46 protein-coding genes and 1 pseudogene are annotated in these 45,143 nt (G+C 67.8%); 20 read left to right on the top strand and 27 right to left on the bottom strand.

All coding sequences use genetic code 11. The features are described 5' to 3' along the window. Window positions 1-66: 66 nt before the first annotated feature. The 4 genes from ACCD11_RS24305 (at window position 67) to ACCD11_RS24290 (ending at window position 3,822) form a co-directional block, all read left to right on the top strand. Window positions 67-783, top strand: a complete 717-nt coding sequence (locus ACCD11_RS24305) for an ABC transporter ATP-binding protein (RefSeq protein ID WP_413315770.1) — start codon at window positions 67-69, stop codon at window positions 781-783. Beyond that, window positions 776-1,639: a branched-chain amino acid ABC transporter permease gene (locus tag ACCD11_RS24300; RefSeq protein ID WP_413315769.1), complete on the top strand. Its 864-nt coding sequence runs from the start codon at window positions 776-778 to the stop codon at window positions 1,637-1,639. The genes ACCD11_RS24305 and ACCD11_RS24300 overlap by 8 nt, the downstream gene beginning before the upstream one ends. 14 nt (window positions 1,640-1,653) lie before the next feature. After that, window positions 1,654-2,667, top strand: coding sequence for a branched-chain amino acid ABC transporter permease (locus tag ACCD11_RS24295; protein ID WP_237726139.1), 1,014 nt, complete (start codon window positions 1,654-1,656; stop codon window positions 2,665-2,667). 147 nt (window positions 2,668-2,814) lie between these two features. Continuing rightward, window positions 2,815-3,822 carry a Bug family tripartite tricarboxylate transporter substrate binding protein gene (locus ACCD11_RS24290; RefSeq protein WP_413315768.1) on the top strand — a complete coding sequence of 336 codons (1,008 nt, stop codon included), beginning with the start codon at window positions 2,815-2,817 and terminating at the stop codon, window positions 3,820-3,822. A gap of 124 nt (window positions 3,823-3,946) precedes the next feature. Here ACCD11_RS24290 and ACCD11_RS24285 read toward each other — a convergent pair whose 3' ends face one another. Then, window positions 3,947-4,732, bottom strand: coding sequence for an IclR family transcriptional regulator C-terminal domain-containing protein (locus tag ACCD11_RS24285; protein ID WP_413315767.1), 786 nt, complete (start codon window positions 4,730-4,732; stop codon window positions 3,947-3,949). A 129-nt stretch (window positions 4,733-4,861) separates the two neighbouring features. Here ACCD11_RS24285 and ACCD11_RS24280 point away from each other — a divergent pair, with 129 nt between their 5' ends. From ACCD11_RS24280 to pcaF, 3 genes are read left to right on the top strand one after another with little or no spacing between them, the layout of a single operon-like run. Then, complete coding sequence (locus tag ACCD11_RS24280) at window positions 4,862-5,563, top strand: 3-oxoacid CoA-transferase subunit A (RefSeq protein ID WP_413315766.1); 702 nt, start codon at window positions 4,862-4,864, stop codon at window positions 5,561-5,563. Then, a complete protein-coding gene (locus ACCD11_RS24275; RefSeq protein ID WP_007836208.1) occupies window positions 5,560-6,207 on the top strand; it encodes a 3-oxoacid CoA-transferase subunit B in 648 nt (215 codons plus the stop codon). The genes ACCD11_RS24280 and ACCD11_RS24275 overlap by 4 nt, the downstream gene beginning before the upstream one ends. A 48-nt stretch (window positions 6,208-6,255) precedes the next feature. Beyond that, on the top strand, window positions 6,256-7,461 hold the full coding sequence (pcaF, locus tag ACCD11_RS24270; protein WP_007836207.1) for a 3-oxoadipyl-CoA thiolase: 1,206 nt from the start codon (window positions 6,256-6,258) through the stop codon (window positions 7,459-7,461). Between the two features lie 42 nt (window positions 7,462-7,503). Here the strand turns inward: pcaF and ACCD11_RS24265 are convergent, their stop codons facing one another. Continuing rightward, entirely contained in the window at window positions 7,504-8,016 is a 513-nt protein-coding gene (locus ACCD11_RS24265; protein ID WP_413315765.1) for a DinB family protein, read from the bottom strand. Between the two features lie 102 nt (window positions 8,017-8,118). On the opposite strand from ACCD11_RS24265, the gene ACCD11_RS24260 reads away from it, so the two are divergent. Then, window positions 8,119-8,820, top strand: coding sequence for a TetR/AcrR family transcriptional regulator (locus tag ACCD11_RS24260; protein WP_413315764.1), 702 nt, complete (start codon window positions 8,119-8,121; stop codon window positions 8,818-8,820). Window positions 8,821-8,832: 12 nt separating this feature from the next. After that, window positions 8,833-9,195 (top strand): hypothetical protein, encoded by a 363-nt coding sequence (locus ACCD11_RS24255; RefSeq protein WP_413315763.1) that lies wholly within the window; start codon window positions 8,833-8,835, stop codon window positions 9,193-9,195. Window positions 9,196-9,221: 26 nt separating this feature from the next. Here ACCD11_RS24255 and ACCD11_RS24250 read toward each other — a convergent pair whose 3' ends face one another. From ACCD11_RS24250 to rtcR, 7 genes and pseudogenes are all read right to left on the bottom strand, one after another. Beyond that, a complete protein-coding gene (locus tag ACCD11_RS24250; RefSeq protein WP_413315762.1) occupies window positions 9,222-9,452 on the bottom strand; it encodes a hypothetical protein in 231 nt (76 codons plus the stop codon). A gap of 133 nt (window positions 9,453-9,585) precedes the next feature. Further along, window positions 9,586-10,533, bottom strand: coding sequence for an ornithine cyclodeaminase family protein (locus ACCD11_RS24245; protein ID WP_413315761.1), 948 nt, complete (start codon window positions 10,531-10,533; stop codon window positions 9,586-9,588). An 8-nt stretch (window positions 10,534-10,541) separates the two neighbouring features. Continuing rightward, on the bottom strand, window positions 10,542-11,402 hold the full coding sequence (locus ACCD11_RS24240; RefSeq protein ID WP_413315760.1) for an alpha/beta hydrolase: 861 nt from the start codon (window positions 11,400-11,402) through the stop codon (window positions 10,542-10,544). Next, window positions 11,399-11,971: an exonuclease gene (locus ACCD11_RS24235; RefSeq protein WP_413315759.1), complete on the bottom strand. Its 573-nt coding sequence runs from the start codon at window positions 11,969-11,971 to the stop codon at window positions 11,399-11,401. The genes ACCD11_RS24240 and ACCD11_RS24235 overlap by 4 nt, the downstream gene beginning before the upstream one ends. 6 nt (window positions 11,972-11,977) lie before the next feature. Then, window positions 11,978-12,307 carry a low molecular weight protein tyrosine phosphatase family protein gene (locus ACCD11_RS24230; protein WP_413315771.1) on the bottom strand — a complete coding sequence of 110 codons (330 nt, stop codon included), beginning with the start codon at window positions 12,305-12,307 and terminating at the stop codon, window positions 11,978-11,980. 63 nt (window positions 12,308-12,370) lie between these two features. Continuing rightward, a pseudogene (locus ACCD11_RS24225) lies at window positions 12,371-12,835 on the bottom strand (2'-5' RNA ligase family protein); the annotation flags it as partial. Window positions 12,836-12,851: 16 nt separating this feature from the next. Then, a complete protein-coding gene (gene rtcR, locus ACCD11_RS24220; protein WP_413315758.1) occupies window positions 12,852-14,459 on the bottom strand; it encodes an RNA repair transcriptional activator RtcR in 1,608 nt (535 codons plus the stop codon). Window positions 14,460-15,162: 703 nt separating this feature from the next. On the opposite strand from rtcR, the gene ACCD11_RS24215 reads away from it, so the two are divergent. From ACCD11_RS24215 to ACCD11_RS24185, 7 genes are all read left to right on the top strand, one after another. Next, window positions 15,163-16,314, top strand: a complete 1,152-nt coding sequence (locus ACCD11_RS24215) for a slipin family protein (protein WP_413315757.1) — start codon at window positions 15,163-15,165, stop codon at window positions 16,312-16,314. 290 nt (window positions 16,315-16,604) lie between these two features. After that, window positions 16,605-17,828 (top strand): RtcB family protein, encoded by a 1,224-nt coding sequence (locus tag ACCD11_RS24210; RefSeq protein ID WP_007836187.1) that lies wholly within the window; start codon window positions 16,605-16,607, stop codon window positions 17,826-17,828. A 97-nt stretch (window positions 17,829-17,925) separates the two neighbouring features. Next, a complete protein-coding gene (locus tag ACCD11_RS24205) occupies window positions 17,926-18,567 on the top strand; it encodes a zinc-ribbon domain containing protein (RefSeq protein ID WP_413315756.1) in 642 nt (213 codons plus the stop codon). A gap of 5 nt (window positions 18,568-18,572) precedes the next feature. Then, a complete protein-coding gene (locus ACCD11_RS24200; protein WP_413315755.1) occupies window positions 18,573-19,532 on the top strand; it encodes a ribonuclease Z in 960 nt (319 codons plus the stop codon). A 26-nt stretch (window positions 19,533-19,558) separates the two neighbouring features. Continuing rightward, entirely contained in the window at window positions 19,559-20,407 is an 849-nt protein-coding gene (locus tag ACCD11_RS24195; protein WP_413315754.1) for a nucleotidyltransferase domain-containing protein, read from the top strand. Beyond that, on the top strand, window positions 20,400-21,437 hold the full coding sequence (gene rtcA / locus ACCD11_RS24190; RefSeq protein ID WP_413315753.1) for an RNA 3'-terminal phosphate cyclase: 1,038 nt from the start codon (window positions 20,400-20,402) through the stop codon (window positions 21,435-21,437). Before ACCD11_RS24195 ends, rtcA begins: the two co-directional genes overlap by 8 nt. 136 nt (window positions 21,438-21,573) lie before the next feature. Continuing rightward, entirely contained in the window at window positions 21,574-22,635 is a 1,062-nt protein-coding gene (locus ACCD11_RS24185) for a maleylacetate reductase (protein ID WP_413315752.1), read from the top strand. A gap of 27 nt (window positions 22,636-22,662) precedes the next feature. On the opposite strand, the gene ACCD11_RS24180 is transcribed toward ACCD11_RS24185, so the two are convergent. Together ACCD11_RS24180 and ACCD11_RS24175 are read right to left on the bottom strand one after the other, a co-directional pair. Next, window positions 22,663-23,019 (bottom strand): alpha/beta hydrolase, encoded by a 357-nt coding sequence (locus ACCD11_RS24180; RefSeq protein ID WP_413315751.1) that lies wholly within the window; start codon window positions 23,017-23,019, stop codon window positions 22,663-22,665. A 111-nt stretch (window positions 23,020-23,130) separates the two neighbouring features. Continuing rightward, window positions 23,131-24,789: an adenylate/guanylate cyclase domain-containing protein gene (locus ACCD11_RS24175; protein ID WP_413315750.1), complete on the bottom strand. Its 1,659-nt coding sequence runs from the start codon at window positions 24,787-24,789 to the stop codon at window positions 23,131-23,133. Between the two features lie 29 nt (window positions 24,790-24,818). Here ACCD11_RS24175 and ACCD11_RS24170 point away from each other — a divergent pair, with 29 nt between their 5' ends. Further along, on the top strand, window positions 24,819-25,562 hold the full coding sequence (locus ACCD11_RS24170) for a Crp/Fnr family transcriptional regulator (RefSeq protein ID WP_413315749.1): 744 nt from the start codon (window positions 24,819-24,821) through the stop codon (window positions 25,560-25,562). A 118-nt stretch (window positions 25,563-25,680) separates the two neighbouring features. Here ACCD11_RS24170 and ACCD11_RS24165 read toward each other — a convergent pair whose 3' ends face one another. Together ACCD11_RS24165 and ACCD11_RS24160 are read right to left on the bottom strand one after the other, a co-directional pair. Then, window positions 25,681-26,148: a DoxX family protein gene (locus tag ACCD11_RS24165; RefSeq protein ID WP_007833146.1), complete on the bottom strand. Its 468-nt coding sequence runs from the start codon at window positions 26,146-26,148 to the stop codon at window positions 25,681-25,683. A 115-nt stretch (window positions 26,149-26,263) separates the two neighbouring features. Further along, window positions 26,264-27,193, bottom strand: a complete 930-nt coding sequence (locus ACCD11_RS24160; protein ID WP_413315748.1) for a LysR family transcriptional regulator — start codon at window positions 27,191-27,193, stop codon at window positions 26,264-26,266. A gap of 171 nt (window positions 27,194-27,364) precedes the next feature. Here ACCD11_RS24160 and ACCD11_RS24155 point away from each other — a divergent pair, with 171 nt between their 5' ends. Continuing rightward, the gene (locus ACCD11_RS24155; RefSeq protein ID WP_007833148.1) at window positions 27,365-28,204 is read left to right on the top strand and encodes an intradiol ring-cleavage dioxygenase; all 840 of its coding nucleotides are present in this window, start codon (window positions 27,365-27,367) and stop codon (window positions 28,202-28,204) included. Window positions 28,205-28,278: 74 nt separating this feature from the next. Further along, on the top strand, window positions 28,279-29,037 hold the full coding sequence (locus tag ACCD11_RS24150) for a sulfite exporter TauE/SafE family protein (protein WP_413315747.1): 759 nt from the start codon (window positions 28,279-28,281) through the stop codon (window positions 29,035-29,037). A 100-nt stretch (window positions 29,038-29,137) separates the two neighbouring features. Here the strand turns inward: ACCD11_RS24150 and ACCD11_RS24145 are convergent, their stop codons facing one another. The 5 genes from ACCD11_RS24145 to ACCD11_RS24125 form a co-directional block, all read right to left on the bottom strand. After that, window positions 29,138-29,497, bottom strand: a complete 360-nt coding sequence (locus ACCD11_RS24145) for a DUF1428 domain-containing protein (RefSeq protein WP_413315746.1) — start codon at window positions 29,495-29,497, stop codon at window positions 29,138-29,140. A gap of 73 nt (window positions 29,498-29,570) precedes the next feature. Further along, on the bottom strand, window positions 29,571-31,040 hold the full coding sequence (locus tag ACCD11_RS24140) for a DHA2 family efflux MFS transporter permease subunit (RefSeq protein ID WP_413315745.1): 1,470 nt from the start codon (window positions 31,038-31,040) through the stop codon (window positions 29,571-29,573). A gap of 35 nt (window positions 31,041-31,075) precedes the next feature. Next, window positions 31,076-31,495, bottom strand: coding sequence for a VOC family protein (locus tag ACCD11_RS24135; RefSeq protein WP_413315744.1), 420 nt, complete (start codon window positions 31,493-31,495; stop codon window positions 31,076-31,078). Between the two features lie 18 nt (window positions 31,496-31,513). Further along, window positions 31,514-32,041: an SRPBCC family protein gene (locus tag ACCD11_RS24130; RefSeq protein ID WP_413315743.1), complete on the bottom strand. Its 528-nt coding sequence runs from the start codon at window positions 32,039-32,041 to the stop codon at window positions 31,514-31,516. A 40-nt stretch (window positions 32,042-32,081) separates the two neighbouring features. Beyond that, window positions 32,082-32,519 (bottom strand): VOC family protein, encoded by a 438-nt coding sequence (locus ACCD11_RS24125; RefSeq protein ID WP_007833155.1) that lies wholly within the window; start codon window positions 32,517-32,519, stop codon window positions 32,082-32,084. A gap of 132 nt (window positions 32,520-32,651) precedes the next feature. Here ACCD11_RS24125 and ACCD11_RS24120 point away from each other — a divergent pair, with 132 nt between their 5' ends. After that, window positions 32,652-33,305, top strand: a complete 654-nt coding sequence (locus tag ACCD11_RS24120; RefSeq protein WP_007833156.1) for a TetR/AcrR family transcriptional regulator — start codon at window positions 32,652-32,654, stop codon at window positions 33,303-33,305. A gap of 21 nt (window positions 33,306-33,326) precedes the next feature. On the opposite strand, the gene ACCD11_RS24115 is transcribed toward ACCD11_RS24120, so the two are convergent. The 9 genes from ACCD11_RS24115 to ACCD11_RS24075 form a co-directional block, all read right to left on the bottom strand. Continuing rightward, the gene (locus ACCD11_RS24115) at window positions 33,327-33,818 is read right to left on the bottom strand and encodes a MarR family winged helix-turn-helix transcriptional regulator (protein WP_007833157.1); all 492 of its coding nucleotides are present in this window, start codon (window positions 33,816-33,818) and stop codon (window positions 33,327-33,329) included. Between the two features lie 59 nt (window positions 33,819-33,877). Next, window positions 33,878-35,602, bottom strand: a complete 1,725-nt coding sequence (locus tag ACCD11_RS24110; RefSeq protein WP_413315742.1) for an acyl-CoA dehydrogenase family protein — start codon at window positions 35,600-35,602, stop codon at window positions 33,878-33,880. Window positions 35,603-35,616: 14 nt separating this feature from the next. Continuing rightward, window positions 35,617-37,356 carry a tannase/feruloyl esterase family alpha/beta hydrolase gene (locus ACCD11_RS24105; RefSeq protein WP_413315741.1) on the bottom strand — a complete coding sequence of 580 codons (1,740 nt, stop codon included), beginning with the start codon at window positions 37,354-37,356 and terminating at the stop codon, window positions 35,617-35,619. 35 nt (window positions 37,357-37,391) lie between these two features. Next, window positions 37,392-38,129, bottom strand: a complete 738-nt coding sequence (locus ACCD11_RS24100; RefSeq protein ID WP_007833162.1) for an ABC transporter ATP-binding protein — start codon at window positions 38,127-38,129, stop codon at window positions 37,392-37,394. 1 nt (window position 38,130) lies between these two features. Continuing rightward, window positions 38,131-39,942 (bottom strand): ABC transporter permease subunit, encoded by a 1,812-nt coding sequence (locus ACCD11_RS24095; RefSeq protein ID WP_413315740.1) that lies wholly within the window; start codon window positions 39,940-39,942, stop codon window positions 38,131-38,133. Between the two features lie 333 nt (window positions 39,943-40,275). Further along, complete coding sequence (locus ACCD11_RS24090; RefSeq protein WP_413315739.1) at window positions 40,276-41,316, bottom strand: branched-chain amino acid ABC transporter permease; 1,041 nt, start codon at window positions 41,314-41,316, stop codon at window positions 40,276-40,278. Between the two features lie 25 nt (window positions 41,317-41,341). Then, a complete protein-coding gene (locus tag ACCD11_RS24085; RefSeq protein WP_413315738.1) occupies window positions 41,342-42,481 on the bottom strand; it encodes an ABC transporter substrate-binding protein in 1,140 nt (379 codons plus the stop codon). Between the two features lie 32 nt (window positions 42,482-42,513). Then, window positions 42,514-43,278, bottom strand: a complete 765-nt coding sequence (locus ACCD11_RS24080; protein ID WP_007836396.1) for an SDR family NAD(P)-dependent oxidoreductase — start codon at window positions 43,276-43,278, stop codon at window positions 42,514-42,516. Window positions 43,279-43,300: 22 nt separating this feature from the next. Then, the coding region (locus ACCD11_RS24075) for a feruloyl-CoA synthase (RefSeq protein WP_413315737.1) at window positions 43,301-45,143 on the bottom strand (1,843 nt) is incomplete at its 5' end.

Here is a 45,143-nt window from a genome sequence, read left to right as displayed (position 1 = left end):
CGCCACCATTTCAACGCAGCTTGCCCCCACCCCAACCCTCCCCCAGAGGGGGAGGGAGCAAAGACCATGAGCGCGCTGCTCGACACCCACGTACTCAAGGCCTTCTACGGCGACGCCCAGGCCTTGTTCGGCATCGACTTCTCGCTGACCCAGGGCGAGCTCGTCGCCATCATCGGCGCCAACGGCGCCGGCAAGTCGACCTTCCTCAAGAGCCTGACGGGCCTGGTGCGTGCGCCCGGTGAGGCGATCCGCTTCAAGGGCGAGCCCATCGGCGGGCTCCCTCCCGGCGATATCGTGCGCCGCGGCCTTGCCATGGTCCCCGAGGGCCGCAGGCTGTTTCCGAGCCTCAGCGTCGAGGAGAACCTGCTCATGGGCGCCACCGCCGCGCGCAAGGGGCCGTGGAACCTGCCGCGCCTCTACGCCCTGTTCCCCATCCTCGCCGAAAAGCGCCACCAGCCGGGCACCTCGCTGTCGGGTGGCCAGCAGCAGATGGTCGCGCTCGGCCGCGCACTCATGAGCAACCCCGAGGTGCTGCTGTGCGACGAGCTGTCGCTCGGTCTCGCGCCCATCGTCATCCGCGAGATCTACGCCGCCATGCCGGCCATCACCGCGGAAGGCATGGCCGTCGTGATCGTCGAGCAGGACGTGACCATGGCGCGGCAGGTCTCGCGGCGCATCTACTGCTTCCAGGAAGGCCGCGTGTCGCTCGAAGGCAACTCCGCCGACCTCACGCGCGAGCAGATATCGCAGGCCTACTTCGGCATGGAGGCTGCCCATGCTTGAGACCCTCGTTCAGGGCGTGCTGCTCGGCGGCCTCTACACGCTGTTCGCGCTGGGCCAGTCGCTGATGTTCGGCGTGATGCGGCTCACCAACACGGCGCAGGGCGACTTCATCATCCTCGGCGCGTTCGCGGTCATCGCGGGCGTGTCGCTGACGGGAGATGCGGCGCCGTGGCTGGTCGCGCTCGCGGTGCTGCCGGTGGCCTTCGGCTTCGGCTACGCGCTGCAGCGCTACGTGCTCAACGGCACGCTGGGGAAGGACCCGCTGCCTTCGCTGGTCGTCACCTTCGGTTTGTCGATCGTGATCCAGAACCTGTTGCTCGAACTGTTCTCGGCCGATCCGCGCGCCATAGAGACCGGCGGGCTCAATACGCGGGGCATTGCGCTGGGCGATGCAATGTCGCTGGGCGTGCTGCCGCTGATCGTGCTGGCCATCGCGGTCGGTGCGACGTGGGCGCTGCAGTGGCTGTTCGCGCGCACGGCGCTGGGGCGGTCGTTCCGCGCCGTGTCCGACGACCGCGAGATCGCGGAGCTCATGGGGCTCAATGCGAAGAAGGTCTATGCGCTGGCAACGGCGATTGCCTTCGTGCTCATCGCCATCGCAGGTGCGCTGCAGGGCATGCGCACCACGGTTTCTCCTTCGGACGGCCCGCTGCTGCTGCTCTTCGCATTCGAGGCCGTGATCATCGGCGGCATGGGCTCCTTCTGGGGCACGCTGGCCGGCGCGATGATCCTCGGCGTCACGCAGCAGATCGGCTTCCGGCTCGACCCGGGCTGGGGCATCTGGTTCGGGCACATCGTGTTCCTGGTCGTGCTGGTGCTGCGGCCGCAAGGCCTTTTCCCCAAGACACGTGGATGAAGCGGATGACGAACATGCCCCCACCCCTCATTGCCGTCGAGCGCGCCACCGCTGCGAGCCGCGCTGCACTCTTCGCCGGCATCGCCCTCGTGCTCGTCGCCGCCAGCCTGCCGTGGTGGGGCGAGTCGAGCTGGATGCGCGAGTTCGTCGAGATCGCCTGCTACTTCATCTTCGCGATGATGTGGAACCTGCTCGCGGGCTACGGCGGCATGGTGAGCATCGGGCAGCAGGCCTTCTTCGGTTTCGGCGGCTACGTGATGCTGATGCTCGGCAACTTCGCGGGCGTCAATCCTTTCGTGGCGATACCGCTGGGGGCGCTGGCGGCGGGGCTTGTGGCGATACCGGTGTCCTTCGTCGCGTTCCGGCTTTCGGGCGGTTACTTCGCCATCGGCACCTGGGTCATCGCGGAGGTGTTTCGGTTGAGCTTCGCCAACGTGTCGGCGGTGGGCGGCGGCTCGGGCACCACGCTCACCGCGCTGCGCGGCATCGACAAGGCGACACGCGAAAGCACCACCTACTGGATGGCGCTGGCCTGCGTGGTTGCGGCGGTCGCGCTGGTGTATCTGTTCCTGCGCAGCAAGCGCGGGCTGGCGCTGCTGGCGATTCGCGACAACGAAGTGGCGGCCGAGTCGCAGGGTATTCCGGTCGCGCGCATGAAGCTCGCGGTGTACGTGGTCGCGGCCTTCGGCGCGGGCCTCGCGGGGGCGCTGTACTTCGTGGGCAACCTGCGCATCAGCCCCGATGCTGCCTTCAGCGTCAACTGGACCGCCTTCGCCATCTTCATGGTGGTGATCGGCGGCATTGGCCGCATCGAAGGGCCGCTGGTGGGAGCGCTCATCTTCTGGGCGCTCAACAAGTTCCTGAGCGACTACGGCACGTGGTATCTGCTCGGACTCGGCCTGATGGCCATTCTCGTGACCCTGTTCTTCAAGCAGGGACTCTGGGGCTACGCGCAGCACCGCTGGGGCTGGTCGCTGTTTCCCACGCAGCGCAAGCTGCTGCACGCGCCCGGCAAGCCCGCGCGATAGACGCCATCCGATGTGAAAACCCCAGCGTCGTGTCCGTTGGGACTTGCGCAACGCAGCCCGGTCCTGTAACGTGTTGTAAATGCGATGGTCAGCTGGCGTTCAGACAGCGTTCCGCATTTCCTGGTTTTCACTCTCTCTGGAGTCACCTTGACAATCACCAAACGCCGCCTCCTCGAAGGCGGCGCGGCAGCCGTTGCCGCCTCGTTCTTCGCGAAAGCTTCGTGGGCCCAACGCACCGCTCCCGCCGGCGAAGCCGCCTGGCCGACCAAGCCCGTACACATCCTCGTGGGATTTCCCGCCGGCGCGTCGCCCGACCTCGCGGCCCGCGCCATCGCCGAACCCCTGTCGAAAATCCTGCGCCAGCCGGTGGTGGTCGAAAACAAGCCCGGCGCCAGCGGCAACACCGTGGCCGACCTGGTGGCCAAGGCCACCGACGACCACACCGTCGGCGCGCTGATCAACGGCAACCTCACCATCGCGAAGCTGCTCAATCCGTCGCTGCCTTTCGACCCCGAGAAAGACTTCGCGCCGATCGGCCTCATCGGCACCGCACCGCTGGTGCTCGTGGTGTCGGGCAGCGCCTCCGGCAAGACCGCGGCCGAACAACTGCTGTGGGTGCGCAACCTCGGCACCGGCGCCAGGTACGGCACGCCGGGCGTGGGCACGGTGGGCCACCTGGGCATGGAGCTGCTGAAGAGCCGCGCCGCCATCACCGCGCAGCACAAGCCCTACACCGGCAACCCGCAGGTCATTGCGGGCCTGCTGGCCAACGAGATCCAGCTGGCGCTGCTGCCGCCCGGCCTGGCCTTGCCGCACATCAAGTCGGGCAAGGTGAAGGCCATCGGCGTGACCTCGCCCGAGCGCAGTCCGCTGGCCGGTGAACTGCCCAGCATCCGCGACGCCGACGTGCGCGGCGCCGACCTCGAGATCTGGACCGCGCTGGCCGCGCCCGCGGGCATGAAGCCGGCGGCCGTCACCAGGCTCAACGCGGCGCTGGTCGAGGTGATCAGCTCGACCGACGTGAGCCAGGCCCTGCTCAAGACCGGCTGGCAGGCGCAGCCCGGCTCGCCCGACACGCTGGCCAAGCGCATGCGCGCCGACACCACGCGCCTGGGCGGGGTGATCCTCATGAAGGGCATTCGCTCCGAGGGCTGAGCTCGCCCCCAGGCTTCGCGCACTTCGTGTCGCTTCTCCTACCCCTACCGGGGGCAACACCAGCGGCCCGGCGAAGCCGGTTCCGCGGTGTTCCTGGAAAGGGCCAACGGCTGCGTGCGGTTGCCTAAAGAAGCTGCGAGACTTTCTTCGCGGCATCGACCAGGGCCGGCAGCATCGTCTCCTGCATCACCTTCGCGCTGGTGCGGTTCGCCTGCCCGCTGATGTTGAGTGCGGCCACCATGCGGCCGTGCCGGTCGACGATGGGGGCGGCCACCGAGATCAGGCCTTCTTCCAGTTCCTGGTTCACCAGGCACCACTGCTGCCTGCGCGCTTGCGCCACCTTGGCCATGAGCACCTCGATGTCGGTCACCGTGTGCTTGGTCAGCGCCTGGATGTCGGAGGCTTCGAGCCGTGCGCGCACCTCGTCGTCTTCCAGGTCGGCCAGCAGCAGCCGGCCCAGCGACGTGCAGTAGGCCGGCAGGCGGGAGCCCACGCCCAGGCTGATGCGCATGATCTTCTGCGTGGGCACGCGCAGCACGTAGACGATGTCCGTCGCATCGAGCACGGCGGCCGAACATGACTCCTGCACCTGCTGCACCAGCGCCTCCATCACCGGCTCGGCGCGGTTCCAGATCGGCATCGACGACAGGTACGCGAAGCCGAGGTCGAGGATGCGCGGCGTGAGCGTGAAGAGCTTGCCGTCCGTCACGACGTAGCCCAGCGTCTGCAGCGTGAGCAGGATGCGCCGCGCCCCCGCACGCGTGAGCCCGCTGCCGGCCGCCACCTCGCTGAGCGTCTGGTGGGGCGCATTCGCGCTGAAAGAACGAATCACCTGCAGCCCCCGCGCAAAAGACTGGACGTAGCTGTCGCCGGGCGCGGGTGTGTCGGTTTGTGCGGGGTGGGTTGCCATGGTGGTCGATCCTCTTTAGAATTCATTATACGAACAAATGTTCTTTAGACGAACAAATCGGCGGTTCGCAGAATCGATCGGCATGTTCAGGTGGTTCGGTTTCTTTCCTCACTCCCGGAGACAAGCTTCATGATCAACAAGATCGCGCGCTCGGTCGCCGATGCCCTGACAGGCATCCAAGACGGCGCCACGGTTCTCATCGGCGGTTTCGGCACCGCCGGCATTCCCAACGAACTCATCGAGGGCCTCGTCGAACAGGGCGCCAAGGACCTCACCGTCGTCAACAACAACGCCGGCAACGGCGAGACCGGCCTCGCGGCGCTGCTCAAGGCCGGGCGCGTGCGCAAGATCATCTGCAGCTTCCCGCGCCAGGCCGACAGCCAGGTGTTCGACGGCCTCTACCGCAGCGGCAAGATCGAGCTCGAACTGGTGCCCCAGGGCAACCTGGCCGAGCGCATCCGCGCCGCGGGCGCCGGCGTCGGCGCCTTCTTCTGCCCCACCGGCTACGGCACGCAACTTGCCGGCAACCGCGAAACCCGCGAGATCGACGGCGTGCAGTACGTGCTCGAGTACCCCATCCGCGGCGACGTGGCGCTCATCAAGGCCGAGCGCGGCGACCGCTGGGGCAACCTGGTCTACCGCAAGGCCGCGCGCAACTTCGGCCCGGTGATGGCCATGGCCTCGAAGAAGACCATCGCCACCGTGCACGACATCGCCGAACTCGGCACCCTCGACCCGGAGACCATCGTGACCCCGGGCATCTTCGTGCACCAGGTGGTGCGCATCGAACGCGTGGCCACGCAGGCCGGCGGCTTCAAGAAGGCAGCATGACCATGAGCTACACACGTCGCACCAAGGACCAGCTCGCAGCGCGAGTGGCACAAGACATCTTCGACGGCGCCGTCGTCAACCTCGGGATTGGCCAGCCTACGCTGGTGGCCAACCACCTGCCCCAGGGCCGCGAGGTCATCCTGCAGAGCGAGAACGGCATCCTCGGCATGGGCCCTGCGCCCGAGGCCGGCGAGGAAGACTACGACCTCATCAACGCCGGCAAGCAGCCCGTCACGCTGCTGCCGGGCGGCTCGTTCTTCCACCACTCCGACAGCTTCGCGATGATGCGCGGCGGCCATCTCGACATCTGCGTGCTCGGCGCGTTCCAGGTGTCGGCCACCGGCGACCTCGCCAACTGGCACACCGGCGAGAAAGACGCCATTCCCGCGGTGGGCGGCGCGATGGACTTGGCTATCGGCGCCAAGCAGACTTGGGTCATGATGGACCTGCTCACGAAGCAGGGCGCGAGCAAGCTGGTGAAGGAGTGCACCTATCCGCTGACCGGCATCGGCTGCGTCAAGCGCGTGTACTCCGACCTGGCCACGCTCGAATGCACGCCCGAGGGCCTGAAGCTCGTCGACCTGGTCGATGGCCTGAGCCGCGAGGAACTCGAGAAGCTCGTGGGCTTGCCGATCGCCGCCTGAGGCGGATTTCCGGTACCCGAATCAACATCCTTCCAAAAGAGACAGACCATGACCAACCACGCCTTCATCTGCGACGCAGTCCGCACCCCCTTCGGCCGCTACGGCGGCTCGCTCAGCAGCGTGCGTGCCGACGACCTCGGCGCCGTGCCCCTGCGCGCGCTGATGGAACGCAACAAGAACGTCGACTGGCAAGCCGTGAGCGACGTGCTCTACGGCTGCGCCAACCAGGCCGGCGAAGACAACCGCAACGTGGCGCGCATGTCGGCGCTGCTCGCGGGCCTGCCGCTCGAAATCGGCGGCGGCACCATCAACCGCCTGTGCGGCTCGGGCCTCGACGCCGTGGGCACCGCGGCCCGCGCCATCCGCGCCGGTGAAGCCGGCCTGATGATCGCCGGCGGTGTGGAAAGCATGAGCCGCGCGCCTTTCGTCATGCCCAAGGCCGAGAGCGCCTTCAGCCGCAACAACGCGGTGTACGACACCACCATCGGCTGGCGCTTCGTCAACAAGCTCATGAAGGCGCAGTACGGCGTCGACTCCATGCCCGAGACGGCCGAGAACGTGGCCACCGACTACAAGATCGAGCGCGAGGCGCAGGACCTGATGGCGCTGAACTCGCAGCTGCGCGCCGTGGCCTCGCAGAAGTCCGGCTTCTTCGACGCCGAGATCGTGCCCGTGACGGTGCCGCAGAAGAAGGGCGACGCGATCATCGTCAACAAGGACGAGCATCCACGCGAGACCAGCCTCGAATCGCTCGCCAAGCTCAAGGGCGTGGTGCGCCCCGACGGCACCGTCACCGCCGGCAACGCCAGCGGCGTGAACGACGGCGCCTGCGCGCTGCTGCTGGCCGACGAAGCCAGTGCCGCCAAGCACGGCCTGACGCCGCGCGCCCGCGTGGTCGGCATGGCCACCGCCGGCGTTGCGCCGCGCGTGATGGGCATCGGCCCCGCGCCCGCCACGCAGAAGGTGCTGGCGCTGACCGGCCTCACCATCGACCAGATCGACGTCATCGAACTCAACGAAGCCTTCGCCGCACAAGGCCTTGCCGTGCTGCGCCTGCTGGGCCTGAAGGACGACGACGCGCGCGTCAACATCAACGGCGGCGCCATCGCGCTGGGCCATCCGCTGGGTGCCAGCGGTGCGCGCCTGGCCACCACCGCAGTCAACCAGCTGCACAAGGGCGGTGGCCGCTATGCGCTGTGCACGATGTGCATCGGCGTGGGGCAGGGCATTGCGGTGATTCTCGAACGCGTCTGACCGGCAACCCCACCGCGGACGCGATGCCCCGATCCCGCGCCGCTACGCATTCCGCTCGCGGCGCGCGGGCTCGGCCTGGTGCAGATAGCCGGTGAATGTGTCGGGTGGCGACGACCCCGTGAGCCGGGTCATGATCTGGCCGGCCTCGCCCCGGTGATAGCCGCCATGGGCCACCACGTGGCCCAGCATCTCCTCGCGTGACATGCGGCCCGGGCTGCCGTCGGTGAACGTGAACTCGATGCTTTCCGCAAGCTCCTCCGGACTCAGGCGCGCGACGTAGTCGACGTACCAGCGGTCCGTTTCCCTGACCGATTCGGCCAGCGCTTCCAGGCCTGGCGGCTCGCGCGAGCCCGTCGCCGTGTATGCGTGCGCCTTGCGCTGGAGATTCGCAACGAAGATGCGGTCGACGATGCAGGCGTGGTTGAACACGCGCATTGCGCAGCGGTACTCGTCGGCCGGGCCCTTCGCGGCCAGGCCTGCGAGACCTGCCAGGAGCCCTTCGTCGGCCCACGCCTTGTACCGGAACAGCGAAGCCAGAAGCGTCTGCGTACTCATCACAATCTCCCCTTGAACGGTTGAATGCACGCGTTGCGTGCGGTCCTATTCTTGAGTGGAGCCTCGAACTTGGGTACTCGCATTCCCCCACAGCGCAGGACCATGCGCAAAGCGCCCCGGCAGCAGCGTTCGCGCGTCACGGTGGACGCGATCATCGAGGCCGCAACTCGCGTTCTGGCGCACCGCGGATGGGCGCGGCTCACCACCAACGAGATCGCGGCGGTGGCCGGTGTCAGCGTCGGCTCGCTCTATCAGTACTTCCCGGACAAGCTGGCCATCGCCGAGGCGATCCGGCAGCGCCACCTCGACGAAGTGCTCGTGGCGCTGTCCGGCACCGACGATGAAGTCGAGCAAGAGGGCGATGCGGTGGCCATGCTGCCGCGTCGGGTGGAGCGCTTCGTCGACGGCGTCATCGCCGCCCACTCGGTCGATCAGGCGCTGCACCGCGTGCTGATGGGCGAGGTGCCGCTCGCCGCGCGTTCGAGCTACCCCGAGTTCGAGGCGCAATACCAGCGGCGCTACCGGGCCCTTGTCGCCGGAAGCCGGGGACCGGGAGAAAGCGCCGATACCGAGGTCGCGGCCCGCATGCTCTCGTCCGCGGTCGAAGGCGCGGTTCATGCGGCAGCACGGCGTGGTGACCTGGAGACCCCCGTGATGAAGACCGAGCTCGTCAGGCTGGTTCTCGCCTACCTGAGCGACCGCCAGCGTGCGGGCCGAGGCTCCATCGGCATGCGGGTTGCCGGTGTGGACACAGCCTCGGACCCTGACCACAATGCCCCGACCCCGCGCCTTCGCGGGTGCTGAAAGGTCATCGCGATGAAAAATATGCTCGTGCCGGTTTGCCTGGCCCTGGCTCAGATGATGGTCGTGCAGGTGGCGTCCGCCCAGTCTTCCGGCGAAGTCGACCCGGCGCAGGGCAAGGCGCGGCCCACTGCTCCCACCACCAAGGCGGAACGCGCCGAGGCCCGCAAGGAACGCCGCGCGGACGGCGCCGCTGCCGCACGCGGACCGCAGATGCAGGAAGGCGAGGTCCGCCCGACGACCGCGCCGAAGATGTCGAGGGAAGAGCGCCGGGCCGCGGCGGCCAAGCGTCGCGCGGCGAGCCGCGAAGCGATGAAGGCGGGTCAGCTCTCGCGCGGCGGCAGCAACGACGCGCCGGAAAAGCAGAAAAAGCCCTGAAGCTGAGCGGGTGCCTGGCCGGGCCGTCAGGCGCAGGCCTTGGCCGAGCGCAATTGCAGCAAGGCCAGCATCCGCGCCTCCTCCGCGTCCCGCAGGCTCTTGGCGGCGCGCCTGGCAGAGTACGACACGTAGAGCGTGTCGATCGCCTTCTCCCAGCATTGGGCCGTCTGGTGGATGCAGTCGGCACTCCCCGGTTCGGCCGGCACGGTGTATCCGGCCTTGCGGAGGATGTTGGCTTTGTGTTGGGTGCTGAGCATGTGGCCCCCGTCGGTAGTTCAGGAGCACGATAGCCGCAATGCACAATATTTACTATTGGCTACAAGGCGTATCCGGATGTTGGAAAAATCCGTCCTGACAGGGGTTTTTTCGCCAAAGACTAAGCCATAAGGATTAGGCCATGTCTCTCGATTGCCACACCAGGGTGGCGGCGGCCAGGTCTTCGAGCGCGCTTCCGACGGCCTTGAACACGGTGCGCTCCTCGGCGCCGGAGCGGCCCGGGCGCTCTGCGCGGCAAAGGGCGGCGAGGGTGCCGCCGACGTCTTCCGCCCGCAGCGTGCCGGCGGCGATCGCATCGAGCAGGTCGCCGGATTTCTGCAGCGCCTCGTCGGTGTCGACGAAGGTGCGGGCACCCGCAAAGCACTGCGCATCGGCCTCGCGCATGGCCGGAGTGAAACTGCCGATCAAGTCCAGGTGCGAGCCCGGTGCCAGCCATTCGCCGCGCACCAATGGCGAGGTGGCCAGCGTGGCGCAACTCACAATGTCGGCTTGGCGCACGGCCGCTTCCAGGTCGGTGACGGCTCGCGCGTTCCAGCCCTCGGCGCGCCACTGTGCGGCCAGCGTCTCGGCGCCTTCGGCCCGGTGGTTCCACACCCACAATTCGTCGATGGGCCGCACGCTCGCATGCGCGGCGGGAAGCATGCGCGCGATGCGGCCGGTGCCCAGCACCAGCAACCGGCGTGCGTTCTCGCGCGCCAGGAACGACGCGCCCAGCGCCGAGGCCGCCGCAGTGCGGCGCGCAGTGATCTCGTTGCCGTCCATCATCGCCAGCGGCACGCCGGTGTGCGCGTCGTACAGCACATAGGTCGCATGCAGCCCGGGCAGGCCGCGCGCGCTGTTGCCCGGAAAGATGTTGATGGTCTTGATGCCCAGGAAGCCCGCATCGCTCCATGCCGGCATGATGAGCACCGTGCCCCTGTTCCCGCCGCCCGAGGCGGTCTCGATGCCATGCACATGGCGCGGCGGCACCTGCGCTCCGGCAACGAAGGCCGCGTGCAGTGCGGGCACCAGCCGCTCGAAGCTCAGGGGAGCGCGGGTGGCGGCCTCGTCGAAGTGTTTCATGGCGGTTGTCATTGCTGCAGCGGATGTTGTGCGGCCTCGAAGAATGCGGTCAGCGCCTTCCGGTAGGCGCCGCCGTAGCGCAGGGCTGTCATCGGTTCGAGGTGGCCCGCGCCCGGTACTTCGATCAGCCGGCGGGGCTCGCGCGCATCGGCCAGCAGGCGCCTCGAATGCGCGAGCGGAATCACCTGGTCGGCCGTGCCATGGATCAGCAACAGCGGAACGGGCGAAATGGCCGCCACGTACTTCGACGCCGCGTACTCGTCGCTCACCAGCATGCCCGCGCCCCACAGCTTTTCGTTGGCAATCGACGAATAGGAATAGAAGGTCGACTCGACGGCCACCGCTTTCACGCCCGCCCTGTTGCCCGAGCCCATCACCGCGATCGCGTTGGTGCCGCCCAGGCTCTGCCCGAAGAGAAACAGCCGCTCGGGGTCGATGTCGCCGCGTGAGCGCACATAGTTCAGCGCGGCATGGGAGTCCTCGAACACACCCCTGGGCTCCGGCTTGCCTTCGGACTGGCCGTAGCCGCGGTAGTCGAACACGAACACGTTGTAGTCCTGCTTCGGCAGCCAGGCCACGAAGCGCCAGTGCGTGCTCATGTTCTGCGCGTTGCCATGGAAGTGCACCACCGTGCCCTTGGCTTCCTTCGGGTTCTGGCGGTTCTCCGCGGGCAGGAACCAGCCGCTCAGGCGCGTGCCGTCGGCACTGGCGAACTGCACGCTCTCGTAGCGCAGGCCCAGCACGTCGGGTGTTTCGTAGCGCACGCTGTCGGGGTAATAGAACAGCGACTGGACGCAGCCCGCCAGCATGAGCGGCAGCGCACACAGCGCCAGCCTTTTGCACCATCGGCGGACTGAGCGGTTCGTCATGGCTGTTTGCCCGAGGCGGCCGCGCGATTTTCCGCGAGCATGTTGCAGAAGAGGGCGCCCTGCTCGATGGCGTCGTCGAGCGCGACGTGTGTGTGCGGCAGCTTGTCGAACCAGCGGCGTGGCATCGCGCGCTTGGTGCTTTCGCGGTAGTCGAGCCCGAGCATCGCCATCGCGAACGACTTGACGTCGAGCGCCGAGTGGCTGAACGGGCTCTCGCCGGCGAAGCGCATCAGGTACCAGTAGATGAACAGGAAGTCGAAGCCTGCCGGGTAGGCGACGAACACCGGCCGCGCCGGCAGGCCCTTGAGCCAGCTCACGTAGTTCTTCATGGCGTGGGCCGGGTCCTGCAGGTCGGTGCGGCAGGCAGCCCAGGCCTCGGGCTGGGTCTTCCACCACGCGGCGGTTTTCGGGTCGGCCTCTGCGCCCGGCAGGGTGTGCAGGTTCGCGCTGAAGGTGGAAATGAGCTGCTTGTCGGCCGTGTAGGCGGCCGAGCCGAAGCTGAGCATCGAGTTCGGCCCGGGAATGGGGCCGTCGGATTCGACGTCCGTGCTTATGTAGATTTCCGACATGGGGCGCTAGTCGATTTCAAGGATGGACCCTACCGAGCGTTCGAGCTCCTCGACCAGCTCCGGGTCCATGTACTTGTAGTCGTCGGGAATGTCGAGCACGTGGATCGGCTTGCCTTCGAGCATCCGCGTGAACTCGGCCACCAGCCGCGACTTGTGTTTTTCTTCCATCACGAGGATGACGTCGGCCCATTCGATGTCGTCGACGGAAACTGTATGCCGCGCATTCGGACTGGTGCCGGCGGAGCGCGCGGAGATCAGCGGGTGCTTGCGCCAGATGCGTTCTGCGGTCGGGCTGCGCCACTGGTTGCGGCTGCAGATGAAGAGGACGTTGCGCATGGGTGCCGGTGCTTTGGGCAGTCGGAAGACGTGCATGTCCTGCCAGCGTCCCGACGAGTTTTCGATCAGCGTGACTTCGGTGCAGTTCGCATGCACGGCGCCCGATGCGAGAAGGCGTGCCTCCAATTCGGCAGCCGCCGCGTCCGCATCGAGCGCGTTGCCGTGCGCCACCGACAGATGCGGAATGACACCTTCGTGCTCGCCGCCATACGGCGGGAAATCGGGAAATGCATCCGCGAGCGCCAGTGTCATCTCGATGAAGGGGGCGGCCGGTTCCGGTGCGAGGTACGCGGTTTCGGGAAAGCGCCCGACCTTGCCCAGGGAGAAGGCAAACGAAGGCGTCCGATTCAGAGCCTGCCGCGCGTGCTCCAGCACTTCGGGTGTGATCAGCGCAGGGTCCATGAAAGGAACGAGCACCGTGACGTGCGCCGGTACGTCCAGTGCGACGGTCGCGTCGTAGCGGCGGCGCAGGTCCCCGACGAGAGGCTCGGCGGCGGGGACTTTCACGGCGAATGCAGAGATGGCCATCGCGGCGGAGGATAGCTCAGGCGTCGGCGATCCGGCCCCACTCGAGCCCATGCTTGGCGAGGTACTTGCGCAGCCTGTCTGCGTCGTTCACCACGCTGCGCTGCGCGCGTGAGGCCTGGAACAGCTGGCGGCCCGCATCCGACAGGCTGCGCGACTGCCGGCACACGCGCACCACCGCTTCGAGCTGCAACCGATCGAACAGGTCGAGCGCCCCCGCGCGTTCCTCGCCGAGCAGCACATCCAGGTCGACGTCGTTGCCCTCGGCCGGTGCAGCGGCACCGGCATGCTTCCACAGCCACCGCAGCCGAGCAATCTCCGCCTCGACCAGCGCCACCGGAATGCGTCCGCCATCGGCCAGCGTCGCCAGCCGCGTCACGCTCGCGGAGAGATCGCGGAAATTGCCGCTCCAGATCGCCTCGCCGTTCTGCGCAAAGCGCAGGTAGGCCGCGCGCGCCTCGGCGTTGAAGCGGACCACGCGATGGTTCTCCGCCGCGTGAATCGCCAGCAGGTGGTCGACGTTGGGCTCGATGTCCTCGGGCCGCTGCGCGAGGCCCGGCAGGTCATAGGTCCAGAGGTTGATGCGCGCGAACAGGTCTTCGCGGAAGCGCCCCTCGGCCACGTCGCTGCGCAGGTCGCGGTTGGTGCCGGCGATCAGCTGGAAGTCGCTTTCCACCTCCTTGTCGGCCCCCACGGGAAAGAAGCGCTTCTCCTCGATCGCCTTCAGCAGCATTGCCTGCTCATCAGGCCCGAGCTCGCCGATCTCGTCGAGGAAGAGGGCGCCCTGGTGCGCAGTGCGCAGCAGGCCCGCTCGGTCGGCCGCGGCGCCGGTGAATGAGCCCTTCCTGTGGCCGAACAGTGTCGAGGCCGCACCGTCGCCGCGCAGCGTCGCGCAGTTCACCTCCACGAACGGCCCCGTCATCTGGTGCCGCGCCTGCTTCAGTTCGAACATGCGCCGCGCCAGGAACGACTTGCCCGCACCGGTGGGCCCCACCAGCAGGATCGGCGCGCGCGAGCGCACGGCCACGCGCTCGATCTCGTCGATCAGCGCATTGAAGCGCGCATTGCGCGTGGCGATCCCGCTCTTCAGGAACGCAACCGCATCGCGCTGCTCCGCATCGAAGCGCCGCGCGATCACGTCGTAGCGCGACAGGTCGAGGTCGATCAGCGTGCACTTGCCGGCCTCGCCTTCGCGCTGCCTTTTGGGCGGCGAGGTCTGCGCCAGCACGCCGGGCACCACGCGCGATTCGGACAGCAGGAACATGCAGATCTGCGCCACGTGCGTGCCGGTGGTGATGTGCGTCCAGTACTGCTCGCGCTCGGTGTCGAAGGGATAGCCGCGCGCCCAGTCGTACAGGCGCGTGTAGACCTCGCCGAAATCCCACGGGTCCGCGAGATCGATTAGCACGAGGTTGACGGTGGTCTCGGGCGACACGGCGGTGATGTCGGCCTTCACCACCTCGGCCAGCGCCTTGTGCCGCAGCGTGTAGAGCAACTCCAGGCGCGAGACGACCATGTCCTCGTGCTGCGCAAGCGAGACCGTGGGGCGCCACTTGTTCCAGCGGCCCGCCCCCTGGCCGGCGTCGAGCTGGGTGCCTAGGAAGCCGATGATAACTATTGGCTTCATGGATAAAAGGCTAGCTAAGTTTATAAAAGAAACTGAATGCTAGCAGGTCGAGAACGGCATGCACCTGCAGGTCGAAAAAAGAATTTCGCTAGTCATATCAACAACTTGCGAGCTACCACCGCGTGTTTCTTCTTCGTCTTGCGCGGCCTGGCACAGCGCCTGCAATAGACAACCCGTCGGATGCAGTTCATCCGCTCGCAGGTGCCGCGTGAATGCGGTCCGGTGCCGCAGGCCAGATCCTGTCTTGGGCTCGCGGTATGCCGCTGTTGAACTGGCTGGCAACTGAACTTGTTTCAGTTCTGCTCATGGTTGAGCACCGTGCTGACCACACGGCGTTGTGGGTTCGATTCCCGCGAAAAACCCTGGCGGTGCTTGCATCGCCATCTGATGGGGCGAAAGCCCCCGCCCCGGCACACCGGAGCGATGGCGCAAGGCCCTGAAACCTTGCGGCGCGCGACACAGTGCCAAGCGCAGGCGGCTTGCGCACCGCGTGCGTGGCAAGGAATTGCGTGCAGCCATCGACGGCCGGAAAGGTGAGGGCGTTGCAAGTGCAACGAGGGAGGCACCCGCCGGACCGCGCGACCGCTGCACGACAGGCCTTGGCCGCCGCAGTGTCCGCCGCCTGCCCTTTCGAGGGCCTGGATCGAATGACCGTCTGAACGAACGAAACGAATAGCCGAACCGGACAACAAGGAGAAAAAGAATGCTGGGCTTCAACCAATACACCATCAAGAAGAACGAACGCGCGCTGCTGCTGCGCAACGGCGATTTCGAGCAACTGCTCGGCCCGGGAAAGCACCGCGTGTTCGCGGGCTTCGACACCATCCAGCTGCAACGCTTCTCGCTCGCCGAGCCGGTGTTCGAGCACGAGCTGGCCGACTACTTCCTGGCACGTGAGCCTGAGCTGATCGAGCGTGAGTTCGTGCACGTGTCGCTGGGCGAAACCCAAGTCGGCCTGCGTCATGAAGATGGCGTGCTGGTGCAGATCCTGCCGCCTTCGACCCGCAAGCTGTACTGGCGCGGGCTGCGTGAGCAGCGCATCGACGTGATCGATGTGTCCGCCGATGCGCGCCTGCCGGCCGACCTGCTGGCGAAGCTGCAGAGCGTGGCCCTGCGTCCGCGTGCGGTGCAGGGGCTCGACGGCGTGCTGCTGGTGCAGGTGCCCGAGTTCCATGCCGGCGTGCTGATGCTCGAAGGGCAGATGCAGGCGCTGCTGCCGCCGGGGAACCACGGCTTCTGGCGCTTCAACCGCCAGGTGTCGGTGACCTGCGTGGACCTGCGTTCGCAGATCGCCGAAGTGAGCGGCCAGGAAATCCTGACCCGCGACAAGGTGGGGCTGCGGCTGAACCTGTCGGCGGTGTGGCGTTTCACCGATGTGCGGCGAGCCATGGCGCAGATGCCGAAGCCGGCCGAGCACGTGTACCGCGAGCTGCAGTTCGGCCTGCGCGCCGCGGTCGGCGAGCAAACGCTCGACGCGCTGCTGGAGAACAAGGCAGCCATCGACCAGACGGTGCTGGCGCAGGTGCGCGAGCGGCTGGAGGGTTCGGGCATTGCGCTGGAGAGCGTGGGCGTGAAGGACATCATCCTGCCGGGCGAGATGAAGACCATCCTCGCCCAGGTGGTGGAAGCCGAGAAATCGGCCCAGGCCAACGTGATCCGCCGCCGCGAGGAAACCGCGGCCACGCGCTCGCTGTTGAACACCGCCAAGGTGATGGAGGGCAACCCCGTCGCCTTGCGGATGAAGGAACTCGAAACGCTGGAACGCGTGGCCGAGCGGATCGACAAGATCTCGGTGGTCGGCGGTCTGGACCAGGTGCTCAATGGACTGGTGACGCTTCGGCCGAACGGTTCTTGAGTTCTGAAGGAAAGGGATATGGGCACGCAGGCACAGAAGGGAGCGCCACTGCCAAAAATGTTGATATTGCCGGCAGTCCGGGTAGCACCGGATGCGGCGGGAAAGTCGGTCGACGAGCAAGGTTGAGGATGCAGGTGCTGGCTCCGATGACGGGTCTGTCACTGGCGCGCGTTTCCAATCGTCGACTGGGCCGCTGGATTCAAACACCACGGTCGCCGTATTGATGCGGGTTCGAATCCCGCCGTGTCCACCATTGGTGAGAAAGTACAGAGAGAGAAAGAGAGATGGAAATGGAAAAGAACTACAACCTGCACGAAGTCGAGAATGGCGTGCCCGTGAAGATGTGGACCCGCGGCGTGCCCGTGGAAGACGAGGCGCGCAAGCAGCTCGAGAACGCGGCCCGCCTGCCCATCGTGTTCAAGCACATCGCGGCCATGCCCGACGTGCACTACGGCATCGGCGCGACCGTGGGCTCGGTGATCCCGACCTTCAAGGCCATCATCCCGGCCGCGGTGGGCGTGGACATCGGCTGCGGAATGATGGCGTGCAAGACCACGCTGCACGCCAACGACCTGCCCGATAACCTGGGCCCGCTGCGTTCGGCGATCGAGAAGGCCGTGCCGCACGGCTCGAACCCCAAGCGCATGGGCCGCGACAAGGGCTCGTGGGAGACGCCTCCCAACGAAACCGACGCGGCCTGGGCCGGGCTGGTGGACGAGTTCGACGCGATCTGCGAGGACTACCCGCGCCTGAAGAACACCAACAACCACAAGCACCTGGGAACGCTGGGTACGGGCAACCACTTCATCGAGGTATGCCTGGACGAGGCTGGGTCCGTGTGGTTCATGCTGCACTCGGGTTCGCGCGGCGTGGGCAATGCCATCGGCACGCACTTCATCGAACTCGCGAAGAAGGATGCCGAGCTGCACCAGCGCAACCTGCCCGACCAGGATCTGGCGTACTTCGAGGAAGGCGCCAGGTACTTCGGCGACTACGTGCGTGCGGTGGGCTGGGCCCAGAAGTTCGCGCGAGCGAACCGCGAAGTGATGATGCAGCGCGTGGTCGCGGCCGTGCGCAGGGTCATCACCAAGCCCTTCGAGGCGCACGTGGAAGCGGTGAACTGCCACCACAACTACGTGAGCCGCGAGACGCACTTCGGCGAAGACGTGCTCGTGACCCGCAAGGGCGCGGTGAGCGCGAAAGCCGGCGAGCTGGGGATCATCCCCGGCAGCATGGGCGCGAAGAGCTTCATCGTGCGCGGAAAGGGCAACCCCGAGAGCTTCATGAGCTGCAGCCACGGCGCCGGTCGGAAGATGAGCCGTACCAAAGCGAAGAAGCTCTTCACCATCGCCGACCAGATCGCCGCGACCGAAGGCGTGGAATGCCGAAAGGACGCCGACGTGATCGACGAGATCCCGATGGCCTACAAGGACATCGACGCGGTGATGGAGGCGCAGAAGGACCTGGTGGAGGTGGTCTACACGCTCAAGCAGGTCGTATGCGTGAAGGGGTGAAAACGAGGCAGATCGGCGGCCCCATGGGGGCGGTGTTGTAGGAGGAAGGGTCTGGGCCCGCTTTCGCAACACCGTACGTATTGCGAAGGTTTGAAAGATGAAGAAAAGCAACAAGCAACGCCGCGCCGAAATCAAGGCGCGTCGCCTCGAACGCGCGGCTGCGTCGGCTGCACGTCTGCGCTTGCCGAATGTCCGCCCGCGGCCGGCCTTCGCATTTGCGATCGGCTGCGAGCCGGCGGATCGGCTCGTCCTGCGGAAGTACAACAACACCTACGGATTGCTGCCGGACTTCTATGTTGCGCGTCCCTTCACCTGCCGCGATTGCGGGGCCGAAGAACTGTGGACGGCGAAGCAGCAGAAGTGGTGGTACGAAGTGGTGCACGGACATATCGACAGCCGCGCCGTGCGATGCCTGGCATGCCGCCGCGCGCGACGCGAGCGCCTGTTCAATGCGGCACCGGGTGCAAACCTCCTGCGCGAGCAGACGCATCGTCTTCGCGCGTTGGGCGCGGTGAAACCGAATGCGCGAGCCGTGGCCGAAGTCGATGCCGCGCTTGAAAGCAAATGGTGGAGCCTGCGCGTCGTGGCGATCCAGGCGATGGGCCGCTGGGGAGGCGCGGAGAATCTCGAAAGGCTCAACGCATTCATGGCGGCCCGTCCGGAAGGCGGGCGCCGGTACTTCAGTTGGGCACGGGTCGCCGCGGACGCCGCGAAGAGCGCATTGATGCGCAGGGAGTGATTGAGATGATGATGAAGCTGACTTTCCTGGGAACCTCCTCCGGCACCCCCACGCGCCACCGCAACGTCTCGGGCCTCGCGGTGCAGACGGTGCTCGGCGCCGACTGGTTCCTGGTCGACTGCGGCGAGGGCACGCAGCATCGCGTGCTGCAAACGCCGCTGTCGCTGAACGACCTAGCCGCCGTCTGCATCACGCATGTGCACGGCGACCACTGCTATGGCCTGCCGGGGTTGCTCGCGAGTGCGGGCATGAACAAGCGCACGAAGCCGCTGAAGCTGATCGCGCCGCTGCCGGTGTGGGAGTGGTTCGAAGCCACGCGCCAACTGACCGACCTGCACCTGCCCTACGAGGTGGAGCACGTCGATCTGGAGAACCAGGCGCTGGTGTACGAAGCGCCCGGCGTCCGCATCGAGCGCCACCTGCTGCGGCATCGCGTACCGAGCCACGCCTATCGCCTGCAGGTCGAGACGCGGCGCATGCGGCTGAAGGCCGATGCGCTGCGGGCCGCCGGCCTTCCGCCCGGCCCCGCATGGCGCGCGCTGCAGACCGGCGAGGACGTGCCCTTCAACGGCGATGTGCTGCGCAGTACCGACTACACGGAAACGCAGGTCGACACGGCCGCCGCCGTGCTGGGCGGCGACAACGCCGAGCCCGCGCTGCTGCGCGATGCCTGCCAGGGTGCTCAGCTGCTGGTCCACGAGGCCACCTTCACGCAGGATGCGCTCGACAAGGTCGGCCCCGGGCCGATGCACAGTTCCGCGCGCATGCTGGCCGAGTTCGCGCAAGCCGTGGAGGTGCCGAACCTGGTCCTCACGCATTTCAGCGCACGCCACCAGAACGAAGAGGGCATGGCGGCGCTGATGGCGGAGACGCAGGTGCATTACCGCGGGCATGCGTTCCTGGCCAACGACCTGGATGTTTACGAACTCGACAGTGCCGGCAACGTGGCCGTCACCCGAGCCTGATGAGAGAAGAAGAAAAGAAGAAAGTCATGAACACCGAAAAGGAATTCCTGCGCTCCGCCCACCCCATCGAGCCCGCCATGCGCGCGCAGATCATGGACGCCCTGCGCGACATCGAAGCGAAGAACGACGTGAGCGTGCTGTTCGCTTGCGAATCCGGCAGCCGCGGCTGGGGCTTCGCCTCGCCCGACAGCGACTACGACGTGCGCTTCATCTACGTCAACCGGCTGCCGTGGTACCTCACGGTGCGGCCGCGCCGCGACGTGATCGAGGTGCCGATCAGCGGCGACCTCGACATCAACGGCTGGGACCTGCGCAAGGCGCTGGGCCTGATGCGCGAGTCGAACCCGACGCTGCTCGAATGGCTGCGCTCGCCCATCGTGTACCGCGACGACATGGTGGCGATGCCGCGTTTCCGCGCGCTGTCGGAGGCGGTGTTCTCCAACGCGCGCGGCTGGCACCACTACAGCTCGATGGCGAAGAAGAACTTCCGCGAGCATCTGCAGGCCGGCGAGGTGCGCTACAAGAAGTATCTCTACGTGCTGCGCCCGCTGCTGGCCGCGCGCTGGATCCGCTCGCAGCCCGGCGTGCCGCCGATGCGCTTCGCCGACCTGGCGCAGCGCACGCTCGATGCGGCACGCGACGCCACGCTGATCGACGAGATCAACGCGCTGCTCGAGGTGAAGATGCGCGCCGCAGAGGCCGCGACCAGCCCGCGCTGGCCCGGCATCCATGCGTTCATCGAGTCGGAGCTGGCGGCCAACGCGGCCGAGCCGGTCACGCCGCTGCCGCAGGCCGAAGAGGCCGGCCTCGACGCGTTCCTGCACGAGACGGTGCTGCGCTTCGACAAACAAGAACAGGAGGCTGCGCATGGTTGACCTCGACGGCTCGCTGGGCGAGGGCGGCGGCCAGATCCTGCGCACCAGCCTCGCGCTGTCGGCGGCCACGGGCCAGCCGCTGTCCATCGAGAAGATCCGTGCCGGCCGCGCCAAGCCGGGCCTGATGCGCCAGCACCTCGCGTGCGTGAACGCGGCCGCTGAAATCAGCGGCGCGAAGGTGGAGGGCGCGCAGCTCGGCTCGCAGTCGCTGCGCTTCGCGCCCGGCCCGGTGCGCGCGGGCGAGTACCGCTTTTCGATCTCCAGCGCGGGCAGCTGCATGCTGGTGCTGCAGACCGTGCTGCCGCCGCTGCTGCTTGCCGGTGCGGCCAGCCGCGTGCACCTGAGCGGTGGCACGCACAACCCGATGGCACCGCCGTTCCATTTCCTGGAGCGTGCCTTCGCGCCATTGGTGCGCCGGCTGGGCGCCGACCTGCAGCTGACGCTGCGCCGCTGCGGCTTCTATCCGGCCGGTGGTGGCGAGGTAGAGGCGACCATCGTTCCAGCGGCCGGCGCGCTGCAGCCCTTCGACCTGATGGCGCGCGGCGAACATCGGTCGAGCCATGCCGAATGTCTGGCGCCCGGGCTGCCGCGCCATGTGCCGACGCGCGAGCTCGGCACGCTGGCCGGCGCGATGGGCTGGTCCGGCGAGCAGCTGCGTTTCGGCACTGCGCGCCAGAACGAAGGTCCCGGCAACGCGTTGCTGGCGACGCTGGCGTACGAGCACGTCACCGAGGTGTTCACGGCCTTCGGGGAGAAGTCGCTGAGCGCCGAACAGGTGGCGCATGGCTTGGTGAAGGAGCTGCGCGAATTCCAGAAGAGCGAGGCCGCGGTCGGCCCGCATCTCGCGGATCAGCTGGCGCTGCTGCTGGCGCTCGCCGCCTGGCAGGGCAAGAAGGCCTGCGCCTTCACCTGCAGCGAGGTGACGGAGCACACGCGCACCAACTGCGCGGTGATCGAGCGCTTCCTGCCGGTGCGCTTCGCGATCGTCGAAAGCCGCCAGATCTGCACGGTGCGGGTCTCGCCGGCCTGAGGAGGAGCTTCTCGATCGGGTAAGCGGAAAAGTCCTTTCCATTCCTGTTGTTGAATGAGGAGCGGCCCGGCGGGATACTCGCGCGATGGGCAGCCGGCACCGGTTGCCTCGTGAACATTCGAGAGACAGCAAAGCCATGACCATCCCCTCGTTCGTCTACAACAGCGTGCCGCAGCGCGTGGTGTTCGGCGCCGGTTCGCTGCAGCACCTGGCGCGCGAGATCGATGCGCTCGGTGCGCGCCGGGCGCTCGTGCTGTCCACGCCCGAGCAGCGCCCGCAGGCCGAGCGCGTGGCCGACATGCTCGGCAGCCATGCGGCCGGTGTGTTCGATCGCGCCGTGATGCACGTGCCCATCGAGACCGCGCGCGAGGCGCGCGAGGTGGCGGCCCGGCTGGGCGCGGATTGCGCCGTGGCCATCGGCGGTGGTTCGACCACCGGGCTGGGCAAGGCCATTGCGCTCGATTCGGGCCTGCCGATCCTCGCCATCCCGACCACCTACGCGGGCTCCGAGATGACGCCGATCTACGGCATCACGGAAGCCGGCATGAAGAAGACGGGCAAGGACTTCAGGGTGCTGCCGCGCACGGTGATCTACGATCCCGAGCTGTCTTCGAGCCTGCCCGTGGGCATCAGCGTGACCAGCGGCATCAACGCCATCGCGCATGCGGCAGAAGGGCTCTACGCGGTCGATTCGAATCCGATCATGGACCTGATGGCTCAGGAAGGCATTGCCGCACTGGGCCGCGCGTTGCCCGCCATCCGCGCCACGCCGCACGATCCGGGCGCCCGCAGCGATGCGCTTTACGGCGCATGGCTCTGCGGCACGGTGCTCGGCAACGTCGGCATGGCGCTGCACCACAAGCTGTGCCACACGCTGGGGGGCAGCTTCAACCTGCCGCACGCCGAGACCCACACCATCGTGCTGCCGCACGCACTTGCCTACAACGCCGAGGCGGCGCCGCAGGCCATGGCGCGCATCGCGAAGGCACTGGGGGGGAGTAGCGCCGCGCAGGCCGTGTACGACCTCGCGCGCGACAACGGCGCGCCGGTCGCGCTGCGCGACATCGGCATGAAGGAATCGGACCTCGACCTGGCCTGCGAGCACGCGCTCAAGAACCAATATCCCAATCCGCGCCCGCTGGAGCGCGCTGCGATCCGCTCCTTGCTGCAGGACGCCTGGGAAGGTGCGCGGCCCTGAGCCGGCGGAGCAGGGCCGCGCTGCTGTTTACAGGCCGGCCTGGCGCGTGAACGAAACCGTCGGCTTCTTGTAGGCCGAGGGCACTTCGTCGCGGTAGAAGGCGCGGCGATCGAGGCTTTGCAGCGGGTTGTGCGCGGCGGCCACGGCCTGGTCGCGCACGGCGCTGCGGTCGAGCGTGGAGTTGACGGCCACGGTGCCTTCGGCGGCGCTGTCCGAGTAGCGGTTGCCCTCGCGCGCGGCGGCAATGGCTTCGGCCTTCACGTCGGCACGGCTGGCGAACGGGATGATGGCCTGCACGCCTTCGTAGCTTTCGGCATGTGCGCCGACAGCGCCCAGCAGGGCGAGAGCGGCGGCGGAAGCGGCGATGAGTTGCCTGGTGTTCATGGGAGTCCCTTTGGATGTCTGTGTGGGCGGCGGACATTCGTCGTTGCCACGAGATGCAGTGTGAAACCGCATCGTGGTTCGCGCTGTGCGTTTGCGCACCGCTTTCGGCGATCAAGCAGGTGCGCGGAGCACTGCGAGCGGTTCGGAGCGGCCGCGTACGGTGAGCGTTTCGACTGCGCCCATCGCATCCGCTGCGCCGGCTTGCTCGGCCGCGAACAGCGACACGACGAGGCGCGATGCCGCGGTCTTCGAGTGGTCCTGCAGCCGGCTCGCGGTGTTGACCACTTCGCCGATGGCGGTGAAAGTCGTGGTCTCCAGGTAGCCCACTTCACCCACCGCGGCCCGGCCTGCATGCAGCCCCATGCCGAACTCCAGCCGTTGGCCGAATTGCGCCTCGAAGCCTTCGCTCCATGCGTCCATGCGCTGGCCGATCAGTTCGGTGGCGCGCAGCGCCTGCCTGCAGGCGGTGGGAAGGTCGCACTCGAGCCCGAAGATCGCCATCACGCTGTCGCCGATGAACTGGTTGGGCACGCCGCCGCTCTCGCGCACGGCTGCACCCACGGTGGCGAAGTAGCGGTCGAGCACGTAGGCCAGGTCGAAGGGCCACTGCCGCTCCGACAGGCCCGACCAGCGCCGCAGGTCGACGAACAGGATCGCCACGTCGCGCTCGCGCCCGAAGCTGCCGACCGGCGCGGGCCGGCCTTCATTGGGCAGCGGCGCGAACAGCGGCGTGACCTCGATGTCGCCGCGTGGGCGCAGCTGGCAGGCGAGGCGCACGTCGGCCGGTGCGCGCACGCGTTCGAGCGTGCGCTGCTCGTCACGGCCGGGCTCGCCGATGTGCTCGGCCTGGCCGGCCACGCGCACGCGGCAGGTCGAGCAGCGCGCACGCCCGCCGCAGATCGAGACGTGTGCGACGCCGTGTGAGCGGCTTGCCTCCAGCACGCTCCAGCCGCGCGGCACCTGCACCGTGCGACCGGGATAGCGCAGCGCCACGGACGGCTGCCGCGACCAGCGTGCCAAGCCGTTGCGTCCCCAGCGCGCCGCGAGCAGCGCGACCAACGCCAGGCCGTAGAACCACTTGATGCCGCCTTCGGCCGCATTGAGAGCCCTGCCCTGCGCGGGCGTCGGCAGCGTGACCGGCGGCACGCCGGTCCACTGGAACTCGCGCCCCATCGACACGAAGCCCATCGCCGCCGTCAGCGGCAGCGCCACCGCAACGGCCAGCAGCAGATGAGAGAAGCGCCGCCAGGCCGGTTTCACCCGCAGCGCGAAGTGCAGCCCCAGGCAGCCGTGGACCCAGGCTGCGAGCATCATCACGAGCTGTGCGGCCGCGCCTTGCCAGTCCCACAACCCCCAGACCACACGCACGTACGAGCCTTCGATGCCATAGGCCAGGTAGGCGCCGCGCATGGCCGTGAGGTGCGTGGCCAGCAGCAGCGGCAGTGCGAAGCCGAGCAGCACGCGCAGGCCTTCGAGCGGCGGCATGCGCAGCGTGCGGCGCTCCCACAGGGCGACCACGGCCAGCGCCAGGTGCACGGCGGCCGCGCCATACAGCAGTACCGTGCCCGGCAGGCTGTGCCAGAACTTCTGCACGCCACGCAGCACGGTCTCGGCCGCGGCAAAGGAATAGATGCCCAGCGAATGGTTCAGCAGGTGCGCCGTGACGTAGGCCATCAGCACCAGCCCGCTCGCCCAACGGAGATTGCGCCGTGTCGGCGGTCTCAGCGGAAAAATGGGGCCCGAAGGGGTGCGGAGGGAACGTCTGTCCATGAACGGGTTCGAAGCGGCACCCGAGCATAATGCGCGCGCCCCCACCGACCCCCGGCATGGCCAAACCTGAACCTTCCTCTCCCCGCTCCAGCCTTGCACTGCGCCAGATCGCACTGCTCGGAGGCCTTTCCGACCGGCGCCTGGACCTGCTGGCCCAGCAATGCCTGTGGCACAGCGTGGAGGCCGGCAAGCCCTTGCTGCTGCGCGCCGAGCAGCAGGGCGAGGTGTTCCTGCTGGTGTCGGGCCGGGTGCGGGTGACGACCTATTCGGCCAACGGCCGGCAGGTCACCTTCCGCGATTCCGAAGCCGGCGAGCACTTCGGCGATATCGCCGCCATCGACGGCGGCCCGCGCTCCGCCGACGTGGTCACGCTGGAGCCCAGCGTGGTCGCCAGCCTCGACCGCGCCGCCTTCATGGCCCTGCTGCGCGATGAACCGCTGGTGGCCGAGCGGGTGATGCTGAGGCTGGCGTCATTGGTGCGCCAGCTGTCGGAGCGCGTCATCGACCTGAGCACCCTCGGCGTGCAGAACCGGCTGCATGCCGAACTGCTGCGCCTGGCCCGCGCAGCCGGTGTCGAGGACAACCAGGCTCGGCTCGACCCGGCGCCCAGGCACGCGGCGCTAGCGAGCCAGATCAGTACCAACCGCGAGCAGGTGACGCGCGAGCTCAATGTGCTGGTGCGCAGCGGCGTGCTGCGCAAGGACGACAAGGCGCTGCTGGTGGCCGACGTGGCCCGCCTCGAAGCCATGGTCTCGCAGGTCAGGGGCGATTAGTGCTCTCCCCCAGGGCTTCGCGCACTTTGTGCCGCAGCGCCAACCCCCTTCCGGGGGCAATACCGGCGGCCCGGCAAAGCCGGTTCCGCGGTATTCCACGAATGATTCGCGGGTTTGCTCAGTTCCAGCGGCCGTTGCGTCCGCCGACGGAGAAGCGGCCGGCGCCCAGCAGCACCACCGTCAGCGCGCCGAACAGGTACAGGCCCTGCAGTTCCAGTGCCCAGCCGCCCTGCTTGGTCATTGCGAACAGGTCGGCCATGTGCACGAGGCCGAAGGCCACCAGCATGTTGATGACCACCACGGCGGCCGCAGCGCGAGTGAAGACGCCGGCAATCATCAGCAGCGGCGCGGCGATCTCGCCCACGTACACGAGGTAGGCCAGCCCGCCCGGCAGGCCGGCCTTGGCCAGCATGCCGCCGATGAAGCCCACGCCGGCCGACAGCTTGAAGATGCCGTGCAGCAGCACCAGGAAGCCGACCGTCACGCGGATCAGCAGCTTGCCGGAATCGTCCAGCGTGGAGGGAGAGAGAGCAGACAGCGGCGATGCGATCGGCGCATGCGCTGTGTTGGCGGCCTGGGTGTTCATGGCTGGTCCTTGGAAATGGAGGACCGCCGCGGAATGCGACGGTTGCGGTTCCAGTGTGCGGAGCTGCCGAAAACCCGGATGTGCGTTTACGCACATGTTTTGGCGGAAAGGCCCGTCAGCGCATGCCGAAGTGCCCGGTCCATTTCCGCTCGTACTCCATCTTTGCGAAGTGCGCGGCCATGAAGTCGATGAAGCTGCGCACCTTCGCCGACAGGTGCTTGCGGCTGGGATACGCGAGGTTGATCGTCAGGTGCGGCAGGTCCCAGTCTTCCAGCGTAGGTACCAGCCGGCCGGCCACGATGTCTTCGTACACGATGTAGGTCGGCTGCACGAGGATGCCCATGCCGTCGAGCGCGGCGGCGCGCAGCACCTGGCCGTCGTTCGATTCGAGCAGCCCCGTGACCGGCACCGTGTGCGTTTCCCCGTCCCGGCTGAAGCGCAGCTCGTTCGGGTTGTTGGCGTGGGTGTAGATCAGCAGCTTGTGCTGCTTCAGCTCGTCCAGCGTCTTCGGAAAGCCATGCTGCGCGAAGTAGCGCGGCGAGGCCGCGAGGATGCGCCGCGTCTCGCCGAGCCGGCGAATCGTCACGTTGGAGTCGGGTTCGTACTCGCGCGTGCGGATCGCCACGTCGATGTTGTTGTCGATCAGGTCGAAGTAGCGGTTGGCGGCTTCCACGTGCACCCTCACGCCGGGGTAGCGCTGGGTGTACTCGCGCAGCAGCGGCGCGATGTGGTGGACCGAGAACGAGAGCGAGGCCGTGACGCGCAGCGTGCCCGTCGGGTGGAGCGCGGTGGCGTTCACCGTCGATTCGGCATCCGACAGGTCGGCCAGGATGGTGCGGGCGCGGGCGCAGAACTCGCGGCCGGTGTCGGTCAGGTACAGGCGGCGGGTATTGCGCTCGACCAGCCGCGCGCCGAGCCGGGCTTCGAGCGCGCCCAGGTGGCGGCTCGCGGCGGCGTTCGACAGGCCCAGCGCCTCGGCCGCGCGGCTCAGGCTGCCGGCATCGGCGATCTGCACGAGCAGGGCGATTTCGGTCCAGCGGTCCATGGGCGTTGTTTCCGGGGCTTGTCTTTGGTCGGGCCGGGCGATTTTGGCGCAGGGCGGGCGCGACCGTTCCGCTGGCCGGAAAAATCATTTGCGCCCAGATGCTTTCAGCGCAGCGGTGCGCGGCCTACAGTGCGTCGTATCCGACGACCAGACCCCATGGAGACAACCACGATGCGCAACCTCGACCAGGACAACATCACCCAGGCCGTGCTCGCGCGCTTCGCCGACACGCCCGACCCGCGCCTGCACGAGATCATGACCAGCCTTGTGCAGCACCTGCACGCCTTCGCGCGCGAGGTGAAGCTCACCGAGGAAGAATGGTTCCAGGGCATCCAGTACCTGACCGCCACCGGCCAGAAGTGCGACGACAAGCGGCAGGAGTTCATCCTGCTGTCGGATGTGCTGGGCCTGTCGATGCTCACCATCGCGATGAACAACGACAAGCCGGCGGGCTGCACCGAGGCCACCGTGTTCGGCCCCTTCTACTTCGACGGCGCGCCAGAGTACGAGCACGGCGACGACGTGGCCAACGGCGCCGAGGGCGAACCCTGCGATGTGTTTGCCACGGTGCGCGGCCTCGATGGCGAGCCGGTGCCCAACGCCGTGGTCGACGTGTGGCAGGCCGACGCGGGCGGCCACTACGACGTGCAGCACCCCGGACTCGACCACGCCGAGAACCGCGGCACGCTGCGCACCGGGCCCGATGGCTCGCTGCATTTCCGCAGCGTGGTGGCGGTGGCGTATCCGATCCCGGTCGACGGCCCCGTGGGCGACCTGCTGCGTGCCACCAGGCGCCACCCGTGGCGGCCCGCGCACCTGCATTTCAAGATCGAGGCACCGGGCTACGAGCGGCTCATCACCCATGTGTTCCGCGACGGCGACGAGTGGCTCGACTCCGACGCGGTGTTCGCGGTGCGCCAGTCGCTGGTGGCGCCATGGACGAAGCAGGCCAACGGCCGCTGGCGGCTCGATTTCGATTTCGTTCTCAACCCGCTGAAGCAGCCCGCCTGACCAGGCTGCGCCCTGTCCTGCTACGCTTGCGAAGCCTGCCACCCGGCAGGCTTTTTTCTGCGCTTTCCCTTCCCATGGCCTTTCCCCTGATCACCGACCCGCATTTCTACGCGGTCGCCATTCCCGCCGTGCTGCTGCTCGGCATCAGCAAGAGCGGCTTCGGCGCGGGCTTCGGCTCGCTCGCGGTGCCGATGATGGCGCTGGCCGTCACGGTGCCGCAGGCGGCGGCCATCCTGATGCCGCTGTTGCTGCTGATGGACGTGCTGGGCATTGCCGCATTTCGGCGCGACTTCGATCGCTCGCTGCTCAAGTTCCTGATTCCGTTCGGGCTGCTGGGCACGGTGATCGGCACGCTGTTGTTTCGCGCGCTGCCGGCGCACACGGTGGCGGGCATCGTGGGCGTGTTCACGCTGCTGTTCCTGGCGCAGCGGCTGCTGTTTCCGCCGAAGCCCGACGACCCGCTGCCTTCGCGCGGCGTGGGTGCGGTGCTGACCACGGTGTCGGGCTTCACCAGCTTCATCGCGCATGCGGGCGGGCCGCCTATCAACGCTTACGTCATCCCGCTGCGGCTCTCTCCGGTGATCTTCACGGCCACCATGGCCTATTTCTTCTTCGTGGTGAATCTCAGCAAGTGGATTCCCTATGCGTGGCTCGGCCTGCTCGACTTCCGCACGCTGGCCACGTCGCTGGTGCTGATGCCGATCGCTCCCTTGGGCGTGTGGGTCGGCATCCGCATTGCGCGGCGCATCGATGCGACGTGGTTCTATCGCTTCGTGTACCTGGGGATGCTGCTGACGGGCCTGAAGCTCGTCCATGACGGGTTCATTGGCTAACCCCCAGGCTTCGCGCACTTCGTGTCGCTGCGCCACCCCCCTTGCAGGGGGCAACACCTGCGGCCCGGCAAAGCCGGTTCCGCGGTGTTCCCGAAAGGGGTCAAAACTCGACTATGGACTTGAAGCCGCCGAAGATCATCCGCTTCGCATCGAAGGGCATCGTCTTCGGGTCCATCGCAGTGATGCGCGGGTCGGCCATCACCTTCGCGTTCACCGTGTCGCGGTGCTTGCGCGATTTGTAGGTGATCCACGAGAAGGCCACCGTCTCATCGGGCTTCTGTTTCACGCTCTGCGGAAACGAGGTCAGCTTGCCGGGCTTCACGTCGTCGGCGATGCATTCCACGTATTCGAGCGCGCCGTATTCCATCCAGACCTTGCCGGCCTTGCGCGCGAGCTTGCGGTAGGCCTCTACGTCCGCGGTGGGAACGGCGACGATGAAGCCGTCTACATAACGAGCCATGAGTGTTCTCCTGAACAAAGAGTGGAAGCGTTGGAGAAAGAAAACCGGCGGTTGCGACATGGCGTGCGGATGTTCACGACGCCGTGCCGCCCGCCGTCCCGCGGGGTGCTGCTTCTTCGTTGTTCTGCGCCTGCCCCGGCATGGCGGTGCGAAGCAGCAGGGCCCCGATCAAACCCGCCGCCGCCGCGAACACGGCACCGACGAGAAACGCAAGGTTGTAGCCCCCGGTGAGTGCCAGCGGCATCTGCGCACCGGCGGCTTCCATCGATGCGGAGCGCGCGGCCGCGGCGCTGGCCAGCACGGCCAGGCCCAGCGCGCCGCCCATCATGAACGAGGTGTTGACCACGCCCGAGGCCAGGCCCGAATCGGCCGGACTCACCTCGCTCATGGCCGCCAGCAGCACCGGGTTGAAGGCCATGCCCGCGCCGAGGCCCAGCAGCATCATGCCGGGCAGCACGTCGACCACGAAGCTGCCGTTGACCGGTGCGCGCGCGAACAGCGCCAGCCCGATGGCCGCGAGCCAGAGCCCGGCCGCCAGCGGCTTGCGGATGCCGAAGCGCATCACGATCTTCGCGGAGAGGCCGAGCGAGAACACCGCCATGATCACGTTGGCCGGCAGGAAGGCCAGGCCGATCTGCATCGGCGTGTAGTTCAGCACCAGCTGCATGTAGAGCGCCGAGATGAAGAACCACGCGAACATGGCTGCGGCCCACAACACGCCCACCACGTTGGCCACCGACACGCTGCGCAGCCTGAACAGGCCCAGCGGCATCAGCGGATGCCGCACGCGCGCCTCGATGGCGATGAAGATCGCCAGCAGCACCACGGCCGCGCCGAGCAGGCCAACCGTTTGCGTAGAGCCCCAGCCCGCCTCGTTGCCGTTGACCACGCCGTACACCGCGAGCATCAGCGACAGGGTGACGGTGACGGCGCCGGCCACGTCGAGCTTCTCGCCATGCGCATGGCCGCGCGCGCTCGGCAGCAGCGCCACGCACAACGCGTACACGGCCACGCCGATCGGCAGGTTGACGAGGAAGATCCAGTGCCAGCTCAGCGTGCTCGTGAGCAGGCCGCCCAGCAGCACGCCGATGCTGCCGCCGCCCGCGCAGACGAAGCCGTACACGCCCATTGCCTTGGCGCGGTCGGCGGGCTCGGTGAAGAGATTCATGATCAGCGAGAGCGACACCGCCGAGACCACCGCGCCGCCCAGGCCCTGCACCGCGCGCGCCGCCACCAGCAGGCCCTGCGAGGTCGAGACCCCGCAGGCCAGCGATGCCAGCGTGAACAGCACCAGGCCCGCGAGGAACACACGGCGGTGGCCGTACAGGTCGCCGAGCCGGCCTCCGAGCAGCAGGAAGCCGCCGAAAGTCAGCATGTAGGCGTTCACCACCCAGACCAGCGAGGTCTCGGTGAAGCCAAGGTCGGTACGGATCGAGGGCAGCGCCACGTTCACGATGGTGGTGTCGAGCACGATCATCAGGACGCCGAGGCACAGCACCATCAATGCGAGCCAGCGCTTGCGGCTGTCGAGTTGGTTGGTCATGGGAAGCGGTTTTCTTGAAGCAGGAAGGGGACGGCTCAGACCAGCGGCTTGCCGCCGTTGATGAGCCACGGAGTGCCGAAGCGGTCGGTCACCATGCCGAAGCCTTCGACCCAGAAGGTCTTCTCGAAGGGCATTCCGACGTGGCCGCCTTCGGCGAAGGCGCCGAAGACGCGGCGGGCCTCGGCCACGGTCTCGATGGTCAGCGCGACGCCGAAGCCCTTCATGCCTTCGTACGGCTGGCCGGGCATGGAGTCGGAGGCCATGAGGATGCCCTGGCCGTAGGCGAGCGAGGCATGCATGATGCGCTTCTTCGCCTCGGGCGGGAACTGCTCCGTGTCGGGCGCTTCGCCGACGGTCATCATCATCTGCATGGTGCCGCCCAGCGTCTTCTCGTAGAAGCGCATGGCCTCGGCCGCGTTGCCGTCGAAGGTGAGGTAGGCGTGGATGTGGGGCATGATTTTTCCTTTCGGGAATTACTTTTCGGTGGCGGCCTTCAGGTTGGCGAGGCCCGTCTCGAAGTCCTTGCCGATCATCTGGTCCATGTTGAAGAAGATGCCCATGAGCTTGGCGACATAGGGGCTCGGACCGTACATGGCCCAGGCGACCTGCGTTGCATTGCCCTGGGGCTGCAGCGTGAATTCAGCGGTGTTGTGGCCCTCGAAGGGCTTGATGAAGTCGAGCTTGATCGCGACCTTCGACGAAGGCGCCGACTCCACGATCTCCATGCGGCCCGCGCCGGCCTTGTCGTTGCCTTCCCAGGCATAGGTCGCGCCCTTGCCGTTCGCGCTGCCGCCGAAGCTGCGCTTCATGGCGGGGTCGAGCTTCTCGTAGGGCGACCATGCGTTCCAGCGGTGGAAGTCGTCGATCAGCGCAAAGATCTTCTCGGCCGGCGCCTCGATGCGCGCGGTGCGCTCGACGCGGAAGGTGTCGGGCCGGGTGGCCGCGAAGATCAGCAGCGCGGCGATCGCGAGCACGACGACGAGGGCGATTTTCTTGAGCATGGCGGGGCTTTCGGGAGATTGGCTGTGCGAGCGGGTGCGATCAGGCAGGGTGCGCGACGACCAGCAGCCAGCCCACGCCGAAGCGGTCGGTCAGCATGCCGAAGTTCGAGGTGAAGAAGGTCGGGATCAGCGGCTGCGTGACCTGCCCGCCCTCGGACAGCGCGTTGAACCACTTGACGGCTTCGGCGTCGGTCTTGGCGGTGAGCGCGAGCATGATGCCCTCGAACTTCGCCTGGCCGGAGCAGCGGCCGTCCGAGGCCATCAGCTCGGTGTCGCCGATGCGGAACACCGCGTGCATCACCTTGCTGGCGTCGGGCATCGCGCCGCCGCAACTGGCGTCCGCGTTGCCCGAAGGGGCTCCGGCAGGCGCTTCGCTGTAGCGCATGAGCTGTACGACCTCGGCGCCGAGCGCCTTCTTGTAGAAGCCGAGCGCTTCGTCGCATCGGCCTTCGAACGAGAGGTAAGACTGGACTTTCATGGCGGTTCCTTTGAACTGGAGAGGTGATTCGGAAAGCCCCCGGTGTCATGGGCCGCAAACAATCGGATTACTTTGTGTACACCGTCCACAAAGAATAGCAGGGATAATGGACAGTGTCCACATGGAAATGAAATGAAGCTCAACAACGTCCCCGAGAGCCTGCCTCCCGCCCGCAGCACCTACCGGCACGGCGACCTGCGGCGGGCGCTGCTCGACGCAGGCATCGAACTGGCGCGCGACGGCGGCCCGGGTGCGGTGGTGCTGCGCGAAGCCACGCGGCGTGCGGGGGTCGTGCCGAACGCGGCGTACCGGCACTTCGGCAGCCGGCAGGAGCTTTTGCTGGCGGTGCGCGCGGCCGCGCTGGCCGCGGCTGCGATCGCGATGGAGAAAGAACTGGCAGTGCTGCCTTGCGATCAGCCTCCGGCCGATTTCGCGCGCGCACAGCTGCGCGCCATCGGCACGGCCTATCTGCGCTTCGCGCAGGCCGAGCCCGGTTTGTTCCGCACGGCATTCGTGTTTTCCGATGAAGGCAGCGGTGAACTCGGTGCCGGGAAAGCCGGCGCGAGCGGGCTGGACCCGTTCCAGCTGCTGGGCAAGGCCATCGACCGGCTGGCGGACGCGGGCGTGCTCGACCCGGCGCGGCGCCCGAATGCCGAATACCTCGCATGGAGCGCGGTGCATGGGCTGGCGCTGCTCATCATCGACGGGCCGCTGCGCGGCATGGATGCCGAGGCGGCCCATGCGCTCGGACAGCAAGTGATCGATATGGTCGGGCGAGGTCTCTGAAGCCTCGGAGGCCTTGGAAGCCTAGAGATAGATCTTCTGCAGCAGCCTGATCAGCGTCTCGCGCTCGCGGGAGGTGAGCCTGGCGCTGGCGTCGGCTTCCAGTTGCACCACGGTCTGTTCGGCCTCGCGGATCAGCGTTTCGCCGGCGGCCGTGAGGTGCAGGCCGACGGCGCGGCCGTCGTGCGGGTGGGGGCGGCGTTCGATGAGGCCCCGGCTGTCCAGCGTGGCCACCAGGCTCACGAGGTTCGGCGGCAGGATGTCCAGCGTGTTGCACAGCTGCCGCGACGTGGCGCCCGGGTTGTGCGCCAGCAGCGAGAGCACCGAGAAATCGATCTGCTTGAGGCCGTAGGGCGCCATGCGCTCCGCGAAGAAGGCGCTGACGATCAGCCATGCCCGGCGGGCGTTGTAGCCGACCAGCGTTTCGAGCATGCGGGCATCGAGCCGCTCAGGCCTGCCCTGCGGCGCCGCGGCCTGCTCGCCTTTCGCGGAGACGGATTTCGAGGAGGAAGCCATGGGACTAGAGCGTAACCGCCTGCGTGCGTACGGGGTGCCTACCGTGCGACACCTTGCGTTTACGCCGCTTGGGTGTGCGCCACGGCCTCGCAGGCCCGCTTGACGATGCCCAGCCGCATCTCGAACTCGGGCAGCACCCAGCGGCGGAAGGCGCCGGCCGTGCGCGCCCGTGCGGCGTCTTGCGGGGCGGCGGCCTCGATGCGGGCCCAGGCCCACGCCATCATCGCGAGCATCGTCACGCGCAAGTAGTCGTCGGCTATTTCGTACGGCAGCACGGTGTCGGCTTGCGCCGCAATCGCCACCGTGGTGCCCAGGTAGCGCAGCTGCGCCAGCCGGCGCTGCGCGTCGGCATCGGCTTCACGCGAGGCATCGAGCATGTCGCGCAGCTCGAGCAGCACGGCCGACATGGCGGCGGCACCGTCGGGCAGCACCTTGCGCACCAACAGATCGATGGCCTGGATCTCGTTGGTGCCCTCGTAGATCATGGTCACGCGCGCATCGCGCACGATCTGCTCGATGCCCGATTCGCGAACGTAGCCGTGGCCGCCGAACACCTGCAGGCATTCGCTCGCGCCGTGGAAGGCTTGCTGGGTGCATGCGGCCTTGAGCACCGGCGTGACGAACGCGCACCAGCGCTGCGCTTGTTCGCGGGCCTTGGGATCGGCGTCGTGCGTGGCCACGTCGAGCATCAGCGCGCTGCGGTAGGCGAGGGTGCGCGCGCCGTCGATCCAGGCGCGCTGCGTGTCGAGGATGCGGCGCACCGCGGGGTGCTCGGCGATCAGGTCGGCGGGCTCGCCGCCGCGGCTGGCAGGCACGGGGCCGGGCGCACGCATCTGGCGGCGTTCGGCGGCGTAGGTGTCGGCCTTCTGCCATGCGGCGTCGAGCAGGCCGATGCCCTGCAGCGCCACGTGCAGGCGCGCGGAATTCATCATCACGAACATCGCGGCCAAACCGCGGCCGGGCTCGCCGACCAGCCAGCCGACGGCATCGTCGAAGCGCATCGTGCAGGTGGGGCTGCCGTGCAGGCCCATCTTTTCCTCGATGCGCTCGCAGTGCACCGCATTGCGGGAGCCGTCTGGCAGCAGCTTGGGCACGAGCACCAGCGACAGCCCCTTGGGGCCGGCAGGCGCATCGGGCAAGCGGCACAGCACGAGGTGCACGATGTTCGGCGTCAGGTCGTGTTCGCCGCCGGAAATGAAGATCTTGCCGCCGTTCACCCGCAGGCTGCCGTCGGCCTGCGGTACTGCGCGCGTGCGCACCTGGCCCAGGTCGCTGCCCGCATGCGCCTCGGTGAGGCACATCGTGGCGAGCCATTCGCCGGTGGCGATCTTCGGCAGGTAGCGTTGCTTCAGTTCGTCGCTGCCATGGTGCTTGAGGCAGGCATACGCGCCGTGCAACAGGCCGGGCGCCATCGTCAGGCCGTGGTTGGCGGCGGCCAGCCATTCGTAGAGCACGGCTTCGAGCACCGCGGGCAGGCCCTGGCCGCTGTCTTCTGGCGCGGCCGACAACGCAGGCCAGCCGCCATCGACGAAGGCCTGGTACGCCTCGCGAAAGCCTGGAGGCGAAACGACCTCGCCATCGGCAAAGCGGCATCCGATTTCGTCGCCGCCACGGTTGATAGGGGCCACCACTTCGCCGACGAAGCGGCCCGCTTCTTCGAGCACCTGCGACTGCAGCGCCTCGTCGACTTCTGCAAAGGGCGCGAGCGCGGCCAGGCGCGCGGGCGCATCGAGCACGGCATCGAGCAGAAAACGAACGTCTTCGGGGCGGGGTTGATAGTCCATCGGGGAGCGGAAATCTAAGGGGCAGGGGGCTTGCAGGCGAAGCTGCTCGCGCGCTCCGTGTCGCCGCCGGTGTAGGTGGCGACCTGTGGGTAAGGGCACAGCGGCCGCGTGCGCTGCGCCGACCAGTTGGCGGGCACTTCGGCGTTGGGCACCGGTGTGCCCGCACCGCGCGCGGCGGCCGTGACCGATGCGGGCGCCTTGCCCTGCTCGACCCAGTCGACCAGCGCGCTCAGCATGTCGAACTGGTCGGTGGCCGGGCCGCCTGCGCAGTGGTTCATGCCGGGCACCGGGAAGTAGCGCGCGAACGAAGAGGCATCGCCGCCGTTCGCGGCCTGCACGCGCTCGTACCAGGCGGCGGTATCGTCGGACGAGAACACCGGGTCGCTGGTGCCGTGGTAGACGATCATGCGGCCGCCCCTGTCGCGCAGCGCGCCCAGGTTGGCCGCGTCCGGCGGCGTCATGAACGATAGCGCCGACTCGTGGAACACACCGTCGGTGGCCGCGATGCGCGGTGCGTCGCGGTCCATGTCGAAGCCCAGCGCGAAGGGCAGGCCCTGCGGCCGCTCGGCCAGCGGTGGCGTGGTGAAGATGAAGCCCACGGCACCCGCGTCGCGCGTCGGCGGACTTGCGAACTTCCACTCGCGCCAGTTGCTGCCGCTCACGCCCGCGTCGAACGGGAAGCTGCTGTAGAGCGGCTGGCCTGCGCTGTTGCGCGCACCCTTGACGAACACGTTGGCGAGTGCGTTCTTCTGTGGCGCGCTCAGGCACATGCCATCGCGCGTGCCGGCGGCGCAGGTGGGCACGTCCGCCTGGATGTCGAAGCGTGCCTGGCAGGCCTGCACGTTCGACACGATGCCGTCGGCCAATCCATCGAGTGCATCGCAGCGCTGCAGCACCTTGTCGGCCACGAGCTTCATCTCGGCCGGGGTGAAGGCGCTCTGCAGATCGGGCTGGCCGGCCGGTGTCTTCGCGCTGGCCACGGCCGCGTATTGCTGCGCGCCGTAGAGCTGTGCCACCGCCGCCTTCGGCAGGTTGAAGCCGGGGTCGCCCGCGAGGATGCCGTCGTACTGCTGCGCCGAACGCACCGCGGCCACCATCGCATGCCGGCCGCCGTTGGAGCAGCCGCCGAAGTACGAGCGGTCGGGTCCGCGCCCGTAGGCCTTGGCGATCAGGTTCTTCGCCATCGGCGTGAGCTGCGCGACGGCGTTGTAGCCGTAGTCGAGCCGTGCCTGCGGGTCGAGCCCGAAGCGCGGCCCCATCGATCCCGCGTGGCCGGCGTCGGAACTGATGACGGCAAAGCCCATCTGCAGCGCGCTGCTGCGCGGGCCGCCACCACCGATGCCGCCGATCGCGGGCACCACCACGCCGTCGAGCCCGCCATTGGCCTGGTAGAAGAAGCGGCCGTTCCATGCCACGGGCAGCCGCATCTCGAAGCCGACGGCGTAGCGCTGGTTGTCGACCGGGCTCGTGCGTTCGTTCATGCGGCCCTGCACGAGGCAGTGCGCGGGAGCGCTCATCGCGACGCCGCCGACCGTGACGGCGCCCGCAGGCACCTCGGTGGCCGAGGTGTAGGCCGTGCCCGGCAGCGCGGCACGCGCGGCGAGGTCGGTGCAGGCCTGCAGCGTGCCGGGACGCGCGGCGGCCAGCGGTGCGTGCGCTGCGGGTGGACGCCCCGCACAGGCCACAAGCAAGGCGGCAACGCCGATCGCGGTCGCGCACAGGCCGAGGGAAAGGGGGCGCTGCTGTCGGTTCATGTTGTCTCCTTGCCGCGCAGGCCGCGGCACTTTCTTCAGGCGGCTTTTCTTGCCGCGCCCAGGTAGGTGTCGATCACGCGCGAATCGACTGCCAGCTTCTTCGCTTCGCCTTCGAGACTCACGCTGCCCATCTCGAGCACATAGCCGTGGTCGGCCACTTCGAGCGCGGCGCGTGCGTTCTGCTCGACCAGCAGGATGGTGACGCCCGTGGCGCGCAGCGCATCGACCGTGCGGAAGATTTCCTGCACCACCAGCGGCGCAAGGCCCAGGCTGGGTTCGTCGAGCATCAGCAGCGTGGGGCGCGACATCAGCGCGCGGCCCACCGCCAGCATCTGCCGCTCGCCGCCCGACAGCGTGCCGGCCAGTTGCGTGCGGCGCTCCTTCAGGCGCGGGAACAGCGTGTAGACCTCGTCGATGCGGTCGCGCCACTGCTTGTTGCGCAGCCGCACCTGGCGAAAACCGCCGAGCACGAGGTTGTCTTCCACCGGCATGGTGCCGAACAGCTCGCGCTTCTCGGGCACGAGCGCGATGCCGAGCATCACGCGCTCTTCGAGCGTCATCGTGGAGATGGGCTGGCCCTTGAACTCGATGACGCCCTTCGAAGGCAGCACGCCCATCAGCGCATTGAGCAGCGTGGATTTGCCGGCTCCGTTCGGGCCGATCACGGTGACGACGCTGCCCTGGCCGGCCTTCAGGTCGATGCCGTGCAGCACTTCGGCACGGCCGTAGCCGGCGTGCAGGTCGCGGATGTGGAGCAGGGGGGGTGTGGTCATCTCAATGCTCCGTTCCGAGGTAAGCCGCGCGCACCTTGTCGCTGTTCTGCACCTCGGCAGGCGTGCCCTCCATCAGGTGCGTACCGAATTCCATCACCACGATGTGGTCGCAGATGTCCATCACCAGCCCCATGTCGTGCTCCACCAGCAGGATGCTCATGCCTTCGCTGCGCAGCTGCCGCAGCACCTTGCCCAGCGCTTCCTTTTCCTTGTGGCGCAGGCCGGCCGCGGGCTCGTCGAGCAGCAGCAGGGCTGGGTCGGCGCACAGTGCGCGCGCAATCTCCAGCAGGCGCTGCTGGCCCATGGCGAGGTTGCCCGCGATCTCGTGCAGGTAGTCGCCCATGCCCACGCGCTGCAGCTGGCGCTCGGCCTCGCGGAACAGTGCGCGCTCTTCCGTGCGGTCGATGCGCAGCATGGCGGCGATGGCGCCCTTGTGGCCGCGCAGATGGGCGCCCAGCGCCACGTTCTCGAGCACCGTCATGTCGGCCACCATCTTCACGTGCTGGAAGGTGCGCGACACGCCGCGCTGCGCGATCTGCCGCGCGCCCAGCCCGCCGATGGCCTCGCCACGGAAGCGCACCGCGCCGCCCGAAAGCCCGAGCACGCCGGTCACGAGATTGAAGGTGGTCGACTTGCCCGCGCCGTTCGGCCCGATGAGGCCGACGATCTGGCCGGCGCGTGTCTGGAAGCTGATGTCGTTCACCGCCACCAGCCCGCCGAAGGTCTTGCGGATGGCCTGCACGTCGAGCACCACCTCGCCGGCGGCCGGCTTGGCGCGTGCGGGCAGGTCCTTGGCGTTCTGCCAGTCGACGCTGCGGCGCGGACGCGGCAGGCGCCGGTCGACGAAGGCCCACAGCCCGCTGGGCAGGTACTTGAGCACCAGCACGATCATGATGCCGAACACGATCAGCTCGTAGCTGCCGGCCGTGCCGATCAGCTTGGGCAGCAGCACCTGCAATTGGTCTTCCAGCAGCTTGACCACGCCGGCACCGGCAATGGCACCCCACACGTGGGCCGCGCCGCCGAGCACCGCCATGAACAGGTATTCGATGCCCATCTTCAGGCCGAAGGGCGACGGGTTCACCGTGCGCTGGAAGTGCGCGAACAGCCAGCCCGAGATCGATGCGAGCATGGCCGCCAGCACGAAGATGCCGATCTTGAAGCGCAGCGTGTTCACACCCATGGCCTCGGCCATCTGCGAGCCGCCGGCCAGCGAACGGATGGCGCGGCCGCTGCGCGAATCGAGCAGGCGGATCACCGCGAACGCAGCGAGGATCGCGAAAGCCCAGACCACGCCATAGAACAGCCGCTGCTGGCCGAACTCGAAACCGAACAGCGACAGCCCCTTCACGCCCAGGATGCCGTCGTACTTGCCGAGCGCGTCGAGGTTGCCCATGAGGTAGTACAGCGACAGCGCCCACGCGATGGTCGCCAGCGGCAGGTAGTGGCCCGACATGCGCAGCGTGATCGCGCCGATGAACGCGGCGCTGAGGCCGGTGAGCCCCAGGCCGATGAACAGCGTGACCCACGGCGACAGGCCGGTGTTCACCGTGAGGTAGGCGGTGGTGTACGCGCCGATGCCCACGAAGGCCGCTTGCCCGAAGGAGGTGAGGCCGCCGACGCCGGTGAGCAGCACGAGGCCGAGCACGGGCAGGGTGTAGATGCCGATGTAGTTGAGCTGGATGATCCAGAAGTCGGGCAGCGGCAGGAATGGCAGCGCGACGAGCACCAGGATCAGTGCGAGCGGGCCCCAGGTGCGCAGCAGGCTCTTGTCCGGCGCAGGGGTCGAAGAAGGGGTCAGAAGCGCTTCCATCTCAGTGATCCATTGCGGGTTGTTTGTTTTGTTTCAGGTGCGCTTGTTCGGGGCGCGTGCACAGGCCACCGGGTACTCCCCTCCGCGAATGTCCCCCGCCTTCGGCTCCTCCTTTATTTCGCTGCGGGGAGCACCCGGTGCCCTGTGCACGATGGGCGCTCTGCTTGTGCTGGCCGTTCAACCGCTCTGCCGAACGCTCACGCCGGCGGGGGGCCTTGCGCAGCGAAATAAAGGAGGAGGCCGCAGGCCGGGGGACATTCGCGGAGCAAGGTACCCCGTCGGCGTGAGCGCACCCCGAACGACCCCTGGAGCGGCAAGAAGAACGTGTGCTCATCAATGCTCCTCATCCGAATGCCCGCTGCGCAACGAGCGCCACAGCAGCACCGGCAGGATGATGGTGAACACGATCACTTCCTTGAACGAGCTCGCCCAGAAAGAACCGAAGGACTCGATCACGCCCACTGCCAGCGCACCGAGCAGTGCACCCGGGTAGCTTGCAAGCCCGCCAACCACGGCAGCTACGAAGCCTTTCAGGCCGATGAGAAATCCCGAGTCGTAGAACACGGTCGTGGTCGGCCCGATCAGCAGCCCCGAGAGCGCACCGATGAGTGCCGTCATCGCGAAAGTGAGCTGCCCCGCCGCCTGGGTGGAAATGCCCATGAGCCGCGCACCCAGCCGGTTCACGGCCGTTGCCCGCAGCGCCTTGCCATACAGGCTGCGCTCGAACATCAGGTACAGCAGCACGATCAGCGCGGCCGACATGGCAAAGATGATCAGCGCCTGCCCGCTCACGTTCAGCGGGCCCAGCGCCATGCGCTCGTCCCAGAACGGCGGGTTGCGAAAACCTTCAGCGCCGAAGAACAGCAGGCCCAGTCCCGTCATCGCGAAGTGCACGCCGACCGAGACGATCAGCAGCACCAGCGAACTCGCGCCGGCCAGCGACTGGTACGCCACGCGGTACACCAGCGGCCCGAAGGCCGTCACGATGAACACCGTGAGAAGAGCCTGCACGCCGATCGGCAGGTTGCGCGGGCCGGCCCACGCCGACACCGCGCAGATGATGGCCGGCAGGACGAAGGTGCGCGCTGCCGCCTTCAGCCCGCCCGCCGCGCTGCCGCTGTGGCGCCAGGTCGTGACCAGATCCATCAGCGCGGCAACACCGGCCAGTATGAGCAGCAGCCACACCGTGCCCGGCGTCTTGCCGGTCTGGAAGATCGCCAGCGTCAGCGCGCCGTACGCCACGAATTCGCCCTGCGGGATGAAGATGACGCGGGTCACCGTGAAGACGAGCACGATGCCCATGCCCAGCAGGGCATAGATCGCGCCATTGGTGAGGCCGTCCAGCGTCAGGATGCTGGCGATTGATAAGTCCATGGCGTGAGGCTGCGATTGAAGAAGGTTACTGCTCGACCTTGAACGCGCCGTTCACCACCTTGAGCATCACGCCGGTCTCGGTCGTGTAGCCCCAGTGGTCCTGTGCCGTCCAGTTGAGCACGCCGTGCGCGAGCACCGTGCGGCCCATGCCTTCGAGCGCATCGCGCAGCGCGGCACGGAACTCCGGCGTGCCGGGCTTGGCCTTCTTGAGTGCAACCGGCACGGCCTTCTCGAGCACCGTGAGCGCGTCGGCCGAGTGGCCGGCGAACTGGTTGCGCGAGCCGGGGCCGTAGACCTTCTCGTAGCCCTGCACGAAGGCCACTGCGGCGGCCTTCGACGGATGGCTGTCGGGCAACTGCTCGGCCACGGTGGCGGGGCCTGACACCACGAAGGTGCCTTCGGCATCCTTGCCGGCGGTGCGCATCAGGTCCTGCGTGGCGGCGGCGTGCGTCTGGTAGACCTTGCCCTTGTAGCCGCGCTCCATCACCGCCTTCTGCGGCATGCCCGCGCCGCTGCCCGAGGCCACGATCAGGATCGCGTCGGGGTTGGCCGACGTGAGTTTCAGCACCTGGCCGGTCACGCTGGTGTCGGAGCGCGCGAAGCGCTCGGTCGCGACGATCTTGATGCCGTTCTTGGCGGCCTCGGCGGTCAGCGCCTTGAGCCACAGCTCGCCGTACGCGTCGGTGTAGCCGAGGAAGCCGACCGTCTTCACGTTCTGCTTCTTCATGTGCGCGACCACTGCGTAGGCCATCACGTCGTTCGACTGCGGCATGCGGAAGAACCACTTGTCCTTGCCCGGCGGCAGGCTGGCGGGCGAGGTCGCGATCTGCGGCGTGCCGGCTTCGGCGGTCACGTCGGCCATCGGAATGGCGACCGGCGTGGCGCTGGAGCCGATGATCACGTCGGCCTTGTCTTCCGTCACCAGGCGCTGCGTGTCCTTCACGCCGGTGGTCGGGTCGGTGGCGTCGTCGAGCACCACCACCTTGAGCGTCTCGCCCGCGATCGTCTTGGGCCAGATCATGATGCCGTTCTTCACCGGAATGCCGAGGCCGGAGGCCGGGCCGGTGAGGGGCTGCACCACGCCGATGGTGATGTCGGCATGGGCCATGCCCATGGCCATGAGCGCCAGCACGGCGGCGAGGGTGGTCTTTTTCTTGAATGTCATCGATGTCTCCTGAAGGAAGCGGGTTTGAAGAGTCAGCGCGGCGCCATGCGCAGTGCACCGTCGAGGCGGATCACTTCGCCGTTGAGATGGCCGTTGGTGACGATGTGGCAGGCCAGCTCGGCAAACTCCGAGGGCTTTCCAAGGCGTGGCGGGAACGGGATCGATGCGGCCAGCGACTGCTGGACGGCTTCGGGCAGCTCCTTCATGAGCGGCGTGGCGAACAGGCCGGGCGCGACGGTGCACACGCGGATGCCGTGCTGGGCCAGGTCGCGCGCCATGGGCAGCGTCATGCCCACGAGCCCGCCCTTGGAGGCGCTGTAGGCCTGCTGGCCCACCTGGCCGTCGAACGCGGCGGCCGAGGCGGTGAACATCATCACGCCGCGTTCGCCGTTGTCCAGCGCGGGCAGCTTGGCGCAGGCGGCTGCGAACAGGCGGCTCACGTTGTAGCTGCCGATCAGGTTGATGGTGACCACGCGCGTGAAGTCTTCCAGCGGCGCGGCACTGCCGTCGCGCTGCACGATGCGCTTGGCGCTGCCGATGCCGGCCACGTTCATGAGGATGCGTGCGGGGCCATGGGCGGCGGCGGCCTTGTCCAGCGCGGCGGTCACGCTGGCGGCGTCGGTGATGTCGCAGGCGCACGCCACGCCGCCGATCTCGGCGGCGATCTTCTCGGCTTGTTCGGCATTGCGGTCGAGCACGGCCACCTTCGCGCCCAGGCGCGCCAGTTCGCGTGCGGTGGCTTCGCCCAGGCCCGATGCGCCGCCGGTCACGATGGCGGCTTGTCCTTGGATGTGCATGGTGGATTCCTTCCGGTGAAATTCAGTGTTGGGGAACGATGGTGAAAGGCAGGCTGCCGTCGTGCAGCGCGTTCACCAGATGCGCACGGTGCTGGAGCACGGCGCGCTGGTTGATGGAGCCCTTGTCGGTGATCTCGCCCTTGTCGAGCGACGGTGGCTCGGCCATCAGGTGGGCCCGTGCCACGCGCGTGGCGCTGCCGGTGGCCTGCGCCGCAAGCTGGTTCAGCACCTTCTGGAAATGCTGCTGCACGGGCGCGCTCTGCACCACTTCCTGCAGGCTGGCGGTGGCGGGCAGGCCGCTCAGGGTGCGGCAGGCGGCCGTGGGCAGCAGAAGCGCACCGACTTCCTTGAGGTTGATGCCGGTGAGCACGGCGTCCTGCACGTAGGGCGCGCAGGCCGCGATGATCTTGGCGCGCATGGGGCCCACGCTCACGAAGGTGCCGGTGCTGAGCTTGAAGTCCTCGGCGATGCGGCCGTCGAACTTCAGGCCCTTGTTGAGGTCGTTCTCGTCGATCCACTTCACCGCGTCGCCCGAGCAGTAGAAGCCCTCTTCGTCGAAAGCCTCGCGCGTGGCATCGGGGTTGCGCCAATAGCCGGGCGTGATGTTGGGGCCGCGGTAGCGCACCTCGATTTTTCCGTCCACGGGCACCAGCTTGAGCTGCAGCCCCGGCGTGGGCACGCCGATGTCGCCGGCCTGCACGTCGGGGCTGTTCACGGCCAAGCAGAAGGGGCAGCCCTCGGTCATGCCCAGGCCCGTGTTCATGACGATGCGCTCGCCCACCTCGCGCTCGGCGCTTTCAAACAGCGCGTCCCAGATGGGCTGCGACAGTGCGGCCGCGGCGAAGAAGAACATCTTCACGCGGCTGAGCAGGTTCTTGCGCAGCTGGTCATCGGTCTTCATCGCCTGGGCGATCACCTCGAAGCCCGTGGGCACGTTGAAGTACACCGTGGGCGCGATCTCGCGCAGGTTGCGGATGGTCTCGGCCATGCCCGTGGGCGTGGGCTTGCCCTCGTCCAGGTACAGCGTGCCGCCGTTGTAGATGACGATGCCGAAATTGTGGTTGCCGCCGAACGTGTGGTTCCACGGCAGCCAGTCCACCAGCACCAGCGGCTCTTCGGCCAGCACGGGCATGGACTGGTTCATCTGCTGCAGGTTGGCGGCCCACATGCCATGCGTGACGATCACGGCCTTGGGCAGCTTGGTGGAGCCCGAGGTGAACATGAACTTGGCGATGCTGTCCGCGGTGATCGCGCTGTGCGCCGCATCCACGGCGGGCGTGGCGGGGGTGGCCAGCAGCTCGCTGAACGGCGTGGTGCGACGCCCTTCGATGCTGCCACTGCCCAGCACCACATGCACATCGGAGGCCACCGTGGCGCCGATGGCGGGGGCAAAGCGTTTGGCGTCGCTTGCGAACACCAAGCCCGGCGTCAGCGTGTCCAGCACGTGGCGCAGCTTGTCGTAGTCCTGGCTGATCGTGGAATACGCGGTGGACACCGTGCACTGCGGCACGCCGGCCACCAGGCAGCCCAGCGACAGCAGCGCATGGTCCAGGTCGTTCTCGCTCAGGATGGCCACGGGCCGCTCGGTGCCCAGGTTCATGCCCAGCAGCGCCTGCGCAATGCTGCGGGCCGCGGCCCACGCCTGGCTGTAGCTGATGTGGCGCCATTCGCCCAGGCTGCCATCGGCGTTCTTCACGCGCTGGGCCATCCACGTGCGCTCGGGCGCCACCTGCGCCCAGTGCGCCAGCCGCTCGGTGAGGCGCACGGGGTGCGGCTGCAGGGCCTGCGCGGCTTCGACATAGACCACGCCGTTGTCCGCTGCGCGGGTGCGCACTTCGGTGACACCGAAACGCAGGGGGCGGTAG

The sequence above is a fragment of the Variovorax sp. Varisp36 genome (assembly GCF_047304235.1).
Lineage (GTDB): Bacteria > Pseudomonadota > Gammaproteobacteria > Burkholderiales > Burkholderiaceae_C > Variovorax.
The sequence above is the reverse complement of the archived record's forward strand: the minus strand, read 5'-3'. Positions and strand labels throughout refer to the sequence as shown.

Excerpts from the sequence above, each read along its gene's own strand:
- rtcR (WP_413315758.1), bottom strand. The coding sequence starts at position 14,459 with ATGAAGCCAATAGTTATCATCGGCTTCCTAGGCACCCAGCTCGACGCC.
- ACCD11_RS24135 (WP_413315744.1), bottom strand. The coding sequence starts at position 31,495 with ATGCCCCACATCCACGCCTACCTCACCTTCGACGGCAACGCGGCCGAG.
- ACCD11_RS24125 (WP_007833155.1), bottom strand. The coding sequence starts at position 32,519 with ATGAAAGTCCAGTCTTACCTCTCGTTCGAAGGCCGATGCGACGAAGCG.
- ACCD11_RS24260 (WP_413315764.1), top strand. The coding sequence starts at position 8,119 with ATGCGCAAAGCGCCCCGGCAGCAGCGTTCGCGCGTCACGGTGGACGCG.
- ACCD11_RS24175 (WP_413315750.1), bottom strand. The coding sequence starts at position 24,789 with ATGGACAGACGTTCCCTCCGCACCCCTTCGGGCCCCATTTTTCCGCTG.
- ACCD11_RS24080 (WP_007836396.1), bottom strand. The coding sequence starts at position 43,278 with ATGCACATCCAAGGACAAGCCGCCATCGTGACCGGCGGCGCATCGGGC.
- ACCD11_RS24100 (WP_007833162.1), bottom strand. The coding sequence starts at position 38,129 with ATGACCACACCCCCCCTGCTCCACATCCGCGACCTGCACGCCGGCTAC.
- ACCD11_RS24105 (WP_413315741.1), bottom strand. The coding sequence starts at position 37,356 with ATGAACCGACAGCAGCGCCCCCTTTCCCTCGGCCTGTGCGCGACCGCG.
- rtcA (WP_413315753.1), top strand. The coding sequence starts at position 20,400 with ATGGTTGACCTCGACGGCTCGCTGGGCGAGGGCGGCGGCCAGATCCTG.
- ACCD11_RS24295 (WP_237726139.1), top strand. The coding sequence starts at position 1,654 with ATGCCCCCACCCCTCATTGCCGTCGAGCGCGCCACCGCTGCGAGCCGC.
- ACCD11_RS24280 (WP_413315766.1), top strand. The coding sequence starts at position 4,862 with ATGATCAACAAGATCGCGCGCTCGGTCGCCGATGCCCTGACAGGCATC.
- ACCD11_RS24250 (WP_413315762.1), bottom strand. The coding sequence starts at position 9,452 with ATGCTCAGCACCCAACACAAAGCCAACATCCTCCGCAAGGCCGGATAC.
- pcaF (WP_007836207.1), top strand. The coding sequence starts at position 6,256 with ATGACCAACCACGCCTTCATCTGCGACGCAGTCCGCACCCCCTTCGGC.
- ACCD11_RS24255 (WP_413315763.1), top strand. The coding sequence starts at position 8,833 with ATGAAAAATATGCTCGTGCCGGTTTGCCTGGCCCTGGCTCAGATGATG.
- ACCD11_RS24145 (WP_413315746.1), bottom strand. The coding sequence starts at position 29,497 with ATGGCTCGTTATGTAGACGGCTTCATCGTCGCCGTTCCCACCGCGGAC.
- ACCD11_RS24115 (WP_007833157.1), bottom strand. The coding sequence starts at position 33,818 with ATGGCTTCCTCCTCGAAATCCGTCTCCGCGAAAGGCGAGCAGGCCGCG.
- ACCD11_RS24160 (WP_413315748.1), bottom strand. The coding sequence starts at position 27,193 with ATGGACCGCTGGACCGAAATCGCCCTGCTCGTGCAGATCGCCGATGCC.
- ACCD11_RS24095 (WP_413315740.1), bottom strand. The coding sequence starts at position 39,942 with ATGGAAGCGCTTCTGACCCCTTCTTCGACCCCTGCGCCGGACAAGAGC.
- ACCD11_RS24240 (WP_413315760.1), bottom strand. The coding sequence starts at position 11,402 with ATGACGAACCGCTCAGTCCGCCGATGGTGCAAAAGGCTGGCGCTGTGT.
- ACCD11_RS24165 (WP_007833146.1), bottom strand. The coding sequence starts at position 26,148 with ATGAACACCCAGGCCGCCAACACAGCGCATGCGCCGATCGCATCGCCG.
- ACCD11_RS24150 (WP_413315747.1), top strand. The coding sequence starts at position 28,279 with ATGGCCTTTCCCCTGATCACCGACCCGCATTTCTACGCGGTCGCCATT.
- ACCD11_RS24090 (WP_413315739.1), bottom strand. The coding sequence starts at position 41,316 with ATGGACTTATCAATCGCCAGCATCCTGACGCTGGACGGCCTCACCAAT.
- ACCD11_RS24205 (WP_413315756.1), top strand. The coding sequence starts at position 17,926 with ATGAAGAAAAGCAACAAGCAACGCCGCGCCGAAATCAAGGCGCGTCGC.
- ACCD11_RS24235 (WP_413315759.1), bottom strand. The coding sequence starts at position 11,971 with ATGTCGGAAATCTACATAAGCACGGACGTCGAATCCGACGGCCCCATT.
- ACCD11_RS24155 (WP_007833148.1), top strand. The coding sequence starts at position 27,365 with ATGCGCAACCTCGACCAGGACAACATCACCCAGGCCGTGCTCGCGCGC.
- ACCD11_RS24110 (WP_413315742.1), bottom strand. The coding sequence starts at position 35,602 with ATGGACTATCAACCCCGCCCCGAAGACGTTCGTTTTCTGCTCGATGCC.
- ACCD11_RS24300 (WP_413315769.1), top strand. The coding sequence starts at position 776 with ATGCTTGAGACCCTCGTTCAGGGCGTGCTGCTCGGCGGCCTCTACACG.
- ACCD11_RS24245 (WP_413315761.1), bottom strand. The coding sequence starts at position 10,533 with ATGAAACACTTCGACGAGGCCGCCACCCGCGCTCCCCTGAGCTTCGAG.
- ACCD11_RS24210 (WP_007836187.1), top strand. The coding sequence starts at position 16,605 with ATGGAAAAGAACTACAACCTGCACGAAGTCGAGAATGGCGTGCCCGTG.
- ACCD11_RS24195 (WP_413315754.1), top strand. The coding sequence starts at position 19,559 with ATGAACACCGAAAAGGAATTCCTGCGCTCCGCCCACCCCATCGAGCCC.
- ACCD11_RS24265 (WP_413315765.1), bottom strand. The coding sequence starts at position 8,016 with ATGAGTACGCAGACGCTTCTGGCTTCGCTGTTCCGGTACAAGGCGTGG.
- ACCD11_RS24130 (WP_413315743.1), bottom strand. The coding sequence starts at position 32,041 with ATGCTCAAGAAAATCGCCCTCGTCGTCGTGCTCGCGATCGCCGCGCTG.
- ACCD11_RS24185 (WP_413315752.1), top strand. The coding sequence starts at position 21,574 with ATGACCATCCCCTCGTTCGTCTACAACAGCGTGCCGCAGCGCGTGGTG.
- ACCD11_RS24120 (WP_007833156.1), top strand. The coding sequence starts at position 32,652 with ATGAAGCTCAACAACGTCCCCGAGAGCCTGCCTCCCGCCCGCAGCACC.
- ACCD11_RS24180 (WP_413315751.1), bottom strand. The coding sequence starts at position 23,019 with ATGAACACCAGGCAACTCATCGCCGCTTCCGCCGCCGCTCTCGCCCTG.
- ACCD11_RS24140 (WP_413315745.1), bottom strand. The coding sequence starts at position 31,040 with ATGACCAACCAACTCGACAGCCGCAAGCGCTGGCTCGCATTGATGGTG.
- ACCD11_RS24275 (WP_007836208.1), top strand. The coding sequence starts at position 5,560 with ATGACCATGAGCTACACACGTCGCACCAAGGACCAGCTCGCAGCGCGA.
- ACCD11_RS24215 (WP_413315757.1), top strand. The coding sequence starts at position 15,163 with ATGCTGGGCTTCAACCAATACACCATCAAGAAGAACGAACGCGCGCTG.
- ACCD11_RS24085 (WP_413315738.1), bottom strand. The coding sequence starts at position 42,481 with ATGACATTCAAGAAAAAGACCACCCTCGCCGCCGTGCTGGCGCTCATG.
- ACCD11_RS24285 (WP_413315767.1), bottom strand. The coding sequence starts at position 4,732 with ATGGCAACCCACCCCGCACAAACCGACACACCCGCGCCCGGCGACAGC.
- ACCD11_RS24170 (WP_413315749.1), top strand. The coding sequence starts at position 24,819 with ATGCGCGCGCCCCCACCGACCCCCGGCATGGCCAAACCTGAACCTTCC.
- ACCD11_RS24305 (WP_413315770.1), top strand. The coding sequence starts at position 67 with ATGAGCGCGCTGCTCGACACCCACGTACTCAAGGCCTTCTACGGCGAC.
- ACCD11_RS24200 (WP_413315755.1), top strand. The coding sequence starts at position 18,573 with ATGATGATGAAGCTGACTTTCCTGGGAACCTCCTCCGGCACCCCCACG.
- ACCD11_RS24230 (WP_413315771.1), bottom strand. The coding sequence starts at position 12,307 with ATGCGCAACGTCCTCTTCATCTGCAGCCGCAACCAGTGGCGCAGCCCG.